This window comes from Haloplanus sp. GCM10025708, from assembly GCF_042663985.1.
GTDB lineage: Archaea > Halobacteriota > Halobacteria > Halobacteriales > Haloferacaceae > Salinirarus > Salinirarus marinus.
Genome location: NZ_JBHSZA010000011.1, coordinates 1,005,090 through 1,060,806, shown reverse-complemented (window position 1 = coordinate 1,060,806; position 55,717 = coordinate 1,005,090). Strand labels below are relative to the sequence as shown.

General features: G+C 65.2%; 47 protein-coding genes and 16 pseudogenes (2 of these 63 only partly in view). 26 read left to right on the top strand and 37 right to left on the bottom strand.

Going from position 1 to position 55,717, the window contains the following annotated elements; genetic code table 11:
* Together ACFQJD_RS08890 and ACFQJD_RS08885 are read left to right on the top strand one after the other, a co-directional pair.
* Positions 1 to 347: the 3' portion of a hypothetical protein gene (locus ACFQJD_RS08890; protein WP_379797653.1), read on the top strand. It extends 223 nt beyond the left edge of the window; only the last 347 of its 570 coding nucleotides appear in the window; its start codon lies beyond the left edge, outside the window; the stop codon is at positions 345 to 347.
* Positions 348 to 486: 139 nt separating this feature from the next.
* Positions 487 to 928, top strand: a pseudogene (locus ACFQJD_RS08885) (hypothetical protein).
* Positions 929 to 939: 11 nt separating this feature from the next.
* On the opposite strand, the pseudogene ACFQJD_RS08880 reads toward ACFQJD_RS08885, so the two are convergent.
* Positions 940 to 2,277, bottom strand: a pseudogene (locus ACFQJD_RS08880) (RNA-guided endonuclease InsQ/TnpB family protein).
* 58 nt (positions 2,278 to 2,335) lie between these two features.
* Here ACFQJD_RS08880 and ACFQJD_RS08875 point away from each other — a divergent pair.
* A complete protein-coding gene (locus ACFQJD_RS08875) occupies positions 2,336 to 3,529 on the top strand; it encodes a hypothetical protein (RefSeq protein ID WP_379797652.1) in 1,194 nt (397 codons plus the stop codon).
* A gap of 612 nt (positions 3,530 to 4,141) precedes the next feature.
* On the opposite strand, the gene ACFQJD_RS08870 is transcribed toward ACFQJD_RS08875, so the two are convergent.
* Entirely contained in the window at positions 4,142 to 4,807 is a 666-nt protein-coding gene (locus tag ACFQJD_RS08870; protein WP_379797651.1) for a DUF4396 domain-containing protein, read from the bottom strand.
* A gap of 331 nt (positions 4,808 to 5,138) precedes the next feature.
* Between ACFQJD_RS08870 and ACFQJD_RS08865 the strand changes: the two genes are divergently transcribed.
* Entirely contained in the window at positions 5,139 to 5,972 is an 834-nt protein-coding gene (locus ACFQJD_RS08865) for a formate/nitrite transporter family protein (RefSeq protein WP_379797649.1), read from the top strand.
* A 110-nt stretch (positions 5,973 to 6,082) separates the two neighbouring features.
* Here the strand turns inward: ACFQJD_RS08865 and ACFQJD_RS08860 are convergent, their stop codons facing one another.
* The 10 genes from ACFQJD_RS08860 to ACFQJD_RS08815 all read right to left on the bottom strand — a co-directional run bounded on the left by ACFQJD_RS08860 (position 6,083) and on the right by ACFQJD_RS08815 (position 10,384).
* Positions 6,083 to 6,280, bottom strand: a complete 198-nt coding sequence (locus tag ACFQJD_RS08860; protein WP_379797647.1) for a hypothetical protein — start codon at positions 6,278 to 6,280, stop codon at positions 6,083 to 6,085.
* Positions 6,258 to 6,617, bottom strand: coding sequence for a hypothetical protein (locus ACFQJD_RS08855; RefSeq protein WP_379797645.1), 360 nt, complete (start codon positions 6,615 to 6,617; stop codon positions 6,258 to 6,260). Before ACFQJD_RS08855 ends, ACFQJD_RS08860 begins: the two co-directional genes overlap by 23 nt.
* A gap of 51 nt (positions 6,618 to 6,668) precedes the next feature.
* The gene (locus ACFQJD_RS08850; protein ID WP_379797644.1) at positions 6,669 to 7,676 is read right to left on the bottom strand and encodes an arsenic resistance protein; all 1,008 of its coding nucleotides are present in this window, start codon (positions 7,674 to 7,676) and stop codon (positions 6,669 to 6,671) included.
* Between the two features lie 67 nt (positions 7,677 to 7,743).
* The gene (locus ACFQJD_RS08845) at positions 7,744 to 8,343 is read right to left on the bottom strand and encodes a hypothetical protein (RefSeq protein WP_379797642.1); all 600 of its coding nucleotides are present in this window, start codon (positions 8,341 to 8,343) and stop codon (positions 7,744 to 7,746) included.
* Positions 8,344 to 8,349: 6 nt separating this feature from the next.
* Positions 8,350 to 8,811 (bottom strand): DsbA family protein, encoded by a 462-nt coding sequence (locus ACFQJD_RS08840; protein WP_379797640.1) that lies wholly within the window; start codon positions 8,809 to 8,811, stop codon positions 8,350 to 8,352.
* Positions 8,766 to 9,272 carry a C2H2-type zinc finger protein gene (locus ACFQJD_RS08835; RefSeq protein ID WP_379797638.1) on the bottom strand — a complete coding sequence of 169 codons (507 nt, stop codon included), beginning with the start codon at positions 9,270 to 9,272 and terminating at the stop codon, positions 8,766 to 8,768. Before ACFQJD_RS08835 ends, ACFQJD_RS08840 begins: the two co-directional genes overlap by 46 nt.
* Positions 9,269 to 9,643, bottom strand: a complete 375-nt coding sequence (locus ACFQJD_RS08830) for a DoxX family membrane protein (protein WP_379797636.1) — start codon at positions 9,641 to 9,643, stop codon at positions 9,269 to 9,271. The genes ACFQJD_RS08835 and ACFQJD_RS08830 overlap by 4 nt, the downstream gene beginning before the upstream one ends.
* A gap of 3 nt (positions 9,644 to 9,646) precedes the next feature.
* Positions 9,647 to 9,856, bottom strand: coding sequence for a hypothetical protein (locus tag ACFQJD_RS08825; RefSeq protein WP_379797635.1), 210 nt, complete (start codon positions 9,854 to 9,856; stop codon positions 9,647 to 9,649).
* Complete coding sequence (locus tag ACFQJD_RS08820) at positions 9,853 to 10,107, bottom strand: glutathione S-transferase N-terminal domain-containing protein (protein WP_379797633.1); 255 nt, start codon at positions 10,105 to 10,107, stop codon at positions 9,853 to 9,855. The genes ACFQJD_RS08825 and ACFQJD_RS08820 overlap by 4 nt, the downstream gene beginning before the upstream one ends.
* Positions 10,108 to 10,135: 28 nt before the next feature.
* Positions 10,136 to 10,384, bottom strand: a complete 249-nt coding sequence (locus tag ACFQJD_RS08815; protein WP_379797631.1) for a SelT/SelW/SelH family protein — start codon at positions 10,382 to 10,384, stop codon at positions 10,136 to 10,138.
* Positions 10,385 to 10,610: 226 nt separating this feature from the next.
* Here ACFQJD_RS08815 and ACFQJD_RS08810 point away from each other — a divergent pair, with 226 nt between their 5' ends.
* Positions 10,611 to 10,916 carry a winged helix-turn-helix transcriptional regulator gene (locus ACFQJD_RS08810; RefSeq protein ID WP_379797629.1) on the top strand — a complete coding sequence of 102 codons (306 nt, stop codon included), beginning with the start codon at positions 10,611 to 10,613 and terminating at the stop codon, positions 10,914 to 10,916.
* Between the two features lie 57 nt (positions 10,917 to 10,973).
* Positions 10,974 to 12,425, top strand: coding sequence for an FAD-dependent oxidoreductase (locus ACFQJD_RS08805; protein WP_379797627.1), 1,452 nt, complete (start codon positions 10,974 to 10,976; stop codon positions 12,423 to 12,425).
* 527 nt (positions 12,426 to 12,952) lie between these two features.
* Here the strand turns inward: ACFQJD_RS08805 and ACFQJD_RS08800 are convergent.
* The 6 genes and pseudogenes from ACFQJD_RS08800 to ACFQJD_RS08775 form a co-directional block, all read right to left on the bottom strand.
* A complete protein-coding gene (locus ACFQJD_RS08800; RefSeq protein WP_379797625.1) occupies positions 12,953 to 13,192 on the bottom strand; it encodes a hypothetical protein in 240 nt (79 codons plus the stop codon).
* Positions 13,193 to 13,300: 108 nt separating this feature from the next.
* Entirely contained in the window at positions 13,301 to 14,068 is a 768-nt protein-coding gene (locus ACFQJD_RS08795; RefSeq protein WP_379797623.1) for a hypothetical protein, read from the bottom strand.
* 151 nt (positions 14,069 to 14,219) lie between these two features.
* A complete protein-coding gene (locus ACFQJD_RS08790) occupies positions 14,220 to 15,035 on the bottom strand; it encodes an ABC transporter permease (RefSeq protein WP_379797621.1) in 816 nt (271 codons plus the stop codon).
* The gene (locus ACFQJD_RS08785; RefSeq protein ID WP_379797619.1) at positions 15,036 to 15,293 is read right to left on the bottom strand and encodes a hypothetical protein; all 258 of its coding nucleotides are present in this window, start codon (positions 15,291 to 15,293) and stop codon (positions 15,036 to 15,038) included.
* A pseudogene (locus ACFQJD_RS08780) lies at positions 15,218 to 15,553 on the bottom strand (ABC transporter permease); the annotation flags it as partial. The pseudogene ACFQJD_RS08780 and the gene ACFQJD_RS08785, both read right to left, overlap by 76 nt.
* 409 nt (positions 15,554 to 15,962) lie before the next feature.
* On the bottom strand, positions 15,963 to 17,114 hold the full coding sequence (locus ACFQJD_RS08775; protein ID WP_379797617.1) for an ABC transporter substrate-binding protein: 1,152 nt from the start codon (positions 17,112 to 17,114) through the stop codon (positions 15,963 to 15,965).
* 210 nt (positions 17,115 to 17,324) lie between these two features.
* Between ACFQJD_RS08775 and ACFQJD_RS08770 the strand changes: the two genes are divergently transcribed.
* On the top strand, positions 17,325 to 18,470 hold the full coding sequence (locus ACFQJD_RS08770; RefSeq protein ID WP_379797616.1) for an ABC transporter ATP-binding protein: 1,146 nt from the start codon (positions 17,325 to 17,327) through the stop codon (positions 18,468 to 18,470).
* Positions 18,471 to 18,479: 9 nt separating this feature from the next.
* Here ACFQJD_RS08770 and ACFQJD_RS08765 read toward each other — a convergent pair.
* The 4 genes and pseudogenes from ACFQJD_RS08765 to ACFQJD_RS08750 all read right to left on the bottom strand — a co-directional run.
* Positions 18,480 to 18,632: pseudogene (locus ACFQJD_RS08765) on the bottom strand (aldehyde dehydrogenase family protein); the annotation flags it as partial.
* A gap of 37 nt (positions 18,633 to 18,669) precedes the next feature.
* Positions 18,670 to 19,968 (bottom strand): glutamate dehydrogenase GdhB, encoded by a 1,299-nt coding sequence (gene gdhB / locus ACFQJD_RS08760; protein ID WP_379797614.1) that lies wholly within the window; start codon positions 19,966 to 19,968, stop codon positions 18,670 to 18,672.
* Between the two features lie 2 nt (positions 19,969 to 19,970).
* Positions 19,971 to 20,114 (bottom strand): rubrerythrin-like domain-containing protein, encoded by a 144-nt coding sequence (locus ACFQJD_RS08755; protein ID WP_379797612.1) that lies wholly within the window; start codon positions 20,112 to 20,114, stop codon positions 19,971 to 19,973.
* Between the two features lie 116 nt (positions 20,115 to 20,230).
* On the bottom strand, positions 20,231 to 23,098 hold the full coding sequence (locus tag ACFQJD_RS08750) for a bacterio-opsin activator domain-containing protein (protein WP_379797610.1): 2,868 nt from the start codon (positions 23,096 to 23,098) through the stop codon (positions 20,231 to 20,233).
* A gap of 181 nt (positions 23,099 to 23,279) precedes the next feature.
* Here ACFQJD_RS08750 and ACFQJD_RS08745 point away from each other — a divergent pair.
* A pseudogene (locus ACFQJD_RS08745) lies at positions 23,280 to 24,778 on the top strand (DUF790 family protein).
* On the opposite strand, the pseudogene ACFQJD_RS08740 reads toward ACFQJD_RS08745, so the two are convergent.
* Positions 24,779 to 25,287: pseudogene (locus ACFQJD_RS08740) on the bottom strand (hypothetical protein).
* Positions 25,284 to 26,192 carry an RsmB/NOP family class I SAM-dependent RNA methyltransferase gene (locus ACFQJD_RS08735; protein ID WP_379797608.1) on the bottom strand — a complete coding sequence of 303 codons (909 nt, stop codon included), beginning with the start codon at positions 26,190 to 26,192 and terminating at the stop codon, positions 25,284 to 25,286. Before ACFQJD_RS08735 ends, ACFQJD_RS08740 begins: the two are co-directional and overlap by 4 nt.
* 190 nt (positions 26,193 to 26,382) lie before the next feature.
* Between ACFQJD_RS08735 and ACFQJD_RS08730 the strand changes: the two genes are divergently transcribed.
* The 7 genes and pseudogenes from ACFQJD_RS08730 to ACFQJD_RS08700 all read left to right on the top strand — a co-directional run bounded on the left by ACFQJD_RS08730 (position 26,383) and on the right by ACFQJD_RS08700 (position 32,682).
* The gene (locus ACFQJD_RS08730) at positions 26,383 to 26,985 is read left to right on the top strand and encodes a nucleotide exchange factor GrpE (RefSeq protein WP_379797606.1); all 603 of its coding nucleotides are present in this window, start codon (positions 26,383 to 26,385) and stop codon (positions 26,983 to 26,985) included.
* A gap of 168 nt (positions 26,986 to 27,153) precedes the next feature.
* Positions 27,154 to 29,043 (top strand): molecular chaperone DnaK, encoded by a 1,890-nt coding sequence (gene dnaK, locus ACFQJD_RS08725; RefSeq protein ID WP_379797604.1) that lies wholly within the window; start codon positions 27,154 to 27,156, stop codon positions 29,041 to 29,043.
* Between the two features lie 69 nt (positions 29,044 to 29,112).
* Positions 29,113 to 29,247 (top strand): annotated as a pseudogene (locus tag ACFQJD_RS08720) (DnaJ domain-containing protein); the annotation flags it as partial.
* A gap of 278 nt (positions 29,248 to 29,525) precedes the next feature.
* Entirely contained in the window at positions 29,526 to 30,626 is a 1,101-nt protein-coding gene (locus tag ACFQJD_RS08715) for a DnaJ C-terminal domain-containing protein (RefSeq protein ID WP_379797602.1), read from the top strand.
* Positions 30,627 to 30,718: 92 nt separating this feature from the next.
* Positions 30,719 to 31,426, top strand: coding sequence for an acetyl-CoA synthetase (locus ACFQJD_RS08710; RefSeq protein WP_379797600.1), 708 nt, complete (start codon positions 30,719 to 30,721; stop codon positions 31,424 to 31,426).
* A gap of 3 nt (positions 31,427 to 31,429) precedes the next feature.
* Complete coding sequence (locus ACFQJD_RS08705) at positions 31,430 to 32,149, top strand: MFS transporter (protein WP_379797598.1); 720 nt, start codon at positions 31,430 to 31,432, stop codon at positions 32,147 to 32,149.
* Entirely contained in the window at positions 32,149 to 32,682 is a 534-nt protein-coding gene (locus ACFQJD_RS08700; RefSeq protein ID WP_379797596.1) for an MFS transporter, read from the top strand. The genes ACFQJD_RS08705 and ACFQJD_RS08700 overlap by 1 nt, the downstream gene beginning before the upstream one ends.
* Positions 32,683 to 32,754: 72 nt before the next feature.
* On the opposite strand, the gene ACFQJD_RS08695 is transcribed toward ACFQJD_RS08700, so the two are convergent.
* Complete coding sequence (locus ACFQJD_RS08695; RefSeq protein WP_379797593.1) at positions 32,755 to 34,722, bottom strand: AMP-binding protein; 1,968 nt, start codon at positions 34,720 to 34,722, stop codon at positions 32,755 to 32,757.
* Between the two features lie 111 nt (positions 34,723 to 34,833).
* Between ACFQJD_RS08695 and ACFQJD_RS08690 the strand changes: the two genes are divergently transcribed.
* Complete coding sequence (locus tag ACFQJD_RS08690; protein ID WP_379797590.1) at positions 34,834 to 35,421, top strand: GNAT family N-acetyltransferase; 588 nt, start codon at positions 34,834 to 34,836, stop codon at positions 35,419 to 35,421.
* On the opposite strand, the gene ACFQJD_RS08685 is transcribed toward ACFQJD_RS08690, so the two are convergent.
* From ACFQJD_RS08685 to ACFQJD_RS08675, 3 genes are read right to left on the bottom strand one after another with little or no spacing between them, the layout of a single operon-like run.
* The gene (locus ACFQJD_RS08685) at positions 35,418 to 35,639 is read right to left on the bottom strand and encodes a hypothetical protein (protein WP_379797588.1); all 222 of its coding nucleotides are present in this window, start codon (positions 35,637 to 35,639) and stop codon (positions 35,418 to 35,420) included. The genes ACFQJD_RS08690 and ACFQJD_RS08685 overlap by 4 nt on opposite strands.
* Before the next feature lie 44 nt (positions 35,640 to 35,683).
* The gene (locus ACFQJD_RS08680) at positions 35,684 to 35,932 is read right to left on the bottom strand and encodes a hypothetical protein (RefSeq protein ID WP_379797586.1); all 249 of its coding nucleotides are present in this window, start codon (positions 35,930 to 35,932) and stop codon (positions 35,684 to 35,686) included.
* A gap of 45 nt (positions 35,933 to 35,977) precedes the next feature.
* On the bottom strand, positions 35,978 to 36,319 hold the full coding sequence (locus ACFQJD_RS08675; protein ID WP_379797584.1) for a hypothetical protein: 342 nt from the start codon (positions 36,317 to 36,319) through the stop codon (positions 35,978 to 35,980).
* A 78-nt stretch (positions 36,320 to 36,397) separates the two neighbouring features.
* On the opposite strand from ACFQJD_RS08675, the pseudogene cdd reads away from it, so the two are divergent.
* The 4 genes and pseudogenes from cdd to ACFQJD_RS08655 all read left to right on the top strand — a co-directional run bounded on the left by cdd (position 36,398) and on the right by ACFQJD_RS08655 (position 39,193).
* Positions 36,398 to 36,801: pseudogene (gene cdd, locus ACFQJD_RS08670) on the top strand (cytidine deaminase).
* Between the two features lie 123 nt (positions 36,802 to 36,924).
* The gene (locus tag ACFQJD_RS08665) at positions 36,925 to 37,056 is read left to right on the top strand and encodes a hypothetical protein (protein WP_379797582.1); all 132 of its coding nucleotides are present in this window, start codon (positions 36,925 to 36,927) and stop codon (positions 37,054 to 37,056) included.
* Positions 37,057 to 37,144: 88 nt separating this feature from the next.
* Positions 37,145 to 37,942 carry a nucleoside phosphorylase gene (locus ACFQJD_RS08660; RefSeq protein ID WP_379797580.1) on the top strand — a complete coding sequence of 266 codons (798 nt, stop codon included), beginning with the start codon at positions 37,145 to 37,147 and terminating at the stop codon, positions 37,940 to 37,942.
* A gap of 76 nt (positions 37,943 to 38,018) precedes the next feature.
* Positions 38,019 to 39,193: pseudogene (locus ACFQJD_RS08655) on the top strand (NAD(P)/FAD-dependent oxidoreductase).
* Positions 39,194 to 39,197: 4 nt separating this feature from the next.
* Here the strand turns inward: ACFQJD_RS08655 and ACFQJD_RS08650 are convergent.
* Positions 39,198 to 39,731 (bottom strand): Rrf2 family transcriptional regulator, encoded by a 534-nt coding sequence (locus ACFQJD_RS08650; RefSeq protein WP_379797578.1) that lies wholly within the window; start codon positions 39,729 to 39,731, stop codon positions 39,198 to 39,200.
* 119 nt (positions 39,732 to 39,850) lie between these two features.
* On the opposite strand from ACFQJD_RS08650, the pseudogene ACFQJD_RS08645 reads away from it, so the two are divergent.
* Positions 39,851 to 40,764: pseudogene (locus ACFQJD_RS08645) on the top strand (NAD-dependent epimerase/dehydratase family protein).
* A gap of 44 nt (positions 40,765 to 40,808) precedes the next feature.
* Positions 40,809 to 41,711: an arginase gene (gene rocF, locus ACFQJD_RS08640; RefSeq protein ID WP_379797576.1), complete on the top strand. Its 903-nt coding sequence runs from the start codon at positions 40,809 to 40,811 to the stop codon at positions 41,709 to 41,711.
* A gap of 120 nt (positions 41,712 to 41,831) precedes the next feature.
* Here the strand turns inward: rocF and ACFQJD_RS08635 are convergent, their stop codons facing one another.
* From ACFQJD_RS08635 to gyrB, 3 genes and pseudogenes are all read right to left on the bottom strand, one after another.
* A complete protein-coding gene (locus tag ACFQJD_RS08635) occupies positions 41,832 to 41,975 on the bottom strand; it encodes a hypothetical protein (protein ID WP_379797574.1) in 144 nt (47 codons plus the stop codon).
* A gap of 52 nt (positions 41,976 to 42,027) precedes the next feature.
* Positions 42,028 to 44,474 (bottom strand): annotated as a pseudogene (gyrA, locus tag ACFQJD_RS08630) (DNA gyrase subunit A).
* Entirely contained in the window at positions 44,471 to 46,387 is a 1,917-nt protein-coding gene (gene gyrB, locus ACFQJD_RS08625; RefSeq protein ID WP_379797572.1) for a DNA topoisomerase (ATP-hydrolyzing) subunit B, read from the bottom strand. Before gyrB ends, gyrA begins: the two are co-directional and overlap by 4 nt.
* Positions 46,388 to 46,602: 215 nt before the next feature.
* On the opposite strand from gyrB, the pseudogene ACFQJD_RS08620 reads away from it, so the two are divergent.
* Positions 46,603 to 48,996: pseudogene (locus ACFQJD_RS08620) on the top strand (DNA topoisomerase VI subunit B).
* Positions 48,993 to 50,085: pseudogene (locus ACFQJD_RS08615) on the top strand (DNA topoisomerase IV subunit A). The pseudogenes ACFQJD_RS08620 and ACFQJD_RS08615 overlap by 4 nt, the downstream one beginning before the upstream one ends.
* 48 nt (positions 50,086 to 50,133) lie before the next feature.
* Here the strand turns inward: ACFQJD_RS08615 and ligA are convergent.
* Positions 50,134 to 51,783 (bottom strand): ATP-dependent DNA ligase LigA, encoded by a 1,650-nt coding sequence (gene ligA / locus ACFQJD_RS08610; protein WP_379797570.1) that lies wholly within the window; start codon positions 51,781 to 51,783, stop codon positions 50,134 to 50,136.
* Positions 51,784 to 51,871: 88 nt separating this feature from the next.
* Between ligA and ACFQJD_RS08605 the strand changes: the two are divergent.
* Positions 51,872 to 53,406, top strand: a pseudogene (locus tag ACFQJD_RS08605) (hypothetical protein).
* Here the strand turns inward: ACFQJD_RS08605 and psmB are convergent.
* Positions 53,401 to 54,132 (bottom strand): archaeal proteasome endopeptidase complex subunit beta, encoded by a 732-nt coding sequence (gene psmB, locus ACFQJD_RS08600; protein ID WP_379797568.1) that lies wholly within the window; start codon positions 54,130 to 54,132, stop codon positions 53,401 to 53,403. The pseudogene ACFQJD_RS08605 and the gene psmB overlap by 6 nt on opposite strands.
* A gap of 67 nt (positions 54,133 to 54,199) precedes the next feature.
* Positions 54,200 to 54,367, bottom strand: coding sequence for a hypothetical protein (locus tag ACFQJD_RS08595; RefSeq protein WP_379797566.1), 168 nt, complete (start codon positions 54,365 to 54,367; stop codon positions 54,200 to 54,202).
* Between the two features lie 252 nt (positions 54,368 to 54,619).
* Here ACFQJD_RS08595 and ACFQJD_RS08590 point away from each other — a divergent pair.
* Positions 54,620 to 55,059, top strand: a pseudogene (locus ACFQJD_RS08590) (DUF5799 family protein).
* Here ACFQJD_RS08590 and ACFQJD_RS08585 read toward each other — a convergent pair.
* Positions 55,056 to 55,205, bottom strand: coding sequence for a DUF7557 family protein (locus ACFQJD_RS08585; RefSeq protein ID WP_379797564.1), 150 nt, complete (start codon positions 55,203 to 55,205; stop codon positions 55,056 to 55,058). The pseudogene ACFQJD_RS08590 and the gene ACFQJD_RS08585 sit on opposite strands and share 4 nt — an antisense overlap.
* Before the next feature lie 212 nt (positions 55,206 to 55,417).
* Positions 55,418 to 55,717, bottom strand: a pseudogene (locus tag ACFQJD_RS08580) (amidase) (it continues 1,136 nt past the right edge of the window).

Sequence of the window (55,717 nt, the reverse complement as noted above, 5' to 3'; positions counted from 1 at the left end):
CCCGCAGCTACTACACGGTCGAGGCCCCCTACGAACGCGACGACACTCCGGACTCCCGTCCGACGTTCGGTCTCGACGACGGTGAAACCGACGGGATCGTCCTCGCAAACGCGCTCGACGTCGACGGGTTTCTCACCGACGAGTTCGGCGGGACGAACTTCCCGCTGATTCACGCTGTGCTACAGGGCCCGCGGATCGTCCCGACGCCGCGACTCATCGTCGACTACGCTCGGAATGGGCATCTGAGCCACGAGGCGGTTCGGAGGCTGCTCACGACGATTAGCCCCCATCGGAGCTGGGAGAATAGTCCCTACGTTACGCAATTGCTCCAGCGCCTCGACACGTAACCGGCCTCCGAGTGGCGACGCCGAACACCCAGCGCCGGCGACGACTTCCGAAAGCCCTCGTTCGCTCGACGTCCCGCGACCGCACGAGACATCGGCACATTCGCAGGCGACTGTCGAGGAATCGACGCACGACGACGCGCTGGCCACCGGAAAGTCGGTGTTCGACCGCCTGGTCGGCGCGGACCCACACGCCGGCGCCGTCTTCGACTACTACGTCTGTTTTGATGAGGAAAACACGACGGTCGCGGGCAAGGCGCGATGGGGTGAGCTCCCGACCGCGGCTCCTGTCGACTCCGATGACGGCCAGGATCTCCTCGAGCGTGGGCTGGGAGGCGACGAAAGAAGAGTTCCAGCGGAATCTCGACCGTGTGAATGAGGCGCTCGACGAGCTCAGCGACGAGGCGATCATGCGCGACGAGGACCTCGCGCGGCACGCCTTCCACCAGGTCGGTGCGTACGACGGCCCGACGATATTCCTGTACACCGAACACGGAACCGGCATTCGCCACCGTGGACAGCTAGATCGACTCCTCGAAGAGAGTGAAGAGCTCTGGATCGTGCCCGCTGACGTCCACTTGTAAACTACCCTACCCTACTCGCTCACGGCTTCGCCGTTCGCTTTGTTGAGGGCGGAGTTTTCGCGTGAACTCCCGTTCTGTCCGCCGTCGGCGGAAGGCTCGTAATCGCCATTCACGTTCAACGTCCCGCGATTCAAGCGCACGTTTACGGGTGCGCTTCCGTCCGACGACTTTTGCGCCGAGCGGAGGTACTTCAGGCCAATATTCTTCGCCGTCGCAAAGTCGCTACGCGACTTTGCTGCCCGCCGGACGTAGTCCGGCGACCGCGTTGTAGTCTGCATGGGGCGAGTATCCACACTTCAGGCACTCGAATACGGCCTGCCCGTCCGAGGTTGGACGGTTGTTCTCGTGAGTGAACCCGCACTTAGAACACCGCTGGCTCGTGTACGCAGGACTCACCTGTTCGACCGAGATCCCGACTACCGCGGCTTTGTACTCGACGTACTCGAATAGCCGTCGGAACGCCCATGTGTAGAACTTCTTGGCACGGGGCATCCGCTCACGAATTCCCGTCAGGTTTTCGAACGAAATCACGTCACAGCCATAATCGACGGCTTCCGCGACGAGTTCCTTCGAGACGGTATGTGAGAAGTGGTCATAGCGGCCCGTCTCAGTACGTCCGACCGACTGGATGGTTTCGTGAGCGGCTCGCGTTCCACGCTGTTGAAGCGAGCCGCGCCGTTCTCGAACTCGCGGTGCCAGTGGTTCAGCTCAGACCCGTTCCAGAACGTACCCGTTGAGGTGACAGCGACGTTTTCGATGCCGAGGTCAACACCGAGGACTGTGCTGTGCCCGGCGTTGCCTTCTTCGGCAGTCTCGAACTCCACATCCGCCTTTGTTCGGACGTGAAGATAGAACTCGTCGTCTCGGTAGTGGAGTTCCGCACCAGTCACCTCGTAGTCGTCGTTGAACAGGTACTCTGAGTGGGGCGTCTCGCGAATCTCGTCGGGGAGAACGTATTCGGTGGTGATCCGTCCCTCGACTGTCGAAAGTGTGGCGTGGTCGTCGTTGAACGTCGCACACCGCTTGTCGTAGACGAGCGTCGGCGCGGTGAAGTTCGGCTTCCCCGCGTCGCCACCTTGCTTCCAACGAGTAACGACGCTCTGTACGGCATCGGCAGCCTTGTTGCGGGCGTTCTGGACGAGGTTCGCTTGCAGTCGTGTCTCGGCCCGCACGTGGTCGTAGGTTTCGCGTTGGAGTTCGGCTTTACTCGTAGTCTTATACTCGCCTTGCCAAGCGTGGTCCACGACGTAGTTGGCAGCCCACAGAAACTCAGAGATGGTCTCGTGGAGGAGGTCGGCGTCGCTGTCGGCCACGTCCAGTTTGACGGGGACAGTACGGCGTACCTCCATCCGTATTTCAGATGTGCACCTGTGTTTTTATATTAAGCCGACTCAGTAGGGAGAGCGCGTGCCGGAGAGCAGTCGGAAGTTCTGGTTGCTGTTGAACGCGAATCGGTGGCTGGTCGCCGCTGGAATCGCGGGCGGCGTGTTCCTCGCGCTCGCCATCATCGGGCACCTCCACCCGACCGGGACGCCGGCGCTGTTCAGCCAGGCGGACCCTATCGAGACGCTGTTCCAGGGGCTGCTCACGTCCATCATCACGGGCGTCACGCTCGTGCTCACGCTCAGCCAACTCGTCCTCTCCCAGGAACAGGGGCCGGTCGGGGACCAGCGCGAACGCATGGAGGGCGCGATGGCGTTCCGGAAGGACGTCGAGGATGTCATCGAGGAGCCTGTGAGTCCCGCCCAACCCTCGGCGTTCCTCCGGTCGCTCGTGAAACTCACGAAGCGCCACACGGACGCCCTCCAGGACGCCATCGCAGACATCGACGACGACAACCTGAACGACCAGGTGGCCGCGTTCACAGAGAACGTGAAGCGGAACGCGGACGCCGTCCAGAGCAATCTCGAAGGCTCCCAGTTCGGCGAGTTTGACGTGGTGTTTTCCGCGCTGAACTACAACTACTCGTGGAAGTTGTACGCGGCGCGCCGCATTCGCGCAGAGAACAAGGACGTGCTCACCGAGGAAGCGCACCACGCGTTCGACGAACTCATCAACGCGCTCGAACTGTTCGGACCGGCGCGCGAGCATTTCAAGACGCTGTATTTCCAGTGGGCGCTTATCGACCTCTCCCGGACGATGCTGTACGCGTCCATCCCCGCGCTCCTCACGGCGGTCGCGGGCGTCGTCTACCTCGAACCGGCGCTGTTCCCGGAGACCGTGTTCGGCGTGCGCACGCTCGTCGTGGTGGTGAGCGCGGGCGTCGCCGTCTCCCTGCTACCGTTCGCGTTCCTATTATCCTACATCCTCCGCATCGTCACCGTGACGAAGCGCACGCTCTCCATCGGGCCGTTCATCCTCCGAGAGACCGACCGATCCCGCGATCTCGACTGGGGCGAACCCGAAGCGAAGAGCGGAGAGAGCGAGGGGTCGGCGACGAGGGTGGGTAACGCGGACGTCGGCCGTTCACTCGGCCCATCGGGCGTTCTCGTAGCCGAGATAGAGTCCATCACGTCCTCGAACTCGAACCCGGGGGGATCGTCCAGTACGGCGATCCGGATATCAGGGTATCATAGAATGAGTTACCCACTGACTCGTTAGAAGCCCCGATTACGACGCGTGTAGAAAACTGTGAGGCCGAGTACACAGAGGCCGATCCCCCACCAAAGGTCATCCCCGGGCAGTAGTGTAAGGATAATTGTCACGAAACCTGATGACAGAAGCGACCATCCAAGCGTTGTCTGGGATGACATAGCGGTCATAGCAGGGGAGAGCGGTTAAATCACCTGGAGGAGACATAAGTACATCTACTGAGTGGTATTTCATTTAGCCTCATGGAGAATATAATATCCTGTGAACGGTTCTATGACAGGCTCCGTAGTGCTAACTGTGACTACCGAGAAATCCGGTCGACCGCGCTCCCCTGTCACTCTCCGACTTGGCCTCGTCGTTGTATAAGTCGTCAGCGAGGCGTACCCCGCCCGGGTATCGGCCGTGATGACGATCATATTCGGCGCTGGGTACGCTGACGCCGGGTCCCCGTCATCGAGGCCAGTCGATCTCACGTGCTCTCAGTACTGTCGCAACCGTTGAATGATGAGTCAGGATAATTCGATTCAGAATGATAGATTAATGATAGTTATTTTGCGGCGTGCGAGATATAGAGGCTTAATTCAGCACGGGCATCATGGGCGATGCCTCAGAACCAAATGTTCAGGCACCCATCTTCGCTGGGTTCATCATCCCTTCCTTGACGCCGAAGTGGATGAGCAGGAGATTGACGGGAAACGCTGCAAGAAGCCCCATCGTGAGTGAGAACACCAGTGCCGTCCAGAACAGTATCTCGCCCATCCCAGCTTCGCCGGCGAGCCAGACATCCGTTCCTATGGCGACAATCTCCATGACGGTGATGCTGGCGGTCTCCGAATAGAAGGCGTCTGTGAGCGCCTCATCGAGCCCGACACCTTCCTGCATCAGCGGCCCAACCGTCAACAGATAACCGCCCAAGTACGCCAATATGAAGGAGAGAAGGATCGTGCCGGTTGTTTTGAACGAAAGCAGACCGACTGCAATAGAGACGCCGAGGACCTCTCCGGTCCCGCATCCTGAATAACAGTGGCTGACCGAGCGAAAGCCCCTCCGCCAGAGGGAGTCGTGGTCAATCTGCGTCCGTCCCGACCACCAGTAGCCGGCAAGTCCGATCGGCCCGGAGTACAGTACGGTGAACCCCCAGACGAACTTCATCAAACTCGCAAGTTCCGAATTGTTTTTCCAGAGATCGCATATGAGCACGGAGAGTGAGAGCGCGACGGCTACACCCCACATTGTGAGGTACATTGGGTTTGTGAGGAGACTCTGTAACGTCTGCTGAATTCCCATTACCAATTGAAGCGGCGGTAGCCTTTACGGCGTTTTGGTTGATTTCGTGATCTGGGACCGGATATCACTCGTTTCGGGTCACATCATTCAGTGCTGCATACGCGCGCGATATGCAGCACGGGCATCCAAACTTGACAGATGTGAGTACTCCCGACAGCCCTCATGCTAGGCTGGTCATCATCGACTAGTTCCCAAAACCCGGCGAGAAAGAGGGACCACGACGGAAGAACCTCTCAACGATAGACGTCGGAGAGCAAACAGGAGGACTCGGCGTTCAGGCGTCAGTACCGTCCGAAATAGTATCCGTCGGGATTCACTCATTCCCACAGAGATGGCTCCTGACAGCTACGATACGACTCGTGACTACCAGACGATCCTCCGTTTCCAGATCGAGGAGGGGTTGAAGGAGCTTGAGCGCCCGGCTCAGGGCCAGTTCCTGTCGTCGCTTTCGTGTGGGCTCACGCTCGGCATCGGCGTCTTCAGCCTGCTCATGGTCACGACAGTACTCGGGCCCTTGTTCGGCGATGGAGCGGTGTATCTCCTCCGATCGGGGGCGTACACGTTTGGGTTCGTCCTCGCGATCATGAGCCAGACGGAACTGTTCACAGAACACACCACTCTCGCCGTGTTCCCCGTTCTTTCCGGGGATGCCACGTCACGCAGTCTCGGTCGGCTGTGGACTCTCGTGTTTGTCGGGAATATCGTCGGCGGGATGCTGTTTGCCGGATTCATCTCCGTAAGTGGTCCCGCCCTCGACCTGATCGAACCGGAGATCTTCATCGATGTCGCCAGCACGTTCATCGAACTCTCTCCGCTCGCCGTCGTCACCGGCGGGATCATGGCCGGTTGGTTGATGGCACTGCTGTCCTGGATTCACACCTCCGTGGGCGACAGTATCAGCCGCATCGTCATCATCATCGTCTGTACGTTCCCGATCGGATTCGGGCACCTCCCACACTGTGTCGCTGGCAACATCGAAGTCATCGCCGGGATGCTCGCTGGCGCCGATATCTCCCTCCTCCAGTGGGCGCAGTTTCTCACACTCACCACGGTCGGGAACATCGTCGGTGGCGTCGTGTTCGTTGCCCTGCTAAACTACAGCCACGTCGTCTGGGGGACCGAAGGGAAGACCGTCGCCGAGTCCATCGAGGCGACCGAAGAGTAGGGAAACGACCTCACGGGAGCCGTCGGTCGTAGACGCGAGGGGTCGGCGGTGTGAATAGGCCTGGGAGGAGCCGCTACGAGAGCATTCGTAGGACGAGACGGTGGGAGGCATCACTCGCTGTCGGTTCGCTCCTCGGGTGGGACGAACGGGCCGACTGAGACAGTGTGGCGAGCGATGGTTGCCGCACGGAACATGTACGCGATGCACACCGCAAGCGGCGTGACGACGATCCCGAGACCGAGGCTGAACGCTAGCGGGAGATACGGTTCCGGAACGGTGACGGAGTCAGGCCGGTAAATGAGGGCCATTACGACGCTGGCGGCGAGGGCTACGAGGCCACTGTACGCGACCACACGGGAGAGTCGAGCGAAGTCCTGCTGGAAGCGAGAGTGTCTTGAAGAACTGCCGTGTGACGGCGATCGCCTCCAAGAGGTCGTCGATCGCATCGAGTTCCGACTCGGCGGCCGGAGAGAACTGGTTGTACTCGTTCTGGAGATGTTCTGTCGCGGTCATGTTCCGTGCGTATTCGGTACCCAGGATGACCTCCAGAACGTTTACGATGGCTGTCTGACTCTCTATCTTCTCCGAGATGCTCTCACCGTAGGTGGCGATTCCCTCCGCGTAGTCTTGGGCCTCGTCAACCACAGTCCACGTATCCAACCGAACTACGATCTGGATTGCGGTATCGAGTGTGACTCAATCACTCTGGCCGACATCGAGATCGAGAATCCGGTCAGGTGAATCTGGGACCAACCAGGCCGGGACGACTCGCGTGAGGACAACCATCCCCGTCAGTTCGACAAGCGTCTGGGTGACGACGACCGCCGGTGCGAGCGCGTAGCCCGATGGAAGCGCGAGTGCCAGCGGGAGGATGACTAGCGAATTCCTCGTGACGGAGGTGAACACCAGCGCCCGGCTCTCGCCAGCCTCCATCCCGAGCACTCCCGCCACCAACCGACCGAGCAACGGCATAACGACGAGAAACGCCACGTACACAGGGACGACCGACGCGATCTGTCCGATCGAGTCCTGCACGCGCGGCAGCTGTGAGGCGATGACGACGAATAACGTCGCACCCATCATCGGCACCGGCAACCACCCCATCGTATCTTGCCACTGTGCGCCCCGGTTGGAGCGCTCCGCCCAGTATTCGGTCGCCCACGCGAGCGTCAGCGGCAGCGCGATGATGACGACGAACGCTTCGATGAACGGCCCGGCCTCGATGAACTCAGCTACCTGCTGACCCATGAACAGCCAGAGGTACAGCGGGAGCAACAGCAGCTGGATGAGCATCAGTGCCGGCGTCGCGGCCGTAATCTGCTCGGCGTCACCACCTGCAAGCTCCGTGAACGTGATGACGTAGTCGATACACGGCGTCAACAACACCATAAACGCCCCCACGAGAATCACCGGTTCCTGCGGGAGGAATCGTGTGAGCCCGAACACGACGACCGGGACGACCACGAAATTCATCCCGAGCGCGGCTGCCATAAACCGGCCGTTCCGGAACGCCCGCCGAATCCGAACGAACGGGATCTCGAGGAACGTCACGTACAACAACACCGCTAACACGGGGTTAATGAGCGGTTCCAGGACCGAGCTCGCGCTCGGGAGGCCGAGGCCGATCCCAATCGCGAGAAGGACCGCAACGGCGTAGAGTCCAACTTGATTGTGTTGAATCCACTGTTTCGAGAGTCGTGTCATACTGTAAGTGTGAGCGGGCGACTGTGTTCGTCGGTTGTGGTCGGATACATTAGTGATGTACGTCCGTCTATTCGGGGAGCGGACAGCCGGCGATTTCACCGCCACGCATTCCGTCGGCTAACCAGTAGAGCGAGAGCAGCAATACGAACACTGCAAGAACACTGAATTCGAGACCATCGAGCGGAAGCGCGAGGAGGAGGCCGGACACACCAGCGACTGAGAGAAGTCCGGCAAGGACGGCCGACCCGCACGCAGCACACCCAGCCCCGAGCGTTCCGAGAACGATCCCTCCGAGGCTGCCGGATCCTTGACCGACCGATAATCTGTGTTCGCGAACGTGGTAGGTCGCGACGGCCATATCGATGCCGATGAGGACCGCTGTCAGGGCGAGGACGGTTCCCCGAAGTGTCGTATATGCAGTCCCGATGAACGGATACAGCTCGACGGTGACCGTCGCCCGACTCCCCCACGGCAGACTGCTGCCGAGGACGATCTGTCGGAGGATGGCTACATTACGTGAGAACACGAATACAGAGAGCCCGAGAACAGCGTATCCGACGGCGAGGACGGCGTACTGCGGTAGAGAGAGGACAAGTCGGACCGTGCGGCCAACAAGTCGCCACTCGTCAACGGTGGTCAGTAACCGAGGACGGAGGTCAACAGTCATCCGAAATCACATCCCTAGTGAGTTCGCGAACACGTCGTACGATTGCGGACCGACGATTTCGGTCGCGAATGAACCCCCGCTGAATAGGAAAAACGTCGGCGTTCCCCGCACGCCCGCATCTCGCGACGCTTGCAAATCCACGTCCACTGCATCCCGTGACGTTTCACTCTGGACATCACTGACGACAGCGTCCGCGTCAACGTCGGTCTGGTCGGCCAAGTACTGGCTGGTCACTTCCTGAACGGTTTCTATCCCGATGTTCGCCTGCTCTCTGTAGTAGAACGCTTTGAGTCCCCAGAACGCCTCGGCACTGCGGTTATAGGTCGCCTCTAGAGCCAGAACAGCAGGGTCACCCCACGGGTAGACGACGGGAATCCCGCGGAAGACGAACGAGACTCGCCCGGGGTCGATGAGTTCGGATTTTAACTGGGGAACGTGGAGCGCTCGAACCGGGCACAGGCCGGGCACGACGGATCTTCGAACGCGACGATCGTTCCCTCAGCCGCCGACGGCGAGGGGCCAAGCGTTGGCTGCGTCCCGAGACTCGTCGCCGCGGCGTGCTCAGTCATCGATTTCCCGCCACCGGAGCCACCGAGGAGCGCCGCTCCGGCGACGCCACCAAGACCGAGCACTCCTCCGAGCAACACCTGCCGTCTGCTGAGACCGATATTCGCGACCGCACCGACGGGGCCCTGATGGGCCAGTCGCTCACGAAACGTCAGCCCGCCGACTTCGGACGTTGCCCGTGCTCGAGCTTCGTTCGACAGGCTGTCCTCGTGGACTGTGAGCCAGTGCGTGTACAACGCGTTCCGGTCTTCGAACTCGGTGCCGCAGTAGTGACAGGCACCGTGGGCATCCCAGCAGTGGTCGTCGAGGCCGGATTCGGACGTGAAGCCGGCACCGCAGATCGGACAGGTGTGATCCGTCATACGAGTCCAGTCACCTCTTGGGTGTCGAGGCCGATGAGTACGACCGCAGCTGCGAGGACTCCGAGATTCTGCCAGGTGGGCCCGGCAGTAATCGCGGCGACGACCATAATCGGGATAATGAGGAGGCCCGCGAGCCACGAAAGCTGATCGAGAAGTAACAGCCCGGCGGCGGCGAGCTCGAGACTACCGACAACTGGGACCAGCACAGCCGGTGCCGGCAGCCCCAGCGATTCGAAGAACCGAACCGACGTCCCGTAGGTGATGAACTTACTCGCTCCCGGCACGAGCAACAGTGCTGCGATGCCGATGCGGAGAACCGGGCGGAGATTACGTCGGATATCGATATCGCCGTCCTCTGACTCGTGTGCCATCGATCAGTTCCGAGGGTGCTCCTTCTCGTCGAGCCCCTCGCGGATCTCCGAGAGCGTCCCGTTCTGCGCGTGTTTGTCGATCCACTCCTGATGCGTGTCATCCCGGCGAGCTTTCTCCTCGATGTGCTCCGCCACCTTGGCAGTCGCAAACTGCGCTTTCGCGTTGTCCGAGGAATTACGGACCGGACAGTCCTCTCCGACGGCGTCAGTCATGCGTAGTGTTCCTCCAGATAGGCGACGATGTCGTCGGATTCATACATCGTCACGCCGCGCTGGTGATCGACGAGGAAGGGAATCTGGTCTTCCCCGCCGAGCGTGCGGAGCTGGTCGTGGGTCTGTTCGTTGCGCGTTTCGCCGGCGGCAGAGCGGGGGTTGTGGGCGACGTACGAGACGCCGAGATCGGTCAGCGTCTTGCGGACTTTCGCGGAGTGTTGACACCCCTCTGCCTGATAGAGTTCTAACATGGACAGCGTGAGTCAACGGCTGGGCCATTCAGACGTGCGCGTGAGCGCGATCGTGAATAGCCTCGGTGATTGCTTCGAGATCGATCTTGCCATCGTGGTCGTCTTTGTCCCAGACGAGGTCATCGTCCGCGTGGATTTTGAACACGCCGCCGTGACCGGGCTGGAGGCGGACGCCGTCGAGATCTTGCCCGAACTCTTCGAGCAACGTTTCCTGGGTCTCCACGGCGTATTCGAGGAGGCCACACGGCACGCAGTATTCGATGTTGACTTCCGTCATTGCAAATCACCCGAGGAGCGCCTGGAGTATAACTATCATGTACCTGTTACGAAATGAGGTTTCGTCGGCGAAACTATGATTTCGTTTGTATACGACGTATCTTTGAGGAACTACTATCCGGGCGGACGTACAACACAGCGCTATGAGCGACTCAGGGGACGTTCCGGAAGACGAATGTCTGGCGGTGTGGTGTGCGGGCGACGACTGGTGTGCGGTCACGTGCGCGATGGACGTGATCGACAAGAAGTGGCACCCAGTCATTATTCACCGGCTGCTGCGACACGACGCGCTCCGGTTCAACGCACTCAGCAACGAAGTCGGAGAGATTACGAACAAGATGCTTTCGCAGAGCCTCGACGACCTCGAAGAGAAGGAACTGGTCGACCGCGAAATCGTGAATGAGAAGCCCGTCGCCGTCGAATACTCGCTGACCGAGCGGGGAGAGTCGCTGCAACCAGTCATCGACTCGCTCGAGGAGTGGGGGAAAACGTATCTCCGGCCTGCCGAGAGTAAAGACGAATCCGCCTGCTAGGGCGGCCTCATATGTTGGAATTACTAATTGACTGGAATCCTGAACAGTACCACAAGAATGACAGCAACGAATACGACGGAACCGTTCGTCGTCATCGGTGGCGACGCAGCCGGATTGAGTGCCGCGAGCAAACTAAAACGCGAAGCACCGCACAGAGACGCCATCGTCTTTGAGAAGGGGAGCTGGGTCTCGTATGCACATTGTGGCACCCCCTACTTCGTCAAGGGTGACGTAGAGACGTTGACGGACCTCCTCTCGCTGTCTCCGAGCGACATCCGTGACCGCGGAATCGACCTTCGCCGGAACCACGAAGTGATCGCAGTCTCCCCGATGGAACAGACAGTAACAGTCAGAGGACCGGATGGCGAGAAAATCCATCAATCGTACGGCGACCTCCTCGTCGCCACTGGCGCCCGAGCGCTCTCGGAACCGATTTCCGGGTCGCAGCTCGATGGTGTGTTCACGTTACACGGACTGGATTCGGCAGCGAACGTCCGTGCGTTTCTCTCCGATCCCGCGGAGTTCACCGTCGAATCGTTAGGTGGCGACGGCTACGTCGACGAAGCTACCGCGACCCGCTACGGCGCGATGACGCCGCCGGAAACCGTCGCTATCGTCGGCGGTGGATACGTCGGGATCGAGATGGCCGAAGCGTTCTCCGCGTGGGAGCTCGACGTCCACCTCTTTCAGCGGTCGGACCACGTCCTCCCACCGTTCGGGACGGCAGTCGCAGAACGCGTCGAACCCCACCTCGACGAACAGGGGGTCACACTCCACCTCGGAACTGAAGTCGCCGAGTTCAGCGGTGAAGACGGTCGGGTCGACTCGCTCGCCTGTTCGAACGGAACCGAACTCGCCGTCGACGCCGCCCTCGTCGGGATCGGCATCCGTCCGAACGTCCAACTCGCCGCTGAGACGGCCGTGACCCTCGGCGATTCGGGAGCGATCGCTATCGACGAGTACGGGCGGACGTCCGTCGACCACGTATACGCGGCTGGCGACTGCGCCGAGATGCCCCACGTCGTGACCGGTGAGAACACGTGGGTCCCCCTCGGTCTGACTGCTAATCGCGCCGGTCGAGCCATCGGACAGACGGTCGCCGGAAACCCCACTCCGGTCGGACGTATCGCGGGCACTGCCGTCGTCAAAGCGTTCGATCTGGAGTGCGGTCGCGTCGGCCTCACGAACCTCGACCGGGCACGCGACGCGGGATTCGATCCCGTTTCGGAAACTATCACTGCCGGCTCGCGCTCGGGATATTATCCCGGCGTCGCTGAAACGACGGTACGGCTCGTCGCTGACCGGAAGAGTGGTCGACTTCTGGGAGGGAGTATAGTCGGGGGAGACCGAGCAGCCATCCGCATCGACACTCTCGCTACAGCACTCGAAGGTGAATTGTCCATCGAGGAGGTCGAACGACTCGATCTCGCGTATGCCCCGCCGTTCAGTCCGGTCTGGGATCCAATTCTCGTCGCTGCGAAGGTACTCAACGGACAGATATCCTCATAGCGCTTGGAGGTTGGCCTGTACGTTGATCAGCTTCTCCACAATGTGTCGGTTCTGGGCATCGCGTTAATTCCGTACCTCGTGCCCGTCAGAATCTATCGTAGACGACTCGGATTCCTAAACAAGAGACGAACTATATCGCCCGAATGAGACGACCTCGGCGAGACACGAACAGTCGAAGAAGCCGTCCTCGAACGTCTCGACGAAGCAGAGGGGAGAAACCGTCGAGTTACGGATATCCCAAGCGGTCTCTGACCGGGTGAGTACGTGTAGGCTAAGTCGTCCTATTGCGGAAGGCGAACCAGGAATGCAGTGGCAGACCGAAGCTAGTTTCATACTTATATTAACCAACAAAGGCCTCATTTCATTGGAACGTTGGTTAATATCGGCTCGCAGTTCAGGAAAGGGACGAGCAGAGTCCAGAGTTGAGTTCTTTGAATAGTATCGATACCGTCGGGGCAAGTTGTCGATAATTCGCAGTTTCTTGCGCCAGCGCGACGGGAAATCACGGATAGCACGCTCACGGCATCTTACGAAGTATTCTCCAAGACATCCTGGTAGTGCCGGATGAGCGTGTGGACATCGAGCATCGATGCGTCAGGCAGTTCGTCTTGCATCGCGTCCCGGAGATCGCGACGAGCAAGGACGATTCGATAGTACTGTTGCGCATCGAATCCCGTATTCAGCGAGTCGACAGTACTGCAGTTGCTGAAGAACGTATCGAACCGCTCGTACTGGAAGTTCACGTATTCCTCAGGATAGACGCCCATGTGAAGTGTTGTGGCAGTTCGGAGAAGAACTGCTCGATCGATCGCGCTTTCTCGACCGAACGCAGCGGTCGTGAGCGGGTAGTCAACGCGTTCGACCGCCGCTCCCGGTCAGAGCTCCGGCGCTCCTCCCGCGTTCGCCGTCGCGGACGCTCCGGGGTCGCCGAGACTGCCCGCGCTTTCCGCGACCTGGAGGTACGCCGAAGCCATGACGCCGTAGACGAAGATGAACACGACGCCGTTGAAGAGAACGGAGACGAGGTCGCCGAGAGCGGGTCGACCGGCCATCTGCAGGACCGCCGGGAGGGCTCCGACGAGAGAACCGACGAGCCCGGTGACGAGGACGATCACCCCCAGTCGAAGGCGGTTCCCACGCGAGAGGCTCCAACTCCGCTTGAGCGCCTCGACGACGCCTCTGTCCTCGACCCCGACCGAGAAAATAACGAATAGAAAGCAGGCGGCGAGGAACAGCCCCGGCAGGAAAAACAGGAAGAACCCGATCGTCACCGCGAGGGAGACGACGACGCCGACGACGAGCATCGTGAGCGTCGCCCGCCCGAGTCGACGGGTGTACAGTTCGGAGGGGAACGACGATAGCTGTCCGATCGGGCGCGCGAACGCCCGTGAAAGGACCACGAAGTAGACGGCGCTGAAGAGCAGCGCCCCGATCAGGAGGACGCCCGCCACGGGTTCCGAGACCGGTAGCGTCAGCCCGATTACGTCGGCCGCCTCGGGCGGGATTCGGGCTGCGAGAACCGTATTGAGCGACGCGACGAGGAGCGCCTGATGAGCGAGCATGAGCGCGAACAGCACGCCGCCGGTTCGGGTCAGGATTCGCCGGCTTCCGTCGGTGATCGCGGTCGTGAGTCGGAGGGTCATCACTCACGACCACCGCTGGATCGGGGATAAATGCACGAGAGGCTTAAATCGGGGCTTCACCTACCGGCTTCCGACGAGGAGACGCCGATCCGGTTTCCACACTCGGCCTGGGAACGCGGATCGCTGGACGTGACACGGCCGCCGACGTTCACTACTCGCCGGCGGTGACGGCACCGACCACGTCGCCGACGTTCATCGCGACGGCGAGGACGACCGCGAGGACGAGCAAGACGAGCGTCGCGATGACGTTGAGTTTGGGTGCGGTCCCGTAGGCGAGCATCGCGTACATCGTCGTGGTGAGGACGTCCATCGTTCCGGAGACGAAGTACGCGCGGACAAACTCCTCGAACGACCGGACCCACGCGAACAGGAACCCCGCTGCGACGGCGGGGGCGACCGCGGGCAGGGTCACGTCGCGGAACGCCTCGACGGGCGACGCGCCGAGGTCGCGGGCGGCCTCCTCCAGGCTCTCGTCGAAGGTGGCGAGGCGGGCGGACACGAGCAGGACGACGAACGGCAGTCCGTAGACTGCGTGGGTGAGAACCGTCGCGGCGAACCCGGGTGCCACGTCGAGGACGCTCCGGAGATAGATGAGGAGACCGATACCGAGGACGACGCCCGGCACGACCATCGGCAGGACCACGCCGACGCGGAACGCGCCCGACAGCGGGAAGTCGTAGCGCACGAGGGCGACGCTCCCCGGGACGCCGACGGCGGTGGCGGTGACGGCGGCCAGCGTGGCGACGCTGAAACTGTTGGCGACGCTCCGGAGGAGTTCCTCGTCACCGAGCGTCGCCCGGTAGTGCGCGAGCGTGACTCCTTCGAAGGGAAACAGCGTGGAGGCGTTCTCCGCGACCGACAGCGCGACGATGAACACGAGCGGCACCCAGAGGAAGACGAGTACGAGCGCGGTCCACCCGGTGAGCGCGCGGGAGAGCAGGCGGCCGCGGCGCAACGACACCGCCATCTACCGCTCACCCCCGGCGGAGACGCCCATGTCGGCGTAGCGCACCGCGACGGCGAACGCGACGGCGACGAAGACGACGACGAACGTCGCGGCGGCGCTGGCGCTGCGATGTTGTAGGAGTCGACGCGGCCGGCGATGAGCTGTCCGACCATCAACACGGTCGAACCGCTGAGGAACTGCGGCGCGACGAACGCGCCGAGCGCCGGGACGAACACGAACAGCGATCCGGCGACGACGTTCGGTAAGGTCAGCGGCCACAGCACGTCGCGGAACACCTCGATGCGGGACGCGCCGAGGTCGCGAGCGGCGTCCACGAGGTCGAAATCCACGGCGTCGATGCCGGCGTACAGCGTCAACAGCATGTACGGGAACTGGGCGTGCGCGAGGCCGACGACGATGGCGGGCACGCCGAAGTCGAACGCGCCAACGGGACCGAAGCCGAGCACCGCCGCGACGTCGTTGAGGACGCCACCGTCGCCGAACAGCAGGTACCACGAGTAGACGCGGACGAGATACATCGTGAAAAACGGCAACAGCACGAGGAACACGACGATTCGCCGGCCGCGTTCGCGACGCGCGAGGGCGTACGCCACGGGGTACGCTGCCACGAGGCAAACGACGGTGGTGGCGGTCGCGACGACGACCGACAGCGACAGCGACTGGACGAACGGCGTCGTCCAGAAGGGCGTCCCGTCGAACAGCGCGGCGTAGTTCGCCGCCGACGGCTGCCAGATGATCTCGTAGGCGCTGTCGACGCGAGCGAACGACACGGCGACCATGAACGACAGCGGCGCGAGCAGCAACGCTGCGAGCAGGCCGCCGCTCGGCGCGAGCAGCGCCGCGAGCCGCACCCGCCGTGAGGCGATCAGGCGGTCGAACAGCCCCTTCCGGGACCGCTCGGTCGCGGTCGCGTCGGCATCAGCCATCTCAGGCGGTCTTGATCTCTTCCCACGCGGAGCGCCAGGCGTCCTCGTTCTCGACGGCCTTGAACGGAATCATCCCGTCGAGGCGGCTCGGATCGATCGAGCCGTAGAGTTCGTTCCGGCGCTCCGAGAGGTTCGCTGACGTTTTGGGGTTGACGCTCGGTGCGTGTCCCTCGCGAGCGAGCGTCGCGCCCGTCTTCGGGGCGATGTACTCGTCGACGACCTCCCAGGCGAGGTCCGGATGTTCGGACTGCTTCGAGACGACGGCCGCCTCGAACCACGACATCGACCCCTCCTTCGGCGTGGCCATCTTCACCCAGTCGTTCCCGTCGACCCACATGTTCGTGAGGTTCATGCGGCCGGAGTGGCCGACGTGGAAGTCGCCTTTCTTGATGCCCTTCACGAACGAGGCGTCGCCCGCGATGTAGCTCGAGAGATACGATTTCTTCTGGTCGATGAGCGCCGCCTTCACGTCCTCGAGCTGGGACTGGGAGAGCGTGACGCGGTCGCCCTCGAAGGCGTCGTGGAACCCGAGGTGGAGTGCGGCGGCGGTCATCGCCTTGAAGTGGTTGTCGTAGAGGGCGACCTTCCCTTGCAGGTCGACGCCGTCGACGCCCTCGAAGAGGACGCTCCAGGACTCCTCGTGGTCGGGGACGTCCCGGGAGTCGTAGCCGTAGCCGTAGAACCCGAACCGGATCGGAACGCCGTACGACGTCCCGTCGACGGCGAGCTGGCCGTCAGTGAAGTCCTTGAACTTCTCGTAGATGTCGGGGTAGTTCGTCAGGTCGTCGAGAGGCGCGGGTTCGACGAGGCCGGCCTCCGCGAACCGCGGGACGTAGTTGTTGTTCGGGACGGCGATGTCGTACTGTTCGTCCTGCCCCGACTGCCATCCGGAGAACATGTCCGCGGAGGACGTGGACTTCGTGATTTCCAGGTTGACGTCGACGGCCGACTCCACGGCCGCCTGAACGTCGTCGCGAGCGTAGTGTTCCCACGTGATGATGTTGATCGTGGGCGTGCCGGAGCCACCGCCGCCACCGACACATCCCGCGATAGCGCTCGTCGCTACGGTGCCAGTGGCTGCGAGGAAGGACCGACGGTCGAAAGTACCGCGGGCGGTGTCGTCTCCGTTCACGGTGTCGTCACGCGAACTCATTGGTACTATCCCAAAGTGGTTTCCACGGGATAAGGCGCGCGGTTCTCGCAACACAGGTGGGTACACGCGACGGATCATACAGCGTGAACCGAGGAGATCGCCGTCGAGCGCAGTGTTACTTGACGATCCGATCCGTAGCCGCGTCGCGGGAACCGGCAACATTGTGGGGTTACGCCGAGCACATACACACCTCCGGATTAGGTCCGGTCGATGGACGCAGGCACAGACGGGTACGTCGGCGGTGCGGACAGCGCCCCGACCGACGTCCTCGTCGAACTGGACGGCGTACGGAAGACCTACAGGGACACGACGGCCGTCGCGGACGTGACGCTGCGCGTCGAACGCGGCGAGTTCTTCACCCTGGTCGGTCCCTCCGGATGCGGGAAGACGACGACGCTCCGCCTCGTGAGCGGGTTCGAGGAGGCGACGGACGGCGTCGTCCGTATCGACGGCAGCGACGTCACGGGCGTATCGCCAGAACACCGGGATACGAATCTCGTCTTCCAGCACCACGCGCTGTTTCCGCACATGACGGTCGCGGAGAACGTCGGGTACGGCCTCCGGAAAGACGGCGGAGTCTCGACGGACGAACGCGAACGCCGGGTCGCCGAGATGCTCTCTCTCGTCGATCTCGACAGCTACGGCGATCGGTCGACGGCGGACCTCTCGGGCGGCCAGCAGCAGCGCGTCGCCCTCGCACGCGCGCTGGTGAACGAGCCGTCGGTGCTGCTCCTCGACGAACCGCTGTCGAGCTTGGACCGCAAGCTCCGCAAGCAGATGCAGTCGGAACTGCGACGGCTCCACGACGCCGTCGACGGGTCGTTCTTCTACGTCACGCACGACCAGGAGCTCGCGATGGCGATGTCGGACCGCATCGGCGTGATGCGGGCCGGCGAAATCGTGCAGATCGGAACGCCCGAGGAGGTCTACCGAGAGCCGGCGTCGCCGTTCGTCGCGGAGTTCGTCGGCGACACCACCCTCCTCGACGGCCGCGTCGAACCGCCGGAGTCGGGCGGGGGTACACCGACGTTGACGGTCGGCGAGTGGCTGTCGGTCCCCATCGAGACGGACGCGACGGGTAGCGTGACCGTGTCGATTCGCCCCGAGATGGTGGACCGAACGGACGCCGACCCCGAGGCCGCGGCGGACGTCGACGGCGCGTTCACCGCGGAGGTGCGCGAACGAACGTTCCAGGGCGAGTCGGTCCGGTACCGGCTCGCCCCGATCACGGCAACGGACGGCTCGACTGCCGACGTCGAACTCCAGGCGTCGATTCGGAGCGCGGACTCGCCGCTCGCCCCGGGCGAGCGAGCGACGTTCGCGGTGACCGGCGACCCCGTGGCGTTCGACGCGTAGCGGCCGGCGAACGCCGTTCGCGACGCCACTCGCTTCCTCGCGGTTCGAGAACGGGATCACCGTGAGAACGGGACCGAAGAGCTCCCCCTGGACGATTCGCGTTCCGTCCACGTCGGAGAAGACCGTCGGCGGGACGAAGTAGCCGTCCCTGTCGACGGGTTCGCGACGGAGGTGTTCGGGTTTCGAAACGCGCTACTCCTTACGGCCAGAGACCCCGGGCGTCGTGCGCTTCCGCGATCCGTGACAGCGCGACGGTGTAGGCAGCGTCTCGCCACGTGACGCCGCGGTCGTCGACCTCGTCTCTGACGACTTCCCATGCCGTCAGCATCTCCTGTTCGAGTTCGTTGTGGACTCGTTCGAGCGACCAGGCCCGACGGTTGATGTCCTGAAGCCACTCGAAGTAGCTGACGGTGACACCGCCGGCGTTCGCGAGGATGTCGGGGATGACTGGAATCCCCCGTTCCGTGAAGATCCGGTCGGCGGCGCTCGTCGTCGGTCCATTAGCGCCCTCGACGACGACGTCCGCCCTCACGTCGTCGGCGTTCTCGACTGTCAGGACGTTTCCGAGCGCGGCCGGGATGAGGACGTCGACGTCGAGTTCGAGTAACTCCGCGTTCGTAACTGTCTCGGGCGCTTCGTGGGCCATGACGGCCTCGGGCTCTTCGTGATGTGACGGGATCGAGTGGGTGTCGAGGCCGTTCGCGTCGTAGATCCCGCCGTTGACGTCGCTGACTGCGACGACGTTCGCACCCCAGTCGTCGAGCAGACGCGCCGCGTTCGACCCGACGCTCCCGTACCCCTGGATGGCGACGGACGTCTCTTTGATGTTCTTCTCGTAGTAGTCGATCGCTTCCCGGGCGATGATAGCGACGCTCCGTCCGGGCGCTTCGTCTCGTCCCTTGCTTCCGCCGACGACCGGCGGCTTTCCCGTGACGACGCCGGGGACCGTTTCGCCCTCCTGCATCGAATAGGCGTCCATCAACCACGCCATCGTCTGCGGGTCCGTGCCCATGTCCGGTGCCGGAATGTCAACGGTCGGGCCGATGACGCCGCGGATCTCCTCGGTGAACCGTCGGGTGAGTCGCTCTTTCTCGTCGTCGCTCAGCGCTTTCGGATTGACGGCGACGCCGCCCTTCGCGCCGCCAAACGGCAGATCCATCACGGCACATTTCCAGGTCATCCACATCCCGAGACCGACGCATTCGTCTCGGGTCACTTCCGGGTGAAACCGGAGGCCGCCCTTGTACGGACCCCGAACGCTGTCGTGTTGGGCGCGATAGCCGGTGAACACCTCCACCGTTCCGTCGTCGCGTTCGATCGGAACCGTGACCTCGTGGACCTTCTTCGGATATTTGAGACGCTCGACGATGTTCGGATCGATATCGAGGAGGTCAGCAGCGTGTTGCAGTTGCCGACGCGCCGTCTGAAGGGCGGATTCGTTGGTTACTGACGCTTCGTCTGTCGCTTCGTCGTGAGCAGAACTGGGTTTCGACGACATTATTATTCGATCGGAGTACGGCGGTTTCGCATTTCACCTGCACAATCCGGACACTGGCTGGGGGCACTCTCCGCGAAGACGATCTTCCCACACCCGAAGCACTCGTATGGACTCTCTTCGTCGGGATCTATGTCGACATCTTTCATGTGAGTTCACGAGTGCCGAGGGATCGTCGCAGGCACTCTGCTAAGGAGTAATAAGTGTATAAGGGTATATTCAGCAGTTCACAATCACACCCTTTTCGAGACTGGTGGTTCGATATTCAACTATCGAGGGCGGCGACGGAGAGGTTGCTGTCTTCGAAGAGCGCTGCGAACAGTTTCCGCTGTACCGTTCGGGCGTGGCGATAAAATGCCGTCGGAGAGATGTCGAGCGTCTCAGCAACCTCCTCGCCAGTGCTCCTCCGCGGCGATTCGAAGAATCCGCTGTAATAGGCCGTTTGGATGACCTCTAACTGCCGTTCGGTGAGTTCGTCGAGGAACTTCGAATACAGGTCGTGTTCGGCGGCCTGATCGAGCGTCTGCTTGGATCGGAGTTCGACGCCCGAGAACGTTTCACGGATCAACTGCGTTATGTTCCGGATTTCGACGCTGTCCGGGATGTCGACGACGAGCGTCGTCGTCGACGGATCGGCCGTCGCTTCCCGGAAGACGGCTCCGTGGTCCGCCAATTCTATCGCGATGAACGGCTGTGTCAGCTGCAATCGCAAGACGCTTCCTTCGCCGTTCCGACTGATCTCCTGAACCTCGTCGACGGCGACCAGCCCGGACGCGGCGCTTTTGACCGCGTCCACGGTGCTGTCTTCGACCGTCACGAACACGTATCGGCCTTCGCTCGTTTGCTGAACGCCGCCGTGATACGAGAGCGTACAGTCTGCGTCGCGAGCGAGTCGTGACAACACGAACGTCGAGTCGTCGACGGCGAACTCGAGGCGGGTCATCGACGTGGTGAGCAGCGCGTTCTTTCGCTCGATTGCGCTGAGCGCGGACGCGATCGTCTCCCCGAGTTCGGCGAGGACGGCCTGTGTCGTGTCGTCGAACGCATCCCGAGACGCCGCATAAACCGTCAGAACGCCGTGTGTGAGGTCGTTGTAGACCAACGGAATGCTCAGAACCGAGAGGTAGTCTCGAACGAGGGCGTCCTTTCGCCACGGCTCGTCGCGGAGACCGGAAGCGACGTTCGTCACCATCGTGACCTCTCCGGTGGCGGCGGTTCGCTCCGACGGCTCCGCTCCGGACACGGAAAAGGGTCGGCTGTCCAGATACCGCTGCCCGTCGCCGGCCCACGCCCGCGGTTCGACGCTCTCGGTGGCGGGATCGATCGTCCCGATCCAGGCGAACTCGAACCGGTCTTCGTCGGTCAGCAACTCGCAGACGGTGTGGTCGATCTCCTCTCGGGTCTCGGCCTGGACGACGGTCTGATCGATCTCCCGGATCGTTTCGTTAATCCGATTCAACGCGCTGAGCTGCTCGTTTTGCCGTTGGAGCGTCCGATCTTGCTCGCGGAGGCGAGACTCTCTCGTGACGCGATCGAGCGCCGCCTCGGCAGTCGCCGCGAGCAGGTCCGCGAGTTCGCGGGTGATCTCGTCGAACGTCCCGACTTCGTCCGATCCGGCGACGAACACGCCGTGCTCTCCGAGCGGAATGTAGGTCGCTCTCCGGAGATCCGTCGCCCGGTTTCCGAGTCGGTCCGCGTCGTGGACGTCTTCGAAGAAGAGCGGCTCGCTCTCGACGAAACTGTAACTCGGAAGCGTTTCACCGTCGGTGTGGACGGTCGGCAGCGGGCCGTTCAACTCCTCCATCGTCGGGGAGTGTGCCGCGGGTCGCAGATCGTTGGTGTCCGGGTCGAACAGGTAGACCGCGCTCGCGTCCAGGTCGAGGACGCTGGAAGCGTCGTCGACGATGTGGTGGGCGATCTCCCGATGCGTCTCCGCGTAGAGGAACTCACGCGCGGTCCCCTGTAGCGTCGCCAGTGCCTCCTCGCGCTGCTTGCGTTTCGTGACGTCTCGACAGCTGTAGAGGAGCGTTCCGTCGCGTATCGAGACCGCACGCACGTTGACCAGCAGCGTATGTTCGCGGCCGGCCTTGTCGGTGGCCGTGCACTCGACGTTTTCCAGAACGCCGTTCTCCGTGAGCTCTTCGCGGTCGACCAGGTCGTCGCCCAAGAGCTCGTCGATGGTTCCCATCTCGTAGACCTCCTCGACGGTGTAGCCGAAGACGAAGTGGACGTTAGGACTGACGTAGGTGTATTCGCCGTCTTCGTCCGTGATGAGGACGGTGTCGGTCATGTTGTTAAGTATGACGCGGTGGAGTTCCTCTGACGCCCGCAGATCGCGTTCGAGACCGACCCGTTCGGTGACGTCCACCCCTTCGACGACGATCGAAATGAGATCTCCGCGTTCGCTCTCGACGGGACGAACCGAGAGGTCGATGACGCGCGGATCGTCGAGGTGAGACGGCTGTTCGACGACCGCGTTACCGAACGCGCCGTTGCGAGCCTTCTCCACGATCTGCCGGATATCGGCCTGCGTGCCGTCGGTGTGAGACCACCACGGGAGCGTCCAGAACGGTTCTCCGACGACCGCGTCGACCGTCTCGTCGACCATCTCGCGGGCCGTCTGATTCACGCGGACGAGTGCCCCCTCTGGATCGAGCACCCACGTCGCCGTCCGCGAGTCGTCGAAGATGGCGTCGAACTGCCGCGCCCGCTCTCGCTGGGTGGCTGTCCGCTGTGCGGCTCTGACTGCCCGCTCCGTTCGCTCCAGGAGTTCCGTCGCCATCCGGTCGACCGGTTCCGTGAGCGCCACGTAGTCGGTCACGCCAGCGCCGATCGCTCGACTCGCGACGGCTTCGCCTCCGGAGGCAGTGGCTAAAATCACGGGCAGAGTCGTGGTGTCGGCACGGATTTCGCGAATCAGGTCGACGCCCGTAATCTCGTCGAGCGTGTACTCGGTGACGAGACAGTCCACCGTTCCGTTCCGGAGAGCCTCGCGTGCTCCCCTCTCGGTCTCGACCCGTCGAATAGCCGCATTAGACCGCGTTTCGAGCGTCTCTGCGTACGCCTGAATCCGCTCGGTCGTCCCGACGAGCAAGACGGAAGACGAATCCAGAACCGTGGGGGTGAGTGACATTATTCGACTGCCGAGGGCCAGCGGGAGTGTAGTTCAGTGCCGGTTCGGCTTCGAACTCGGCGCTGCTGTTTCGGGTCGACGAGCGCGGCCATAGCTGGTTGACTATCGAACACGGTCAAAGAAAAGGGGTTTGCTATGCGGGGAGCGAATCCCTTTACGTTCCCGTCGCGTAGCCGCCGCCGTGCTGACGAAGGACCTCCTCCGGGTGTCACGGGCGGGCGGCGGCTACCGGCCCAGGTTCGCGGCGCGCGAGCACCGCCCGCTGGCCGCCCGCGCTATCGGCATCTTCCGGGACCACGTCGGCGACACGCGGGCGGCCCTCGACGCGGCCGTCGAGGACCTCGAAGCCGACGCCGACGACTTCAAACTCGTCCGGGGGTTCGCGTCGCTGCTCGAACGCGACGCGGAGTTCGAGACGCGGGCGGCCGTCCCGCCGGAGCGCGCCCGGCGCGTCGCCTTCGAGACGGCCGAGTCCGTCGGCGTCGTCACCGAAACGGACCGCGAGACGGCGCTCTCACGGGCGGCCGACCGCCTCGGCGTCGCGCCGAGCGCGCTCGACGACGCCCTCTACGCGGACCGGGACGCCCGGCAGGTCCTCGCCGACTTCGATCCGCGGTGGAGCCCGGACGCCCTCCTCGACCAGTACGACCTCTCGCTGGCTCAGACGGCGCTGTTCGACGCCACCGAGGTTCGCGTCCGGAGCTCCGACCCGAAGGCGCTGGTGTCGGCGGTCAAACGCCTCAGACTGCTCTACGAGGTGCGGAAGACGCCCGAGGGGCGCGAAGTCGTCGCCACCGGCCCCGACGCCCTCTTTCGTCGGACGCGGCGGTACGGGACGTCGTTCGCCCGCCTCCTCCGGTCCGTGGCGACGGCCCCGACGTGGACGCTGACCGCGACCGTCGACGATCGGGGGACCGAACGCGAGATGACGCTCACCCAGGACGACGTCTCCGTCCCCGGCGTCGACCCGGTGGCCGAACCCACCTACGACAGCGGCGTCGAAGCCGACTTCGCCGCCCGCTTCACCGCGCTCGGTCTGGACTGGGACCTCGTGCGCGAACCCGAACCCTCGAAGCGGGCACGACGGTGATGATCCCCGACTTCGCGTTCGACTACCGGTACGCCGACTTCCGCATCTACTTCGAGATCATGGGCTTTTGGACGCCGGAGTACGTCGAGTCGAAGCTACAGAAACTGGACGACGTCGAGGACGAGGAACTGCTGGTCGCCGTCGACGAGTCGCTCGGCGTCGGCGAGGACGTCGCCGCCCGGGACCACCGCGCCATCCCCTATTCGAACGCTGTCCGCGTCAAGGACGTGGTGGACGTCCTCCGCGAGTTCGAATCCGACCTCGTCGCCGACGCGGCGGCGTCGCTTCCGGACCGACTTCGCCCCGACGACGACGCGGTGTCGCTCGCGACGCTCGCGGACCGCCACGGCGTCGGCGAGGACGCGGTCGAAGCGGTCGACTTCCCCGACCACGAACGCGTCGGGCGGACGCTCGTCCGCCCGGTCGTCCTCGACGCCGTGGCCGCCGAACTCGACGCCGGGATGGCGCTCGCGGAGGCCGAGGAAATCCTCGACGCCCACGGTCTCGACGACGCCAGCGCCGCGCTCTCGCGTCTCGGCTACCGGGTGGCGTGGGACGGGTTGAGCGGCGGGACGGTCCGGGAGAAGTAGTCAGGAGAGGTCTTCCTGTCGCCCCTTCGGTATCTGGGACCGGAGTTCGCCGTGGAGGTAGAGGCCGACACCGAGGGGTTCGGGTTCGCCGACGACGTCGTGGGCGACGCCGAGATACCCCAGTCGCCGTCCCAGTCGACGTCCTGGTCCTCGCCGCGAGCGAACCGCACCGCCTGGTCGCGCGTGAGGTGGACGACGTTCCTCGTGGCCTCGCGGCCGAACCGCTGGACTGCGTCCGTCGTCGGCTTCCAGTGTTCCTGTCGCGTGCGGAGAAAGGTCATGCCGAGACCCTCCACGTTGACGGGCGTCTCCAGGTCCGCGTGGAGGATCCACACCTTCCCCTTGCCTTTCTCCCAGAAGGTGTAGTCGTCGAAGGCATCGGCGGGGACGCCAAAGCGGTCCTCCCACCACCGGACGACTTCCGCGCGGGTCGCGCGGCCCGCGGCCGTTCGCTCCTCGGCCGTCGCCGGCAGGCGGTCGAACATCTGGCCGTCGTTGGCACCGCTCATGCCGTCACCTCCAGTTTCGCACAGAAGAACCCGCCCGTGTCGTTCTGGTGTGGGTAGATGCGCTGGGCCTTCTCGACGGCCGGATGGTACTCGTCGCCCTTCCACTCGGTGACGCCGGGCGACCCCTCCAGCGGCGAGTCGAAGTCGACGAGACGGCAGTCCTCCTCGCGGACGGCGTGGTCGAGGACGGCCTCGTTCTCTTCGGGGGCGAAGGTGCAGGTAGAGTAGACGACGACACCCCCGGGTCGGGTCGCCTGAATCGCCCGCCTGAGGATCCCCTTCTGGACGCCGACGACGCTTTTCACGTGGCCGAGCGTCCACTCCTCCAGCACGTCGGGGTTCTTCCGGCAGGTGCCCTCACAGGAACAGGGCGCGTCCACCAGCGTCCGGTCGAACGACTCGAAGTCGAAGGGGTTGAACGAGAAGTTCCGGGCGTCCTGATTGGTGACAACGAGATTCGAGACGCCGAGGCGTTCGGCGTTGTGCCGTAGGGCGGAGAGCCGTCCGAGGTTGTTGTCGTTGCCGACGAGGAGGCCCTCGTCGTCCATTAGCGCCGCCATCTGCGTCGTCTTGCTCCCCGGTGCGGCGCAGGCGTCCCAGACGCGTTCGCCGGGTCGCGGATCGAGGACGAGCGGCGGCAGCGCCGACACCTCCTCCTGTCCGTGGACCCACCCGTGGAAGTAGGGCCACGTCGTCCCCGGACTCCCCTCGGGGAGGCGGAAGACGCCGGGGTGCCACGACGCCCGGTCGTAGTCGACGCCGGCCTCGTCGAACGCCGCGGCCACCCGGTCGGGGCTCGCCTTGACGGTGTTCGTTCGAACGACGGAGGGCAGCGGTCGCTCGCAGGCGGCCCGGAAGGCGTCGACGTCGTCGACGAGCGGTTCGTACCGCTCAAGCGGATTCATTACCGACCGTTCGACGTCCGGGGGTTAGTCGGTTTCGAACTGGCGTCGTTTCGCACGTCGCCGCGTCGTCGGCGAACGGGCCGTCCGCGACGGGTCGACGTCTCCGAACCGGCTTCGAGCGACCGCTGCGGCCGCGGCGTGACGACGGCGTTCTGCAAGCCTTAAGCGCCCCGAGGGGCTTTCCCCGGATATGACAGACGACGCGGCCGAAGCGACGGACGCGCGGGACGCGGAGCAGTCGAGCGAGGCGGCCGACGGCGAGGAAGCCAGCCTGGCCGCCCGGGTCGCCGAACACGACGAGTCGCTGGCGGCGGCCGTCGAGAGCCTCGAAGCGCGCGTCACGGATCTCGAGCGCGAACTCGAAGACAGGGAAGAGCAGATCGACGACCTCGAATCGCGACTGAAGCGCAAACAGGCCGACTTCGAGAACTACAAGAAACGCGCGAAAAAGCGCCAGGAGCAACTGAAAGAGCGGGCGACCGAGGATCTGATCGAACAAGTCGTGAGCGTCCGCGACGACCTGGTGCGCGCCCTCGACCAGGACGAGGCGGTCGACGTCCGCGAGGGCCTGGAGGCGACGCTGAAGGAGTTCGATCACGTCCTGGAGGCGGAGAACGTCACGCCCATCGAACCCGAGGCGGGCGAGGAAGTCGACCCTCAGCGCCACGAGGTGATGATGCGCGTCGAGAGCGACCAGCCGGAAGGGACCGTCGTCGACGTCTTCCGACCGGGCTACGAGATGGCGGACAAGGTCGTCCGCACCGCACAGGTGACCGTCAGTTCCGGCGAGTGACGCGTCTCGACGCGCGTGGCTGTCGACCGATTTGAACGTCTACAAAAATCCCCCGGAGCGATTCGTTTGCGATCGAAAAAATCGCAAGACGTGAGCGGGAAGTAGAAATCGGGGAACTCGACCGGTCTAGTAACCTTTAACCGGCGGAAACCGATACGTACGGACAAGATGGCGAGCAACAAGATTCTGGGGATCGACCTCGGGACGACGAACAGCGCGTTCGCGGTGATGGAGGGCGGCGACCCGGAGATCGTCGTGAACGCGGAGGGCGAGCGGACGACGCCCTCCGTCGTCGCGTTCACCGAGGACGACGAGCGACTGGTCGGAAAGCCGGCGAAAAATCAGGCCGTCCAGAACCCCGACCGGACGATCCAGTCTATCAAGCGCCACATGGGGGAACAGGACTACGCCGTCGACGTCGACGACGAGGAGTACACGCCGGAGCAGATCTCGGCGATGATCCTCCAGAAGATCAAGCGGGACGCCGAGGATTACCTCGGCGACGAGGTCGAGAAGGCCGTCATCACGGTCCCCGCCTACTTCAACGATCGCCAGCGACAGGCGACCAAAGACGCCGGCGAGATCGCCGGCTTCGAGGTCGAACGCATCGTCAACGAGCCGACGGCGGCGTCGATGGCGTACGGCCTCGACGACGAATCCGATCAGACCGTCCTCGTCTACGACCTCGGCGGCGGGACGTTCGACGTCTCCGTCCTCGACCTCGGCGGCGGCGTCTACGAGGTCGTCGCCACCAACGGCGACAACGACCTCGGCGGCGACGACTGGGACCGGGCGATCATCGACCACCTGGCCGAGGAGTTCGAGAACGAACACGGCATCGACCTCCGCGAGGACCGACAGGCGCTCCAGCGGCTGAAAGACGCCGCCGAGGAGGCCAAGATCGAACTCTCCTCGCGCAAGGAGACGGACATCAATCTGCCCTTCATCACGGCGACCAATTCGGGGCCGATCCACCTCGAAACGTCGCTCACGCGCGCGAAATTCGAGTCGCTGACCTCCGATCTCATCGAGCGGACCGTCGGCCCGACCGAACAGGCCCTCGAGGACGCCGGCTACGACAAGGGCGACATCGACGAGGTCATCCTCGTCGGCGGGTCGACCCGGATGCCCCAGGTCCAGGAGAAAGTCGAGGACCTGGTCGGCCAGGAGCCCAAGAAGAACGTCAACCCGGACGAGGCGGTCGCCCTCGGCGCGGCCATCCAGGCCGGCGTGCTCAGCGGCGACGTCGACGACATCGTCCTGCTGGACGTGACGCCGCTCTCGCTCGGTATCGAGGTCAAGGGCGGCCTGTTCGAGCGACTCATCGAGAAAAACACCACCATCCCGACCGAGGAGTCGAAGGTGTTCACCACGGCGGCGGACAACCAGACCTCCGTGCAGGTGCGGGTGTTCCAGGGCGAGCGCGAAATCGCCGAGGAGAACGAGCTGCTCGGCGAGTTCCAGCTCTCGGGCATCCCGCCCGCGCCCGCCGGCACGCCCCAGATCGAGGTGACGTTCAACATCGACGAGAACGGCATCGTCAACGTCGAAGCCGAGGACAAAGGCTCCGGCAACGCCGAATCCATCACCATCGAGGGCGGCGCTGGCCTCTCCGACGAGGAGATCGAGCAGATGCAGGAGGAAGCCGAGAAACACGCCGAGGAGGACGAACAGCGCCGCGAGCGCATCGAGGCCCGCAACGAGGCCGAAAGCGCTGTCCAGCGCGCGGAGACGCTCCTCGACGAGAACGAAGAGGCCGTCGACGACGACCTTCGCGAATCCATCGAGGACGCCATCGCGGACGTGGAGGCGGCCCTCGAAGAGGACGCCGACACCGAGGAACTGCAGGACGTTACCGAGGCACTCTCGGAGGAACTGCAGGAGATCGGCAAGCAGATGTACCAGCAACAGGCCCAGGCCGGTGCGGGCGGTGCCGGCGCGGGTGCCGCGGGCGCAGGTCCGGGTCCCGGTGCCGGTGCCGGCCCCGGTGCCGCGGGTGCCGGTGACGACGAGTACGTCGACGCCGACTTCGAAGACGTCGACGAAGACGACGAGTAGCCGCTGTCGGCGACGGAATCCGCGAGCCGCGTTTTTCAAGTAGTTCGCCCAAGTACCACTGGATAACTGATGACCGAGGACTTCTACGACGTACTCGGGGTCTCGAAAGACGCCACCGAAGACGAGATACAGCAGGCCTACCGGAAGAAGGCCACCGAGTACCACCCCGACGTCAGCGACGACCCGGACGCCGAGGAGAAGTTCAAGAAAGTCAAGAAGGCAAAAGAGATCCTCACGGACGACGAGAAGCGCTCGGCCTACGACCAGATGGGTCACGAACGCTTCGAGCAGGCCGAGAAGCGCGGCGGCTTCGACGGCGGTGCCGGCGGTGCGGGGGCGGGCCCTTCGGCGGCATGGGCGGCGGCGGTGGCGGCTTCGAGGACATCTTCAACCAGTTCTTCGGGGGCGGGGGCCGCGGAGATCAGAGCCGTCCCCGACAGGGACAGGACCTGCGGACGGCGCTCTCGCTCGACCTGGAGGAAGTGTACGACGGCGTCGAGAAGCAGTTCACCGTCACCCGGCCCAAGACCTGCGCGGACTGCGACGGGGCGGGGCACCCACCTGACGCCGACGTGGAGACCTGTTCCGAGTGTAACGGTCAGGGACAGGTGACGCAGGTCCAGCAGACGCCGTTCGGTCGGATGCAACAGACCACCACCTGTCGTCGGTGTGGCGGCGAGGGTCGCCTGTACAGCGACACCTGTTCGACCTGCGGCGGCGACGGGCAGGTCCGCGACGAGGCCACGCTCTCGGTGGACGTCCCGGCCGGCATCCGCGACGGGCAGTCCCTGCGCATGGAGGGCGAAGGCGCGCCGGGCCCCAACGGCGGTCCCAACGGCGACCTGTTGATCGAGGTGAGCGTCGCCGACCATCCGGACTTCGACCGCGACGGCGACGACCTCCGCTATCAGCACGCCATCTCCTTCCCGCAGGCGGTGTTCGGCGACACCGTGGAGGTCCCCACCCTCGACGGCAGCGTCGACATGGACGTCCCCCCGGCACGCAGAGCGGTGAGACGTTCCGTCTGCAGGGCAAAGGGATGCCCCGGCTGCGCCGCCGCGGCCACGGCGACCTCTACGTCCAGGTCCAAGTGGTCACGCCCTCGGAACTCAACGAGGAGCAGCGCGAGGCCCTCGAACAGTTCGCCGAGGCGGGCGGCGAGGACGTGGAAGTCACCGAGGGCTTCTTCGAGCGCATCAAAAACTCCTTCTGAAGCCGACGGCGACGCTTACTTGCCACTCGGGCGACGACCACGAGACGAAATGTCTCACACCAAAGTCGATTACCACGACGTCGACCCGGTCGGTGACGGCCTGTATTTCCTGCGCGACGCACTGGACTGCGAGAATCTCGGCGTCTCGGTGCTGGAGTGTGACCCCGGTTGGGTCGGGATGGAACACGACCACGCCGACGAGGGCGAGGAGGAAGTGTACCTGCTCGTCGAGGGCGAGGCGACCGTCGACGTCGAAGGGGAGTCGGTGGAGATGGACGCCGGCGACGCCCTCCGGGTCGCGCCGACGGCGACCCGGCAGATACACAACGGCGACGCCGAGAGTCGCTTCGTCGTCGTCGGTGCGCCCTGAAGGAGGCGGTCGGATCGGCTTCGCGTCCCGCGGGGCGAAACGGCCGCCCGTCCGACGTGGCGCTTTTCACGCTCGACCCCCGAAGCCACGCTATGGACGTCGTCGGCGACATCGTGGCGCGGGACCGGCGAAGCGACCGGCCGGCGCTCCGAGTCGCCACCCGGAACCGCCAGTACAGCTATCGCGACGCCTGCACCACGTCGTGGAAGGCCGGCAACGTCCTGCGCTACCTCGGCGTCCACGAGGGCGACCGGGTCGACGTCGCGCCCGTCCCGAGCCCACAGCCCCTGTTCACGTTCTTCGGAAGCGCGCTGCTGGGCGCGGTCACGGCCGTCGACGGACTCGGGGACGGTAGCGTGGTCGTCGTCCCCGCCGATCGGGAGGCCGCGTTCGACCCGCCGCCCGGGAGCGACCTGGTGGTCTTCGGCGACGCCCCGTCGGACCCGTCGGCGACGCACTGGGAGGGGACGGTCTGGAGCGAGAACCCGGCGTTCCCGCCGGTCCCGGTCTCGCCGTCGACACCGGCGCTCCGGGCGGCGGACGGCGTCTACACTCACCGCGACCTGCTCGACGCCGCCGAACGCGTCGTCGACGACGCGGACTTCGACGAGTCGCGGTCCGTCGCCGTCCGGGCCCCGCTGTCGGACCCCCGAACGCTCGTCGCCGCCGTCCTCGCGCCGCTCTCGGCCGGTGGCGACGTCGTCCTCCCCGACGGGGCGGCATCGGCCGACGTGGCAGTTACGGACGGCGACGCCGCGCCGGAACCCGAAGCGTTTTCCCTCGACCGAGTGCGGATGTAGGCCATGGGAGGTCGTCGCACGCTCGATCCGCGAACCGGTCTCGCAGACCGGTTCTACTACGGCTGGGTCGTCGCCGTCGCGTGTCTGCTGGCGGCGACGGCGGTGTTCGGCCTCACCTACTCCTTCGGCGTCTTCTTCGAGCGCATGCTCGACGCCTTCGCCGCCTCGCGGGCCCGAATCTCACTGGTGTTCGGCGTCCAGATGTTCGTCCTCTACGTGGGCGCGACGGCGTCGGGCGGCCTCGTGGACCGCTACGGGCCGCGCCGGATGCTACTGGTCGGGACGGCGCTCCTCGTGGCCGGGTTGCTGGCGACGAGTCGGAGCCAGTCCTTTCTCGGCCTGCTCGCGGCGTACGGACTGGTGACCGCCCTCGGCCTCTCTATCGTCTACGTCGTCGCCTACGCGTCAGTTCCGCGCTGGTTCGACAGACGCCGCGGCGCGGCACAGGGCCTCGCGACGGCCGGACTCGGCCTCGGTCTCGTCGCCATCCCGCCCGCGGCCGACTCGCTCATCCAGTCGGTCGGGTGGCGCAGCGCGTTCGTCGCGCTCGCGGCCGGCGTCGGTGGCGTCTGTCTCGTCGTCTCGCTCCTGTTCGCCGACGACCCGGAGGACGTGGGCGCGGACCCGAACGTGGAGTTCCCCGACGGCCGCACCGACGGGAGCGAACGCGACCCCGCGGGGCGGCGGCGACGGCCCTCCGGAGGCCCTCGTTCCTGCTCGTGATGCTCGGCTGGACGCTCATCTACACGACGCTCTATACGCTCATGAGTCACCTCGTCCTCCACGTCACCGACGTGGGCCTCGCCCGACAGGTGGGCGTCACCGCCATCGCCATCGTCGGCGTGACGACGAGCGCCGCGCGCCTCGGCCTCGGCGTCCTCTCCGACCGCATGGGTCGGGTGAGCATCTTCGTCGTCTGTTCGACGGTGATGGGCCTCTCGATGGCGGCGCTGGCCGTCGCGCAGTCGCCGCTGGCCGTCTTCGCCGTGGCCGCCGCCTACGGTATCAGCTACGGCGGCAACGGCGCGTTGCTCTCGCCGTTAGTGGCCGATCTGTTCGGGAACGAGAACCTCAATACGCTCTACGGAATGCTCTCGTTCGCGTTCGCGGTGTCCGGGCTGGCCGCTCCGCCCATCGCGGGAGCCGTCTTCCAGCGGATGGGTGGCTACGCGTCGATCTTCCTCGCGTTCGGCGCGCTCTGTGTCGTCGGCGCGGGATGTATCGGCGTCGCCGGCCGGCTCGCCGCGCGCGAGTGATCGACGTCGGCGGCGGTCGGTGACGTCGGCACCGGCGACCCGACGACGAGCGAGTGTGCGACGCCCGCGCGGCTACCGCGCCGCCGCCTCGATCTCGTCAAGGACCTCGGGGTTCTCGATGCTGCTCATGTCGCCGAGTTCCTCGCCGCGGTAGATCGAGGAGAGGGCCCGACGGATGATCTTCCCGCTCTGGGTCTTGGGGAGTTCGTCCACGAAGAGGATCTCCCGCGGTCGGAACGGCTTGCCGTGCTCCTCGCCCACCAGCTCCTTCAGCTCGGCCGCGAGGTCGTCGCTCCCCTCGTACCCCTCCTCGGGGACGACGTAGGCGACGACGGCGGTGCCGGTCGTCTCGTCGGGGACACCGACGGCCGCCGCCTGATTCACCGCGTCGTGTTCGATGAGGACGCCCTCGATCTCGGCGGGGCCGACCTTGCGGCCGGCGACGTTGAGGGCGTCGTCGGCGCGGCCGTGGAGATACCAGAAGCCGTCCTCGTCTTTCTGGGCCCAGTCGCCGTGGTCCCAGAGGTCCTCCCACGTCGACCAGTACTCATCCAGGTAGCGCTCGTCGCCGGCCCACAGCGACTTCGTCATCGACGGACAGGAGTCGCGCGCGGCGAGGTAGCCGCGTTCGTGCGTGTCGGCGATGGATTCGCCGTCCGCGTTCACGATGTCGATGTCCATTCCGAGCCCCGGGCCGCCGAGCGTGCAGGGTTTGAGCGACTGGATGGGCATCGGCATCAGGAAACAGCCGCAGATCTCCGTGCCGCCGGAGATGTTGATGATCGGCGCGTCGCCGCCGCCGACCTTCTCGTAGAACCACATCCACGACTCGGGGTCCCACGGTTCGCCGGTCGATCCGAGGAGGCGAATCGACGACAGGTCGTGGTCCTCGACCCACTCGTCGCCGTGTTTGCGGAGGGCGCGGATGGCGGTGGGCGAGATGCCGAACGCCGTCAGTTCGTGGCGGTCGATCATCTCCCAGAACCGGTCGGGGTCGGGGTGGTCCGGCGCGCCTTCGTACATGAAGATGGTGCCGCCGAAGGCGTGGTTGCCGATGAGCGTCCACGGTCCCATCATCCAGCCGATGTCCGACACCCAGAAAAAGCGGTCGTAGTCCTTGTGGTCGAAGCCGAAGTAGATTTCTTTGGCACACTGCATCAACGCGCCGGCGTGCGTGTGGACGATGCCTTTGGGCTTGCCGGTCGTCCCCGAGGAGTAGAGAAGCATCGACTCCTGTTCGGACGGGAGTTCCTTCGTCTCGTACTCGTCGTCCTGCCGTTCGACGGCGTCGTCCCACCACTCGTCGCGGTCGTCGTCCCAGGGAATGTCCGCGCCGAGGCGGTCGAAGACGATGGTGTGTTCGACGCAGCCGGCCTCCGCGACGGCCTCGTCGGCGGTGTCCTTGAGGTGGACCTCGTCGCCGCGGCGGTAGAAGCCGTCGCCCGTAAAGAGGACCGAACACTCGGGGTCTTCGAGGCGGGTGGCCGTCGCCTCGACGCCGAATCCGGAGAAGATGGGCACCGCTATCGCACCCACCTTGAAGCAGCCATAGAGGATGGAGATGACCTCCGGGACCATCGGCATGTAGAGGGCGACGGTGTCGCCGGTGCCGACGCCGCGTTCCTCCAGCGCGTTGGCCACCTTGTTGGCCTGTCGGTGGAGTTCGTGGAACGTGATCTCCCGAACGTCGCCGCCTTCGCCCTCCCAGATGCAGGCGACGCGGTTGCGCGTCGCGCTCTCGGTCCCGGCGTGTCTGTCGAGGACGTTGTGCGCGATGTTGATCGTGCCACCGGGGTACCAGTCGGTGAACTGCGGCCCCTCGCTGTCGTCGCGCACCCGGTCGTACTCCTCGTAGAAATCGATGTCCAGATAGTCGGGCAGTTCGTCCCAGAACCACTCGACGTCGCCGCACGTCCGCTCAATGAGTTCGTCGTAGTCGTCGATGCCGTACTCCTGCATGAACTGATAGACGTTCGTCGACTCCACGAACTCCTGGCTCGGTTCGTGGACGAGCTCGTCCATATTGGGTTCTGTGACCATGTGGCGCGGGTTATAGCCGAGCAACTATAACATTTTAAGACACACGTCGCCGGGAACGCAACTCGACGCCGTGCGCAAATCCTTTTGGTTCCACGGGAAGTAGCCACCCGTATGTACGTCCGGGATGCGAAAAATCGCGACGAGGCCTGGTTACTCGACTGCATCGAGGAGATGGGGTTAGACGACGTCGCCTTCCGCTCCCGGGACTACGTCATCGCCGTCGACGAGGGGACGAACGAACGGGCCGGCTTCGGCCGCGTCCGCATCCACAAGACCGAGGACGGCGAGTTCTGTGAACTGACGGGTATCGGCGTCCTCCCGGCGTGGCGCGGGCAGGGCGTCGGGGCGCACGTCATCGAACGTCTCGTCGAGACGGCGAGCGACGAGGGGTTCGAGACGGTGTACACGTTCGCGGACGAACCCGGCTACCTCGCCCAGTTCGGCTTCGACCCGGTCGAATCGAGCGACCTGCCCGGTCGACTCGCCGAGCGACTCGAGGCGAAACGCGAGGACGTCATGCCCGACGCCGTCGCGATGCGCGTCGACGTCGACGAGTTCGAGATGCCGCCGCGACTGCGCGAGGCGTTCAAACGCGCCGAAGCGGGCGGCGAAGCCGTCGAAGAGGAGCCGGTCGAGAGCGCGGAGGACTTCGGTATCGACCCCGAAAGCGCGACGTACAAGTACGACACCGACCGCTAACGGTCTTCGAGGAAGTCGGTGCGGAAGGCGAGCCACGCCAGCACCGAACAGAAGAGGATGGGCGGCAGAATGACGAACGCCCACAGCGGCTCGAGCCCCCAGAACAGGAGGAGGATCACGTCTGCGAGGCCGAGAGCCAGGAACGGGGAGACGTAGAGCAGCGCGCGTTTGCGGTTGTAGCCGGTCTCTGGATCGCCCGGTTCCGCTGGGGTGGCCATACCTCCACTCGACGCTCGCCTCTCAAAAGTTCCCCGTTCGCCGCTCACTCGGCGTCGACACCCGACGCCACCTCGGCGGCGACGAACAACCCGCCGAGGACGACGACGGCGAGGCCGACGCCGAATCCGGCCATCGAGAGCGGGGCCGTCGATATCGGGACGCCGTAGAGGTCGAACGACGCCGCTTGCCGGCTGATGGCGACGCCGACCAGATAGCCGAACGCCCCGAGAACCGCGACGGCGACGGCTCCGACCGCGAGCAACAGGGTGCGTCCGCGAGTCAGGTCAGTCACACGGGGTGGTAGCCGGCCGGCCCTCTTGACGGTTTGCTTCGGGGCTCACCACCGAAGCGCTTCGCGGACGACGCCAGCGACGCCACCGAGGACGAGATGGTACGACCAGTAACTCACGGGCACGCCACGAACCGCCAACACGACGTAGAGCGGAGTGCTGGCGGCGACCGCCCAGACGGGATACCACGCGACCCTGAGCGCCTGCCGTCGGTCGGCGACGGCCGGGTCCGTCTCGACGGCGACCAGTATCCCGAGCACCGTCGAGAGCAGGAACTGTGGAGCGAAGCCGAACAGGCCGGGGTCGGCGGGCGCGAGGACGTAGTTCCGGAGGACGGTCCCGTAAGTGTAGACGGCGAGGAGGGCGGCGACTGCGCGGCTGACGACCATACGCGACGGGGGAGCGCGATCCGTATGAACGCTCGGGACTCCCCAAACTCCTTTGCGGGACGGGAGCGAGGTGGGTGTATGCCCGAAGACCTCCTCGTACGGGCGCGCGAGGCAGCGAATCCTCCTACGCACCCTACTCCGAATACGAAGTCGGGGCCGCCCTCCGGACGGCGGACGGCACCGTCTTCGCCGGCTGTAACGTCGAGAACGCGAACTACAGCAACAGCCTCCACGCCGAGGAAGTCGCCATCGCGGAAGCCGTCAAGGCCGGCCATCGGGAGTTCGACCGGCTGGCCGTCTCCTCGACTGCCCGCGACGGTCTCACGCCCTGCGGGATGTGCCGGCAGACGCTCGCGGAGTTCTGCGACGACGACCTCGTCGTCGTCTGCGACGCGGGCGAGGAGGGGACGATAGAGTACACCCTCGGCGAACTCGTCCCCGACACCATTACCCCCGAGACGCTCGGCGTCGACGGAAACTGATCGTTCGCGTGATATAAATACGCATACGTGATTATATGGATATTAGGATTAAAGGAATCTTAGGGGCATGTACCCCATACTCACACTAAGGTTATTACACTCGAGTGTCATCTACTGAACGAGATGGCGCAACTCCTCGAACCCACACCCACGTCCGAACTCACGGCGTGTCCGACCTGCGGGCACGGCATCGTCAACGTCCAGGGCATCCACGCCTGCGGCTCATGCGGCTGGGTCGAGCCCCAGTACCGATAGCTCTACCGTCGGCGTGCCGCTCGGCCGCGAACGGCCACCACGCGGACGGCCACCAGTGTCTTTTACGCTGCCTCGCGAACGCGGTTGCATGGACGACGACCGTCAGTACCACGTCGACGTCGCCCCGGGCGAGATCCACGAGACGGTTCTCCTCCCCGGCGACCCCGAACGCGTCGACACCGTGTTGGAGTTCTGGGACGACGTCGAGGAGGTCGCGACCCACCGCGAATACCGGACGGCGAACGGCACCTACGACGACGTGGCGCTAACCGTCACCTCGACGGGCATCGGCAGTCCGTCGGCCTCCATCGCCGTCGAGGAACTCGCGCGCGTCGGTGCGGAGACGTTCGTCCGCGTCGGCTCCTGCGGGGCCCTCCAACCCGAGATGGACGTCGGTGACCTGGTCATCACCTCCGGCGCGGTCCGGCAGGAGGGGACGAGCGACGAGTACGTCCGCGAGGACTACCCCGCCGTGGCCGACCACGAGGTGGTGACGGCCCTCGTCGCCGCCGCCGAACGACTCGGCTACGACTACCACACCGGCGTGACGCTGAGCGCCGACAGTTTCTACGCCGGGCAGGCCCGCCCGGGGTTCGGGGGCTTCACCGCCGCCGGGAGCGAGTCGCTGCTCGCCGACCTCCGCGAGGCGAACGTCAAGAACGTCGAGATGGAAGCGAGCGCCGTCCTGACGCTGTCGAACCTCTTCGGGTTGCGGGCGGGCGCGGTCTGTACCGTCTTCGCCAACCGAACGACCGACGAGTTCCGAACGGCGGGCGAGGACCGCGCCGTCGAGACGGCGAGTCTCGCGGCCGCCCTCCTCTCGCGCATGGACGAGCGAAAGCGCGAGGCCGGTGCGGACCGGTGGCACGCCGGTCTCTCGCTGTAGGACGGATTTTCGACGATCGTCGGTCCCGCAGCGCGCTTTCAAAGCCCCTATATCCGAGGACTTCACAGACTCGTCTATGACGCAGGTCGTCGTTCTCGGGGCCGGATACGCCGGTGCCGGGGCCATAACGAAGTTAGAGCAGGTCACCGACGGGTCGGTCGACATCACGTGGATCTCCGACGACGACTACCATCTCGTCCTCCACGAAGCCCACCGCGTCATCCGTGACCCGAACGCCCGGTCGAAGATCACGATTCCCGTCGAGGAGATCAAGTCCCGCGACACGCGCTTCGTCGAATCCCACGTCACCGGCGTCGACGTCGACGACCGGGTCGTTTCCTCCGCGACGCCGACGACGTCGACTACGACTACCTCCTGGTCGCTCTCGGGAGCGCCACGGCCTTCTACGGTATCGACGGCCTCGAAGCGCACTCGCTGACGCTCAAGGGACTCGACGACGCGCTCGAAATTCACGACGCCGTCGAGTCCGCCGCCGCCGACGCGACTCACGCAGAGCCCGCACGGGTCGTCGTCGGCGGGGCGGGGCTCTCGGGCATCCAGGCGACCGGCGAACTCGCCGGCTACCGCGACGACGAGGGCGCACCCATCGAACTCACTCTCGTCGAGGGGTTAGACGAGATCTTCCCCGGTAACGACCCCAGCGTCCAGAGCGCGCTCCGCGAGCGCCTGGAGGCGCGCGACGTGAACATCATGTGCGGCGACTTCATCTCGAGCGTCGACGACGACGTCATCTACGTCGGCGGCGGTGAGGACGAACCCGCCACCGAACTCGACTACGACGTGCTCATCTGGACCGGCGGCATCACCGGCCAGGAGGAACTCGCGGACGCCGACGTCGACAAGGACGAACGGAGCAACCGCATCTACGCCGACCGCGACTTCCAGACCAGCGACCCCCGTGTGTTCGCCATCGGCGACACGGCGCTCGTCGAGCAGGGCCCCGACGACGTCGCGCCGCCGACGGCGCAGGCGGCGTGGCAGGCGGCGGACGTCGCCGGCGAGAACCTCGCTCGGGCGGCTCGGGGCGAACCGCTGAAAACCTGGACGTACGACGACAAGGGGACGGTCATCTCCATCGGCGAGGACGCCGTCGCACACGACGTGGACGTGGTGCCGTTCGGCACGTTCGGTGGGTTCGGCGCGAAGGCGCTGAAGAAGTTCATCGCGGCCCGGTGGATCGCGGACGTCTCGTCGGTCGGCAACGCGATCGACGCCTGGAGCGACCTCTAGCGGCTCAGTGTGCCGGTCGTTCGGCCGGCGCTCGCATGTCGTTGATGCGGAGGATCAGGATGTTGTTCGTGTCGTCTTTGCCGTCGACCGTCCCCTCGATGAGGAGCTTCGAGAGCGGCGTCGGACCGACGGTGACGTCGTCGCCCTCGTGGAAATCACGGACCGACCCCTGCAGGTGGATCTCCGCCCGACAGAGTTCGGGATGGTGGACGCTCGACAGATCGATCTCGCCGACGTTGGCGTTCTCGACCGGCTCCCCGTTCAACTGCAGCGGGACGGCGGCGGGTTCCTCCATCTCCTCGATGTCGAGCGCCTCGTAAGCCGCCGCCGTGGGCTTGTAGCCGCCCTTCGGCCCGGGCACGCCTTCGACCAGTTGGAGGGCTTTCAGACTCTGCATCTGGTTGCGGATCGTCCCCGGATTCCGGTCTACCTCGCCGGCGATTTCCTCGCCTTTGACCGCCTCCTCGCTCTCCCGATAGAGATTGATGAGCGCAGTGAGGATGGTCTTCTGGCTGGACGTTAGTTCGATTGATGACATGCCGTATTCTTGGGAATATACGTTATTAAAGGCCGTGGATGTGGGGTCTCGGCGGCGTTCACTCCCCGGTTTCGATCGAAACGACACGTCTTTGCATCTGTGTCCGCCCCATACGAGGCATGGAAGACAAGCGGGTACTCGTCACCGGCGGTGCCGGATTCATCGGTTCGAACCTCGCCAATCGCCTCGCGGCGGACAACGACGTAATCGCCATCGACGACCGCCATCTCGGGACGCCGGACAACCTCGATTCGGCGGTCGAGTTCGTCGAGGCGAGCGTCCTCGACGAGGGCCTGCCGACCGACGTGGACGTGCTCTTTCACCTCGCGGCGTACTCCTCGTACACGATGGCCGAGGAGAACAAACGCGAGGCTACCCGCGTCAACGTCGAAGGGTTCGTCAACGCGGTCGAACAGGCCGTCGACGACGGCTGTGACACCGTCGTCTACGCCTCGACGTCCTCCATCTACGGCACGCGGACGGAGCCGTCGCCGGAGGACCTTCCGGTCGAGGCCCGCACCTGCTACGAGGCGTCGAAGCTCGCACGCGAACGCTACGGCGAGTATTTCCACCACCACTACGGGCCGTCGATGGCCGGCATGCGGTTTTTCTCCGTCTATCAGGGCTACGGTGGCGCGGAGGAACACAAAGGCGAGTACGCCAACACCGTCGCGCAGTTCGCCGACAAAATCGCCAGTGGGGAGTCGCCCGTCCTCTTCGGCGACGGCACGCAGACCCGCGATTTCACCCACGTCGACGACGTCGTGCGCGCTCTCGAACTCGCCGCCGACGAGGGCCTGACCGGCGTCTACAACGTCGGCACCGGCGAGAGCTACGACTTCAACGCGATGGTCGAGATGATCAACGACGTCCTCGACACCGACGTCGACCCCGAATACGTCGAGAACCCCTCGACGTCTACGTCCACGACACCCTCGCCGACGCCTCGAAACTCCGGGAGGCGACGGGGTGGGAGCCCGAAATCCCCTTCGAGGAAGGCGTCCGCCGCGTCTGTGAGCCGTACCTGGAGTAACCCCGCGACCGGCACTTATATCCCGTCCCGTTCTACCCGCTGTCATGACCGACGTGCGAATCATCGGCGCGCCGACGGACTACGGTGCGAACCGGCGCGGCGTCGACATGGGGCCGTCCGCGATCCGCTATGCGGATCTGGCCGACGAACTCGAACGAACCGGATTCGACTGCCAGGACGGCGGCGATCTCCCGGCTCCCCGCGTCGAAGAACGGGACGAGGAAGCCGGCGTCGGCCGGTCGAACGCGAAGTACCTTCGCGAGGTGGAGACGGTCTGTCGCCGCCTCGCCGACGAGGTGGCCGACGCGCTGGCCGCGTCGTCGTCGCCGGTGGTCCTCGGCGGCGACCACTCCATCGCCATCGGCTCTATCGCCGGGAGCGCCCGCGACGCCGACGTCGGCGTCCTCTGGTTCGACGCCCACGGCGACTTCAACACGCCCGAGACGACGCCCAGCGGCAACGTCCACGGGATGCCGCTGGCGGCCGCACTCGGGCGCGGCGAGTTCGCGTCCTCGTCGTGGGCGCGGGCGGACGGACTCGCCGCGGAGAACGTCGCCATGGTCGGCCTGCGGGACCTCGACGCGGCCGAGAAAGACGCCATCCGCGAGAGCGACGTCACCGCGTTCACCATGACCGACGTCGACGAACGTGGCATCGCTTCCGTCGTCGACGACGCCCTCGACGTCGTCACCGCCGGGACCGACGGCGTCCACGTCAGCCTCGATCTGGACTGGCTCGACCCGATGGAGGCCCCGGGCGTCGGGACGCCCGTCCGCGGCGGCGTCACCTACCGCGAGGCCCACGCCGCACTCGAACTCGTCGCCGAAACGGGGGCGTTGCGGTCGATCGAACTCGTGGAGGTCAATCCCGTTCTCGACGATCACAACGAGACCGCCGAACTCGCCGTGGAACTGGCGGCGAGCGGTTTCGGCAGGCGCATCCTCTGAGTGCCGGCGAGCAGGAGGGGCGTACGTCGGTCGTTCGATCCCCCCGTCGGACTCAGGCCTCCGCTTCGACCCTGACCACCGCCGTGTCGGTGTCCCGGTTTCCCGCCGCGTCGACGACGGTCAGTTCCACCACGTAGGAACCGGCGACCCGTCTCGTGCGGCAGGCGTCCGGTCGGGGGCGACGTGCTCCGAGGCGGCGAACCCTCCTGCGACGACGGCGACGAGGAGAACAGCACCGATCGCGAAGCGACGCGAGAGTGTCATTACGCCGACTCACGGCGCGATAGCACAGAGGAGGCCGTGCAAATATCCGAACTTACGCTTCGACGCGTCTCTCGGGAACGACGGCGACCGACGCCACGTCGTCGCCCTCGTGGAGCTCCATCACGGTGACGCCCATCGTGTTCCGGCCGAACGTCGAGACGTCCTCGACGCGGGTGCGCATGATCTGTCCGCGCTCGCTCATGACCACGAGGTGGTCGCCGGGGCCGACGGCCTCGATGGTGCAGGCGGGGCCGTTGCGCTCGTCCGTCTTGATGTCGATGAGTCCCTTCCCGTAACGGGACTGCTGGCGGTAGTCCTCGATGGCGGTGCGCTTGCCGTAGCCGTTGTCGGTGACGGTCAGGAGCCACTCGTGTTCGGCCGCGTCGACGGCGGCGATGCCGGTCACTTCGTCGCCCTCCTGGAGTTTGATACCGCCGACGCCGCGCGCGCTGCGCCCCATCGAACGGACCTCTTCCTCGTCGAAGCGGATGCTCATTCCGCCGGCGGTGGCGACGACCAGGTCGCGCGTTCCGTCGGTCACCTCCACGTCCACGAGGGCGTCGCCCTCCTCCAGTTCGACGGCGCGGATGCCCGTCGAGAGGATGTTCTCGAACTCCTCGACGCCGGTCCGCTTGACGCGACCGTGCCGGGTCGCCATCGTGAGGTAGCCGCTCTCCTCGGCATCGAGGTCGGCGGTGTTCACGACGGCCGTGATCTCCTCGTCCTCGGCCAGATCCAGGAGGTTCACCGCCGACTTGCCGCGGGCCGTCCGACTCATCTCGGGCACCTGGTAGGTCTTGAGTTCGTACACCTGCCCGTGGTTGGTGAAACAGAGCAGGTAGTCGTGGGTGTTGGCGACGAACACCGACGACACCTGATCGCCTTCCTTGAGGTCGGTGCCGATGATGCCCTTGCCGCCCCGACGTTGCGCGCGGAACTGCGAGAGGGCATCCGCTTGATGTAGTCGTCCTCGCTGACGACGACGACGACGTCCTCCTCGGCGATGAGGTCCTCGCGGGTGACTTCGCCTTCGTCCTCCAGGATCGTCGTCCGCCGGTCGTCGTCGTACTCGTCTTTGATCTCGAGCAGCTCCTCCTCGATGACGCCCAGCAGTTCGGATTCGTGTTCCAGGATCTCCGTCAGGCGGTCGATGCGTGCCTGGACGTCCTCGTACTCGTCTTCTATCGCCTCGGTCTCCATCGACGTGAGGCTGCCGAGCTGCATCGAGACGATGTGTTCGACCTGCGCCTCCGAGAAGTCGTAAGCCTCCCGCAGGGCCGCCTTGGCGTCGTCGCGGTCCTCGGCGTCCTGGATGACGTCGACCACGTCGTCGACGTGTTCGAGAGCAGTCAGTCGGCCTTCGAGGATGTGCGCCCGGTCTTCGGCCTCCGCGAGGTCGTACTCGCTGCGCCGGCGGACGACCGCTCGTCGGTGGTCGAGGTAGGCTTCGAGCGTCTCCTTGAGGTCGAGCACCCGGGGTTCGCCGTCGACGAGCGCGAGGTTGATAACGCCGAACGTCGATTCGAGGTGCGATTCGAGCAGCTGATTTTTGACCAGTTCGGGGTCCGTCCCGCGCTTGAGTTGGATGACGATGCGGATACCGTCGCGGTCGGACTCGTCGCGCAGGTCGCGGATGCCTTCGAGTTTCCCCTCGTTGACGTCGTCGGCGATGCGCTCGACGAGGCGGGATTTGTTCGCCTGGTAGGGGAGTTCCGTGACGACGATCTTGTCGCCGTCCTCGACTTCGAGTTCGGCGCGGACGCGGAGTCGCCCGCGACCCGTCTTGTACGCCTGGTGGATGGCGTTGCGGCCGACGATGTTCGCACCCGTCGGGAAATCGGGGCCTGTGACGTGTTCCATCAGATCCTCGACGGTGCAGTCGGGGTTGTGGATGAGGTGGACCGTCGCGTCGATGACCTCGCCGAGGTTGTGCGGCGGGACGTTGGTCGACATCCCGACGGCGATGCCCGACGAGCCGTTGACCAGGAGGTTGGGGAGCGCCGACGGCAACACCTCCGGTTCCTCCATCCGGTCGTCGTAGTTCGGCGAGAAGTCGACGGTGTCTTTCTCGATGTCTTCGAGGAGTTCCTCGGCGATGGGTGCCATCCGCGCTTCCGTGTAGCGCATGGCCGCCGGCGGGTCGCCGTCGATGGAGCCGAAGTTCCCCTGGCCGTCCACGAGCGGATAGCGCATCGAGAAGTCCTGTGCCATGCGCGCGAGGGCGTCGTAGATGGCCGAGTCGCCGTGCGGATGGTAATCGCCCATCGTCGAGCCGACGATCGAGGAGGACTTCCGGTGTGACGAACGCGAGGAGACGCCCGCTTCGTGCATCGCATAGAGGATGCGCCGGTGGACGGGCTTCAGGCCGTCCCGGACGTCCGGGAGGGCCCGCCCCGCGATGACGGACATCGCGTAGTCGATGTACGACTGTTCCATCTCCTGTTCGATGCGCGCCGTCTCGACGCGCCGGGCGGGCGCGTCCGGTGTGTCAGAACTCATATGTCGACCCACTCCGCGTCGGTGGCGTGTTCTTTGATGAACTGCTTGCGCGGTTCGACGGCGTCACCCATCAGCACCGAGAACATCCGGTCTGCCGTCGCCGCGTCGTCGATGGTGATGCGTTTGAGAATGCGGTTCTCGGGGTCCATCGTCGTCTCCCACAACTGGTCGGGGTTCATCTCGCCCAGACCCTTGAACCGCTGGACCTGGTCGGGGTCGCCGTTGCACTTCTCCTCGACGATGCGCTCGCGTTCCGCCTCGCTCATCGCGTCGTACGTCTCGCCGCGGTAGCGGATGCGGTAGAGCGGCGGTTGGGCCGCGTAGACGTAGCCCGCCTCCAGCAGCGGCTTCATGTGCCGGTAGAAGAGGGTGAGCAGGAGCGTCCTGATGTGTGCGCCGTCGACGTCGGCGTCCGTCATCAGGATGATCCGGTTGTACCGCGCCTCCTCGATGTCGAACTCCTCGCCGATGCCCGTCCCGATGGCGGTGATGAGCGCCCGGATCTCGTCGTTTTCGAGGATGCGGTCGAGGCGGTGTTTCTCGACGTTCAGAATCTTCCCCTTCAGCGGGAGGATCGCCTGGAAGTGGCGGTCGCGTCCCTGTTTGGCGCTGCCGCCGGCGGAGTCGCCCTCGACGACGAACAGCTCCGACTCCTCGGGGTCGCGGGACTGACAGTCCGCGAGTTTGCCCGGGAGCGCCGTCGATTCGAGCGCGCTCTTTCGGCGGGTCAGTTCCTCCGCTTTCTTGGCGGCCTTCCGGGCTTTCGCCGCCTCGACGGCCTTGCCGACGATGGCCTGGACCGTGTTCGGGTTCTCCTCGAAGTAGGTGCCGAGTTTCTCGTGGACCGCGCTCTCGGTGATGCCCCGGACTTCCGAGTTACCGAGTTTCGTCTTGGTCTGGCCCTCGAACTGCGGATCCGGATGCTTGATGGAGATGACCGCCGTCAGCCCCTCGCGGACGTCCTCGCCGCGGAGATTGTCGTCGATGTCGGTCAGCAGGTCGTGGTCGTTCGCGTAGTCGTTGACGACGCGGGTGAGCGCCGTCTTGAACCCGGTGAGGTGAGTGCCGCCCTCGCGGGTGTTGATGTTGTTGGCGAAGGCGTGAATCGACCCCTGGAGTTCGTCGGTGGCCTGCATCGCCACCTCGACTTCGATGCCCTCCTCGGCGTCCGCAAAGTAGATGACGTCGTCGTGGAGGGCGGTCTTGGACTCGTTGAGGTAGCGGACGAACTCGCGGATGCCGCCCTCGTAGTAGAACCGCTCGCGCTCCTCGGTCCGCTCGTCTTCGATGTCGATCCGGACACCGGAGTTGAGGAAGGCGAGTTCGCGCAGTCGGTTGGCCAGCGTGGAGAAGTCGTACTCGGTCGTCTCGAAGATCTCCTCGTCCGGCCAGAACCGGAGGAACGTGCCCGTCTCCTCGTCGTCGCGCAGGTCGCGGACGCGGGTGAACGCTCCCTCGACGGGTTCGCCGCGTTCGAAGCGGTGTTCCCACACGCCGCCGTTGCGCTTGATAGTGACTTCGAGTTCCGCCGAGAGCGCGTTGACGACGCTGACGCCGACGCCGTGGAGACCGCCGGAGACCTGGTACGACTTGCTGTCGAACTTCCCACCGGCGTGCAGGACGGTCATGATGACCTCGACCGCCGGTCGGTCGTACTGTTCGTGTACGTCGACGGGGATGCCACGGCCGTTGTCCGCGACGCTCACCGACCCGTCCTCGTGGACGGTCACGTCGATGCGGTCGCAGTAGCCCGCGAGCGCCTCGTCGATGGCGTTGTCCACGACCTCGTAGACGAGATGGTGGAGTCCGCGGGAGTCCGTGGACCCGATGTACATCGCCGGGCGTTTCTGGACGGCCTGTAGGCCCTCCAGCACCTGAATCTGCCCGGCTCCGTACTCAGTTTCGTCTGCCATAGAATCTGGAAATCAGTAGACGGTCCCGACCCTTAAAGCTCCCGCACGCGCGCACGCGAGCAAAGTAGAAATTTTCATTTCCGAACTTCTGTTTCGGCTACGGAAGGTGATCTTTGTCGCCGCGTGCCGACGTACGGCGTTCGTCCGCCCGCTATCACTTTCACTCCGCTGCCGGAGGCGTTTTACGTATCCGTTGGATACCCCACTACATCAGGATGACATCGTTTCAGTCGACGCTCGGCGAGGACGCTGGCATCGCCGAGGAGCTGGCCGAGAGCCAGCGGGCCATCTCCATCGCCGAGTTCTTCGAGAAGAACAAGCATATGCTCGGGTTCGACTCGGGTGCCCGCGGACTCGTCACCGCCGTCAAGGAAGCGGTGGACAACGCCCTCGACGCGACCGAGGAGGCCGGCATCGCCCCGGACGTCTACGTCGAGATCACGGAGGCGGGCGACTACTACCGCCTCGTCGTCGAGGACAACGGCCCCGGTATCACCCGCGAGCAGATCCCGAAGGTCTTCGGGAAACTCCTGTACGGCTCTCGGTTTCACAAGCGAGAGCAGAACCGCGGCCAACAGGGGATCGGTATCTCCGCCGCCGTCCTCTACTCCCAGCTCACCAGCGGGAAGCCGGCGAAGATCACGAGTCGGACGCAGGGGAGCGCCGACGCACAGTATTTCGAACTCATCGTCGATACGGACTCGAACGAGCCCGAGATCGACGCGGCGACGACCACCTCGTGGGATCGGCCACACGGGACGCGCATCGAACTGGAGATGGAGGCGAACATGCGCGCCCGGAGCCAGCTCCACGACTACATCAAACACACGGCCGTCGTCAACCCTCACGCCCGCTTCGAGCTTCGCGAACCCGGCTTGGACGAGCCGCTGAAGTTCGAACGCGCGACGGACCAGTTGCCCGAGGAGACAGAGGAGATTCGCCCCCATCCCCACGGCGTCGAACTCGGGACGCTCATCAAGATGCTCTCGGCGACGGATTCGTACTCGATTTCGGGCTTCCTGCAGGAGGAGTTCACCCGCGTCGGACAGAAGACCTCGGACAAGGTCATCGACAACTTCCGTGACCGACACTACGGACGCGAGATGTCGTGGACGACCCCGAGGACGCCGACCTCGAAGGCGTCGTCGAGGAGGCCGTCGCCAACAAGAGCGCCGCGGCGACGGACTGGTTCGCCGACCGAGTCACGGAGACGCTGGCGGACCGCGAACGCACCGCCCACCACGAACTCGCCGCCGTCGTCGGGACCGTCGCCGACGACACCGAAGCCGAGTTCGACGAGACGTTCGGGGAGACGGTCCGCGAGAACGCCGTCGAGGCGGCGTGGGACGCCCTGACCGGCGAGACCGAGCGGTTGACGACGGACCTCCACGCCGTCGTCGACGACGCGACGAGTACGCGCAAAGACGACGCGACCGTTCGGGGTTGGCCGAACGCATCGCGGACAAGTTCGTCGCCGGCGACGACCCGCGCCACCGACTGGCTCGCGACACTCTCGACGACTACGTCGCTCGATCGGCCGACCGGGTCGAGGAGGCGCTCGACGCGACGCTGGGCGAGACGGCCCGCGAGAACGTCGCCGACGCGGTGTGGACGCTGACCCGGACCGTCCCCGACGACCCGCCGCGGATCCGCGACGTGGCCGACGACCGCGACACCGCTTCCGAACTGCTGGAGGCGATGCGTGAGACGGACATCCTCGCGCCGCCGACGGACTGTCTCTCGCCCATCACTGCGGAGTTGGTCGAGGCCGGCCTCCGCAAGGAGTACGACGCCGACTTCTACGCGGCGGCGACGCGCGACGCCGACGTTCACGGCGGCGACCCGTTCATCGTCGAAGCCGGCATCGCCTACGGCGGCGAGATCCCGAACGACGGATCCGTCGACGTGCTCCGCTTTGCCAACCGCGTGCCCTCGTCTACCAACGCGGGGCGTGTGCGACGACCGACGTGGTGAAGTCGATCGGCTGGCGGAACTACGGCCTCGACCAGTCCGGCGGGAGCGGCCTCCCGAGCGGGCCGGCCGTCGTCACGGTTCACGTCGCCTCGACGAACGTCCCCTTCACGAGCGAGTCCAAGGACGCCCTCGCGAACGTCCCCGAAATCGAAGACGAGATCGAACTCGCCATCCGCGAGGCGGCGCGCGAACTCAAGTCCTACCTCAACCGCCGGCGGTCGCTCCAGAAACGCCGCCGCAAACAGGAGGTGCTCGGCGACATCCTCCCGCGGATGGCCGACAAGGTGTCGGAGGTGACCGGCCGCGACCGGCCGAACATCGACGGCGCGCTCGCGCGCATCATGAACAACGTCAGCGTCGAGCGGACGGTCGAGGCGGGGACGGTGACGCTGACCGTCGAGAACCACTCCGACCGCAGCGAGGACCTCGACGTGACCGACATCGTGTCGGTCGAGCCCACGCGCGTGAGCGACGGGGCGTCGGTGATCGACATGGAGGGCGAGTGGTTCGTGCAGTGGTCCCCGTCGGTGTCGGCGGGCGAGACGGCGACGCTCACCTACGAGGTGGGCACCGACGCCGAGTTCGACCTGGACGTCGACGGCGTCGAAGCGGAGAAACTCACGGTGAACGCATGAGCGAAAGCACATCCAGCGACGACGCCCGCGACCGACTCATCGACCTCGCGGCGGAGTTCTACGACCAGTTCGAGCGGGGAGAGATTCCGACGATGACGCTCCCCACGCGGACGAAAAACAACATCGAATACGACGAGGACTCCGGGGTCTGGGTCTACGGCGACCGGACCAGCACGCGCAGCGCGAACTCCGTTCGCGGCGCGCGCAAACTCCTGAAAGCCGCCTACACCATCGAGTTCCTCGCCAGACAGCTCGACGAGGACCGCTCGTCGACGCTGCGTGAACTCTACTACCTCTCGGAGTCCTGGGACGCGGAGGAGGCGCATTTCTCGGATCAGGACGAGTCGAACCAGCTCGTCGAAGACCTCGAAATCGTCTCGGGAGCGACCCGCGAGGACTTCCACATGCGCCCGGAGGAGTCGGGCGCGACGCTGATGGGGCCGCTCCTGCTGCGCGAGCAGACCCGTCGCGGCGAGCGGGAGATCCACTGCCAGAAAGACGTCGGCGAGGGCGGCTACCAGATCCCCAACAACCCCGACACCATCGAGTTCCTCGACCACGACATCGACTTCGCGCTCTGTGTCGAGACGGGCGGGATGCGCGACCGCCTCGTCGAGAACGGCTTCGACGAGGAGTACAACACGATGGTCGTCCACCTGAAGGGACAGCCCGCGCGGGCCACCCGGCGCATCACCAAGCGCATCCACGACGAACTCGACGTGCCCGTCGTCGTCTTCACCGACGGCGACCCGTGGTCGTACCGCATCTACGGCTCCGTCGCCTACGGTTCCATCAAATCTGCCCACCTCTCGGAGTATCTGGCCACGCCCGAGGCCCGGTTCGTCGGCATCCAGCCAGCCGACATCGTCGACTACGACCTGCCAACCGACCCGCTGGCGGAGTCGGACGTGAACGCCCTGGAGTCGGAGCTTTCGGACCCGCGCTTCCAGACCGACTACTGGGAGGAACAGATCGAACTCCAGCTCGACATCGGCAAGAAGGCCGAACAGCAGGCGCTCGCGTCAGGGTCTGGACTTCGTCACCGACGAGTACCTGCCGACGCGACTCGACGAGATGGGCGTGTTGTAGACGCGCCCCGCGGCGTCGGCTACGCGCGAACGAGGCGCGTCTCCGACGTCACTCGCCGACCAGTCGCTCGACCCGTTCGAGCGAATCGGCGCTCTCGGGCGCTTTGTCCTCGCGGACGGCGAGAAATCGCGGGAACCGGAGCGCGTACCCCGACGAGTAGGTGGGCGAGCGCTGAATCTCCTCGTAGCCCACTTCGAAGACGACCTCCGGACGGATCGACACCGCCGTCCCGTCCTGCGATTCGATTTTCGGCTCCAGCAGTTCGGTCAGTTCGGCGAGTTTCTCGTCGGTGATCCCCGTGGCCACCTTGCCGATCGTGGCGAAATCGTCGCCGTCGCGAGCCGAGAGCAGAAACGTCCCGAGGTGGTTCGCCCGGCGACCCTCGCCCCACTCCGCGCCCGTCACCACCAGATCGAGCGTCTCCACGTCGGGTTTGCGCTTGAGCCAGTTCTGACCCCGATCGCCGGGCGTGTACGTCGAATCGGGGTTTTTGAGCATGATGCCCTCGTGGCCGGCGTCGAGCGCGTCGGCCTCGACGTCGGCGATCTCGTCGGCGTCGTCCGTGAGAGCGAGCGTCGAGACGCCCGCGTCGAGGACGGACGAGAGGCGGTCGTGCCGTTCGAGGAGGGGCGCGTCGAGCAGGTCGTCGCCGTCGGCGTGGAGACAGTCGAACGCGTCGAGTTCGAGGGTCACCTCCTCGCGCATCCGTTCGACGTCGTGTTTCCGGCGGAACCGTCGGAGCACTTCCTGGAACGGGAGCGGACTCCCGGCGTCGTCGACGGCGACGACTTCGCCGTCGAGGATGACCGGGACGTCGACCCGGTCGGCGACGAACTCCGCGATCTCGGGCAGGGCGTCGGTGACGTCCTCCACGTTCCGCGAGTAGAGTTCCGGATCGCTCTCGCCGTCGTAGTGGATCTGGACCCGCGCTCCGTCGTACTTGGTTTCGACGGCCGCCCGATCCCACGAGTCGATGGCGTCGACGACGCTGCCCGCCTGTGCGAGCATCGCCTTCACGGGGCGACCGATCTCCAGGCCGACGTCCGCGAGCCCGGCCTCGCCCTCGTCGCGGGCGAGTTCGGCGACGTGTCCCGAGTCGTTCGCCACCTGCAGGGCGCGTTCGACCGCCTCGACCGGGACGTCGAACGCCTCCGCGACGGCGTCGCGAACGGTGCCCGCGCCGACGCCGATGCGCATCTCCGAGAGGACGAGGCGGGCGAGGTAGCGCGCCTCCTCGGGATCGGTCCGGTTGAACAGGCCGAACAGGGCGTCGAGCTTGCGGTCCTGACTTCCCGATCCCTCGGCGGCCGCGAGGTCCCGGAGCGTCGCGTCGACGTCGGCGACGGTCAGCGGATCGCGCCCATCGGAGCCGAACGCCGACAGGCCGCGCTGGCCGCCGAAGTCGTAGCCAGCGGCGACGTCGCCGATGTCGCCCACGTCGGCGAGGCGGTCGGCCACGTCGTCGTCGTCGACGTTCGGCCCCGCCGCGCGGGCGATGGCGGTGTAACAGAGGTTCGGCCCCACGTCGAGTTTTGTCGAATCCCACGCCGGGAACACCCGCCCCTGGACGAACCGGACGACGACGGGGAGGTCAGCGCCGGCGTCGCGGAACAGCGCGGCGACGAGCGACGTGGTTTCGAGGTCGGCCGTCTCCGCTTCGACGTCGGCGACCCGGGCTGCGAATTCGGCGAACTCCATCGGCGTCCGGTAGCCGGGGAGGGGTTAAGCGACCCGACTTCCGCCGCGGAGCATCGGATTGAAGGGGATGTATTACCGAACGCCTGATATGACGCACGACCTCGCGACGAGCGTTCAGTCGGTCCTCGACGTCGACGCCGACGCCTTCCGCGACCGGGCACAGGCGGACGCGGAGGTAGTGAAAAGCGAACTCGCGGACGGCACCTTCGACAATCACCAGTCTATCGTCGGCCTGGAGTACGAGTTCTACGCCGTCGACGACGGGCGGTGGCGCGCGAACCGCGAGGACGAGGAGGACGACCTGATGCGGGTGCCCCGGCGACTGCTCGAACTCATCGGATTCGAGAAGGAACTCGGCCTTCACAACGCCGAGATGACGACCAGTCCGCAACCGCTGAACGGCGAGGGACTCCGCGCCCAGGAGTCCGAGGTCCGCGCCCGACTCAGGGCCGCCCTCGACTGCACGTCCACGGAGGGGATGCGCTTGGTCAGCGACGGGATGTGGACCATCCCACCGGCGGGCGAAACCGCGCGCCAGTATCTGACCGACAGCATCGAGGCGGAAGGCGTCCGCATCGCGACGAACATGAGCGACGCGGTTCGGTATCACGCGATGGCGAACGGGCCGAACGCGCCGACGCCGTTCGAACTCGACGCGCCGAACGTGACGCTTTCGGCCGACACGGTGATGCCCGAGAGCCTCATCACCTCCATCCAGCCCCACTACCAGGTCTCACACGCCGCCGACCTGCCCCAGTATTTCAACTACGCGCTCCGCGTCGCCGGCCCGCTGCTCGCACTCGGCGTCAACTCCCCGTTTTCCCGCCGGACCTCTACGACGACGTGCCGGCCGATCGGATTCTCGCCGACTCGTGGGCGGAACATCGGATCAGCGTCTTCGAATCCGTGCTCAACAGCGAGGGCGCACAGAAGGTCCGCTTCCCGTCCGACCTCGCGACCATCGAGGACGCCGTCGAACGGGTCGTCGAGGACGCGACGGTGGTGCCGATGCCGGTCGAGGGGTGTGGCAATCGCTTCGACGACGACTTCGCGACGCTCCGCCTCAAACACGGCACCTACTGGCGGTGGGTTCGGCCGGTGTTCGGCGGGGAGAGTCGGTCGTCGGCGAACGCCCGCATCGAATTCCGTCCGCTCCCCGCTCAGCCGACGGTCAGAGACACCATCGCGATGCAGGCCACGTTCGCCGGCCTGATGGAGAGCCTCCCGCAGCGTCGCCACCCGGTCATCGGACAGGGCTGGACCGTCGCGCGGGAGAACTTCTACGGCGCGGCCCGCGACGGCTTCGACTGTGACCTGCGCTGGATCACGAACGACGGCCACGAGACGACGGACCGCGAGGAACTGTACGAGGACCTGTTCTCACACGCCGTCGACGGCCTCCGCTCGGCCGGGTGTACGACCGAACAGGCCGAGCGATACGTCTCTCCGCTCAGGGCGCGCGTCGAACACGAGCGCACGCCCGCCGAGTGGAAACGACGACGCGTTCGGCAGGCGCTCGAAGGCGGTGCGGCGCTCGAAGAAGCGATACCCGCGATGCAACGGACGTACGTCGACCAGCAGTCGACGACGCTGCTCGACGGCAGTTTCGCCGGCTGGCTATAGCAGGCTCTCGATGTCCTTGTGGCGGTTGACCTCGACGCCCCCTTCGGTGACGGTGGCGATGTTGATGCCGTTGCCGGAGGCCAGGTCGCGTTCGACGGCGCTCTGGATGGACCGAACCGCGACCGATCGGGCGTCGTCGACGGAGAGTTCTTCCTCGTAATCCTGTTCGAGAACGCCGAGCGCGTACTGGCTGCCCGAGCCGGAGACGGCGTAATCTTCCTCGGTCATGCCGCCGAGCGGGTCGAGGCTGTAGACGTGCGTGCCGTCCTCGTCGACGCCGCCGAGCAGCGGAGAGACGATGAAAAAGGCCCCGGAGCGCAGGAGGTTGCTGGTGAGCGTCGAGAGCGCTTCCATGCTCATGTCCTTGCTGCGCCGCGTCTCGTAGAGGTTGACCTCGGCGCGAAGCGAGCGGATGAGCGACTGCGCGGCCGAGACGGAGCCCGCGATGGTGAGCGCCGCCGTCGAGTGGATCTGCTCGACTTTCTGGACGTCCTTGCTGGAGACCATGTGGCCGGCGCTGGCGCGCATGTCCGTCGCCAGAACGACGCCGTCCTCCGTCGCGATGCCGACCGTGGTCGTCCCGGTTTTCATTCCTTCCTCTTTCGCGGCCGTCGCGCGTTCATCTCGGTTGGGGAACTCGCCCAGCTCCGGCCCGAATACGGGCGTGTCGTTGCCGTCGAGTCGGTCACGCGTCTCCGAGGAGTCGTCGTGCATGGGGCTACGCATTACCACCTCTTGCAGTCCGCCGCTGATAAATGCAACCCTTCGGGAACACCCGACGGCGTCGTAGCAACTACTTCGTGTTTTCGTAGGCGCGCTCCGTCGCTTCGACGACCTCGTGAAACGGGAGGCGGAGGCCGACCCGACGCATCGCTAACGCGAGCGGCATCATCACGATGCCGAGGAGGAGGGCGGTCTGGTACAGCACGAACGTTCCGGCCCGTTGCAGGAAGTCGAACATCTGGTTGAGACGTTCGTGGGAGGGGAATGGTATATAAGTGTTTCTGTAGCGGGTCGAGGGATACCTCGAAGCCGTCGTGCGATTATATTATAGCGGGTCGAGTCGCAGGCGTCGTCGCCCCGGATCGCCCCGTCGACTACGAGAACGGTGGCCGACACGCGCGGTATCCGTAAGTTACGTGCGTAATAGAGCCGACGTACGCGATCGACCGGGAGGGAAACCCTTGTACGCTTTCGCCACCCACGGACGGATATGGGAGATTGGACCGACACCATCGTCAGTGACCGAATGACGGTCGATCAGGAGTTCGACACCCGCGTACAGTCGTCGGACTTCTCGAACCAGGAGTGGGGGCTCATCATGACGGCGACGGAGTTCGAGATCGAACACGCCGACGACCCCGAGCGTGCGCGCATCGTCGCCGACACAGAGAACCTCTCGCACATCATGCCCGAACTCGACAAGGTCCGCTCACAGATGAGCGGTATGGGTGCCGGCGAGGGCGATTCGGGCGGCAGGGGCATCGTCGACACCGTCCGCGACGCACTCGGCTTCGGGAACGGGAGCGGCACGGACGACGAACAGCGCGTCGCGGAAGCCGAATCGCTCACCCAGGAGTACGCCGACGCCCTCCAGGACCACCAGAGTCGAAAGGCAAGTGGGACCAGGTTCGCCGCGCCTACGACGATTAGAGTTCGTCGCCGCCGTGGAACAGCGTCAGTTCCTCGGCCTCGTAGATGTTGATGAGTTCGGTGACGATCTCGTCGTACTCCTCGCCCTCCTCTCGGAGTCCGTCCAGCCGTTCGAGCGTTTCCTCGTCGAGATGGATCTGTGGCATGGTGATGACAGAGGGACTGGACGGACTTATACTGTCGGCTCGTATCGCTGCGTGGGTTCACGCCTTCGAAGCACGTAGCCCGAGGTTCGACGTCGAAGACGACTGTCGGGGAGAGGGCAGGTCGCGTCGGCGACGTCCCGTCGGCGCTCGAACGCGGGGACGCCTCGGTACTCCGTAACGAACGGTCCCGCCGACGAAGCCGGACCCGTAGTTTACTCGGGATACGCGTCGTGCCACGGCCGCTGGCGCTCGAACGCGGCGCTGGCGGCGATGACCTCGTCGTCTCTGTGTCGCTGCCCCGCCAACTGGAGTCCGACCGGCAGGCCGTCGGCGAAGCCCGCCGGAATCGACGCCGCCGGATGGCCGGTGAAGTTGTACGGCTGCGTGAGCACCCAGCCACGGAGCGGCTCGATGTCCGTCTCGTTTATCGATTCGGGTTCGTCCCCGTGAGGGAACGCCGTGACGCCGAGCGTCGCGGTCGCGAGGAGGTCGTACTCCGCGAAGAGGTCCTG

What these genes read in the sequence shown, in the direction of transcription:
- ACFQJD_RS08870 (WP_379797651.1), bottom strand. Translation starts at nt 4,807, where the DNA reads ATGGGAATTCAGCAGACGTTACAGAGTCTCCTCACAAACCCAATGTAC.
- ACFQJD_RS08865 (WP_379797649.1), top strand. Translation starts at nt 5,139, where the DNA reads ATGGCTCCTGACAGCTACGATACGACTCGTGACTACCAGACGATCCTC.
- ACFQJD_RS08860 (WP_379797647.1), bottom strand. Translation starts at nt 6,280, where the DNA reads ATGGCCCTCATTTACCGGCCTGACTCCGTCACCGTTCCGGAACCGTAT.
- ACFQJD_RS08850 (WP_379797644.1), bottom strand. Translation starts at nt 7,676, where the DNA reads ATGACACGACTCTCGAAACAGTGGATTCAACACAATCAAGTTGGACTC.
- ACFQJD_RS08845 (WP_379797642.1), bottom strand. Translation starts at nt 8,343, where the DNA reads ATGACTGTTGACCTCCGTCCTCGGTTACTGACCACCGTTGACGAGTGG.
- ACFQJD_RS08835 (WP_379797638.1), bottom strand. Translation starts at nt 9,272, where the DNA reads ATGACGGATCACACCTGTCCGATCTGCGGTGCCGGCTTCACGTCCGAA.
- ACFQJD_RS08830 (WP_379797636.1), bottom strand. Translation starts at nt 9,643, where the DNA reads ATGGCACACGAGTCAGAGGACGGCGATATCGATATCCGACGTAATCTC.
- ACFQJD_RS08825 (WP_379797635.1), bottom strand. Translation starts at nt 9,856, where the DNA reads ATGACTGACGCCGTCGGAGAGGACTGTCCGGTCCGTAATTCCTCGGAC.
- ACFQJD_RS08820 (WP_379797633.1), bottom strand. Translation starts at nt 10,107, where the DNA reads ATGTTAGAACTCTATCAGGCAGAGGGGTGTCAACACTCCGCGAAAGTC.
- ACFQJD_RS08815 (WP_379797631.1), bottom strand. Translation starts at nt 10,384, where the DNA reads ATGACGGAAGTCAACATCGAATACTGCGTGCCGTGTGGCCTCCTCGAA.
- ACFQJD_RS08810 (WP_379797629.1), top strand. Translation starts at nt 10,611, where the DNA reads ATGGACGTGATCGACAAGAAGTGGCACCCAGTCATTATTCACCGGCTG.
- ACFQJD_RS08805 (WP_379797627.1), top strand. Translation starts at nt 10,974, where the DNA reads ATGACAGCAACGAATACGACGGAACCGTTCGTCGTCATCGGTGGCGAC.
- ACFQJD_RS08800 (WP_379797625.1), bottom strand. Translation starts at nt 13,192, where the DNA reads ATGGGCGTCTATCCTGAGGAATACGTGAACTTCCAGTACGAGCGGTTC.
- ACFQJD_RS08795 (WP_379797623.1), bottom strand. Translation starts at nt 14,068, where the DNA reads ATGACCCTCCGACTCACGACCGCGATCACCGACGGAAGCCGGCGAATC.
- ACFQJD_RS08790 (WP_379797621.1), bottom strand. Translation starts at nt 15,035, where the DNA reads ATGGCGGTGTCGTTGCGCCGCGGCCGCCTGCTCTCCCGCGCGCTCACC.
- ACFQJD_RS08775 (WP_379797617.1), bottom strand. Translation starts at nt 17,114, where the DNA reads ATGAGTTCGCGTGACGACACCGTGAACGGAGACGACACCGCCCGCGGT.
- ACFQJD_RS08770 (WP_379797616.1), top strand. Translation starts at nt 17,325, where the DNA reads ATGGACGCAGGCACAGACGGGTACGTCGGCGGTGCGGACAGCGCCCCG.
- gdhB (WP_379797614.1), bottom strand. Translation starts at nt 19,968, where the DNA reads ATGTCGTCGAAACCCAGTTCTGCTCACGACGAAGCGACAGACGAAGCG.
- ACFQJD_RS08755 (WP_379797612.1), bottom strand. Translation starts at nt 20,114, where the DNA reads ATGAAAGATGTCGACATAGATCCCGACGAAGAGAGTCCATACGAGTGC.
- ACFQJD_RS08750 (WP_379797610.1), bottom strand. Translation starts at nt 23,098, where the DNA reads ATGTCACTCACCCCCACGGTTCTGGATTCGTCTTCCGTCTTGCTCGTC.
- ACFQJD_RS08735 (WP_379797608.1), bottom strand. Translation starts at nt 26,192, where the DNA reads ATGAATCCGCTTGAGCGGTACGAACCGCTCGTCGACGACGTCGACGCC.
- ACFQJD_RS08730 (WP_379797606.1), top strand. Translation starts at nt 26,383, where the DNA reads ATGACAGACGACGCGGCCGAAGCGACGGACGCGCGGGACGCGGAGCAG.
- dnaK (WP_379797604.1), top strand. Translation starts at nt 27,154, where the DNA reads ATGGCGAGCAACAAGATTCTGGGGATCGACCTCGGGACGACGAACAGC.
- ACFQJD_RS08710 (WP_379797600.1), top strand. Translation starts at nt 30,719, where the DNA reads ATGGACGTCGTCGGCGACATCGTGGCGCGGGACCGGCGAAGCGACCGG.
- ACFQJD_RS08705 (WP_379797598.1), top strand. Translation starts at nt 31,430, where the DNA reads ATGGGAGGTCGTCGCACGCTCGATCCGCGAACCGGTCTCGCAGACCGG.
- ACFQJD_RS08700 (WP_379797596.1), top strand. Translation starts at nt 32,149, where the DNA reads ATGCTCGGCTGGACGCTCATCTACACGACGCTCTATACGCTCATGAGT.
- ACFQJD_RS08695 (WP_379797593.1), bottom strand. Translation starts at nt 34,722, where the DNA reads ATGGTCACAGAACCCAATATGGACGAGCTCGTCCACGAACCGAGCCAG.
- ACFQJD_RS08690 (WP_379797590.1), top strand. Translation starts at nt 34,834, where the DNA reads ATGTACGTCCGGGATGCGAAAAATCGCGACGAGGCCTGGTTACTCGAC.
- ACFQJD_RS08685 (WP_379797588.1), bottom strand. Translation starts at nt 35,639, where the DNA reads ATGGCCACCCCAGCGGAACCGGGCGATCCAGAGACCGGCTACAACCGC.
- ACFQJD_RS08675 (WP_379797584.1), bottom strand. Translation starts at nt 36,319, where the DNA reads ATGGTCGTCAGCCGCGCAGTCGCCGCCCTCCTCGCCGTCTACACTTAC.
- ACFQJD_RS08665 (WP_379797582.1), top strand. Translation starts at nt 36,925, where the DNA reads ATGGCGCAACTCCTCGAACCCACACCCACGTCCGAACTCACGGCGTGT.
- ACFQJD_RS08660 (WP_379797580.1), top strand. Translation starts at nt 37,145, where the DNA reads ATGGACGACGACCGTCAGTACCACGTCGACGTCGCCCCGGGCGAGATC.
- ACFQJD_RS08650 (WP_379797578.1), bottom strand. Translation starts at nt 39,731, where the DNA reads ATGTCATCAATCGAACTAACGTCCAGCCAGAAGACCATCCTCACTGCG.
- rocF (WP_379797576.1), top strand. Translation starts at nt 40,809, where the DNA reads ATGACCGACGTGCGAATCATCGGCGCGCCGACGGACTACGGTGCGAAC.
- ACFQJD_RS08635 (WP_379797574.1), bottom strand. Translation starts at nt 41,975, where the DNA reads ATGACACTCTCGCGTCGCTTCGCGATCGGTGCTGTTCTCCTCGTCGCC.
- gyrB (WP_379797572.1), bottom strand. Translation starts at nt 46,387, where the DNA reads ATGGCAGACGAAACTGAGTACGGAGCCGGGCAGATTCAGGTGCTGGAG.
- ligA (WP_379797570.1), bottom strand. Translation starts at nt 51,783, where the DNA reads ATGGAGTTCGCCGAATTCGCAGCCCGGGTCGCCGACGTCGAAGCGGAG.
- psmB (WP_379797568.1), bottom strand. Translation starts at nt 54,132, where the DNA reads ATGCGTAGCCCCATGCACGACGACTCCTCGGAGACGCGTGACCGACTC.
- ACFQJD_RS08595 (WP_379797566.1), bottom strand. Translation starts at nt 54,367, where the DNA reads ATGTTCGACTTCCTGCAACGGGCCGGAACGTTCGTGCTGTACCAGACC.
- ACFQJD_RS08585 (WP_379797564.1), bottom strand. Translation starts at nt 55,205, where the DNA reads ATGCCACAGATCCATCTCGACGAGGAAACGCTCGAACGGCTGGACGGA.